The organism is Metabacillus bambusae, assembly GCF_017497975.1.
Classification (GTDB): domain Bacteria; phylum Bacillota; class Bacilli; order Bacillales; family Bacillaceae; genus Metabacillus; species Metabacillus bambusae.
Map to the genome: position 1 here is coordinate 1 of NZ_JAGDEL010000024.1, position 57,671 is coordinate 57,671.

The 57,671-nt window shown below is 35.6% G+C and carries 47 protein-coding genes and 2 pseudogenes (1 of these 49 running past the window's edge); 11 read left to right on the forward strand and 38 right to left on the reverse strand.

Features of this window, described 5'->3' with window-relative positions; all coding sequences use genetic code 11:
* Nucleotides 1–155 precede the first annotated feature (155 nt).
* Together recQ and I7822_RS23125 are read right to left on the reverse strand one after the other, a co-directional pair.
* Nucleotides 156–2,294 (reverse strand): DNA helicase RecQ, encoded by a 2,139-nt coding sequence (recQ, locus tag I7822_RS23120; RefSeq protein ID WP_207981435.1) that lies wholly within the window; start codon nucleotides 2,292–2,294, stop codon nucleotides 156–158.
* Between the two features lie 213 nt (nucleotides 2,295–2,507).
* Nucleotides 2,508–4,850, reverse strand: coding sequence for an immune inhibitor A domain-containing protein (locus tag I7822_RS23125; RefSeq protein WP_243459644.1), 2,343 nt, complete (start codon nucleotides 4,848–4,850; stop codon nucleotides 2,508–2,510).
* A 587-nt stretch (nucleotides 4,851–5,437) separates the two neighbouring features.
* On the opposite strand from I7822_RS23125, the gene mreBH reads away from it, so the two are divergent.
* From mreBH to I7822_RS23140, 3 genes are all read left to right on the forward strand, one after another.
* Complete coding sequence (gene mreBH, locus I7822_RS23130; protein WP_207981437.1) at nucleotides 5,438–6,445, forward strand: rod-share determining protein MreBH; 1,008 nt, start codon at nucleotides 5,438–5,440, stop codon at nucleotides 6,443–6,445.
* 415 nt (nucleotides 6,446–6,860) lie between these two features.
* Nucleotides 6,861–6,998 carry a protein YkpC gene (locus I7822_RS23135; protein ID WP_185653115.1) on the forward strand — a complete coding sequence of 46 codons (138 nt, stop codon included), beginning with the start codon at nucleotides 6,861–6,863 and terminating at the stop codon, nucleotides 6,996–6,998.
* Between the two features lie 21 nt (nucleotides 6,999–7,019).
* Nucleotides 7,020–7,289 carry a hypothetical protein gene (locus I7822_RS23140; RefSeq protein ID WP_207981438.1) on the forward strand — a complete coding sequence of 90 codons (270 nt, stop codon included), beginning with the start codon at nucleotides 7,020–7,022 and terminating at the stop codon, nucleotides 7,287–7,289.
* A 358-nt stretch (nucleotides 7,290–7,647) separates the two neighbouring features.
* On the opposite strand, the gene I7822_RS23145 is transcribed toward I7822_RS23140, so the two are convergent.
* Entirely contained in the window at nucleotides 7,648–8,811 is a 1,164-nt protein-coding gene (locus I7822_RS23145; protein ID WP_207981439.1) for an acyl-CoA dehydrogenase family protein, read from the reverse strand.
* 169 nt (nucleotides 8,812–8,980) lie between these two features.
* Between I7822_RS23145 and I7822_RS23150 the strand changes: the two genes are divergently transcribed.
* The 4 genes from I7822_RS23150 to I7822_RS23165 all read left to right on the forward strand — a co-directional run bounded on the left by I7822_RS23150 (nucleotide 8,981) and on the right by I7822_RS23165 (nucleotide 13,839).
* Nucleotides 8,981–10,213 (forward strand): aminopeptidase, encoded by a 1,233-nt coding sequence (locus I7822_RS23150; protein WP_207981440.1) that lies wholly within the window; start codon nucleotides 8,981–8,983, stop codon nucleotides 10,211–10,213.
* Nucleotides 10,214–10,311: 98 nt separating this feature from the next.
* Entirely contained in the window at nucleotides 10,312–11,238 is a 927-nt protein-coding gene (locus I7822_RS23155) for a CobW family GTP-binding protein (protein ID WP_207981441.1), read from the forward strand.
* 139 nt (nucleotides 11,239–11,377) lie between these two features.
* Entirely contained in the window at nucleotides 11,378–13,114 is a 1,737-nt protein-coding gene (locus I7822_RS23160; RefSeq protein ID WP_207981442.1) for a sensor histidine kinase, read from the forward strand.
* Nucleotides 13,111–13,839 carry a LytR/AlgR family response regulator transcription factor gene (locus I7822_RS23165; protein WP_207981443.1) on the forward strand — a complete coding sequence of 243 codons (729 nt, stop codon included), beginning with the start codon at nucleotides 13,111–13,113 and terminating at the stop codon, nucleotides 13,837–13,839. Before I7822_RS23160 ends, I7822_RS23165 begins: the two co-directional genes overlap by 4 nt.
* A 22-nt stretch (nucleotides 13,840–13,861) precedes the next feature.
* Here I7822_RS23165 and I7822_RS23170 read toward each other — a convergent pair whose 3' ends face one another.
* Together I7822_RS23170 and I7822_RS23175 are read right to left on the reverse strand one after the other, a co-directional pair.
* Entirely contained in the window at nucleotides 13,862–14,452 is a 591-nt protein-coding gene (locus I7822_RS23170; protein WP_207981444.1) for an OmpA family protein, read from the reverse strand.
* A 574-nt stretch (nucleotides 14,453–15,026) separates the two neighbouring features.
* Complete coding sequence (locus tag I7822_RS23175; RefSeq protein ID WP_066330622.1) at nucleotides 15,027–16,646, reverse strand: ABC-F family ATP-binding cassette domain-containing protein; 1,620 nt, start codon at nucleotides 16,644–16,646, stop codon at nucleotides 15,027–15,029.
* Between the two features lie 190 nt (nucleotides 16,647–16,836).
* Here I7822_RS23175 and I7822_RS23180 point away from each other — a divergent pair, with 190 nt between their 5' ends.
* The gene (locus I7822_RS23180) at nucleotides 16,837–17,268 is read left to right on the forward strand and encodes a hypothetical protein (protein WP_207981445.1); all 432 of its coding nucleotides are present in this window, start codon (nucleotides 16,837–16,839) and stop codon (nucleotides 17,266–17,268) included.
* A gap of 22 nt (nucleotides 17,269–17,290) precedes the next feature.
* Here the strand turns inward: I7822_RS23180 and I7822_RS23185 are convergent, their stop codons facing one another.
* Nucleotides 17,291–18,175, reverse strand: a complete 885-nt coding sequence (locus I7822_RS23185; RefSeq protein ID WP_207981446.1) for a CPBP family intramembrane glutamic endopeptidase — start codon at nucleotides 18,173–18,175, stop codon at nucleotides 17,291–17,293.
* A 20-nt stretch (nucleotides 18,176–18,195) separates the two neighbouring features.
* Nucleotides 18,196–18,805, reverse strand: a pseudogene (locus I7822_RS23190) (LysE/ArgO family amino acid transporter).
* 390 nt (nucleotides 18,806–19,195) lie between these two features.
* Here I7822_RS23190 and I7822_RS23195 point away from each other — a divergent pair.
* Complete coding sequence (locus I7822_RS23195; protein WP_207981447.1) at nucleotides 19,196–20,638, forward strand: carbon starvation CstA family protein; 1,443 nt, start codon at nucleotides 19,196–19,198, stop codon at nucleotides 20,636–20,638.
* 158 nt (nucleotides 20,639–20,796) lie between these two features.
* Here I7822_RS23195 and I7822_RS23200 read toward each other — a convergent pair whose 3' ends face one another.
* A complete protein-coding gene (locus I7822_RS23200; RefSeq protein WP_207981448.1) occupies nucleotides 20,797–21,726 on the reverse strand; it encodes an aminoglycoside phosphotransferase family protein in 930 nt (309 codons plus the stop codon).
* A 48-nt stretch (nucleotides 21,727–21,774) separates the two neighbouring features.
* Entirely contained in the window at nucleotides 21,775–22,266 is a 492-nt protein-coding gene (locus I7822_RS23205; protein ID WP_207981449.1) for a DinB family protein, read from the reverse strand.
* Between the two features lie 308 nt (nucleotides 22,267–22,574).
* Here I7822_RS23205 and I7822_RS23210 point away from each other — a divergent pair, with 308 nt between their 5' ends.
* Complete coding sequence (locus I7822_RS23210) at nucleotides 22,575–22,835, forward strand: hypothetical protein (protein WP_207981450.1); 261 nt, start codon at nucleotides 22,575–22,577, stop codon at nucleotides 22,833–22,835.
* Nucleotides 22,836–22,844: 9 nt separating this feature from the next.
* Here I7822_RS23210 and I7822_RS23215 read toward each other — a convergent pair whose 3' ends face one another.
* Both I7822_RS23215 and lepB read right to left on the reverse strand, forming a co-directional pair.
* A complete protein-coding gene (locus tag I7822_RS23215) occupies nucleotides 22,845–23,795 on the reverse strand; it encodes a DUF4349 domain-containing protein (RefSeq protein WP_207981451.1) in 951 nt (316 codons plus the stop codon).
* A 394-nt stretch (nucleotides 23,796–24,189) separates the two neighbouring features.
* Nucleotides 24,190–24,750 carry a signal peptidase I gene (gene lepB / locus I7822_RS23220; RefSeq protein ID WP_207981452.1) on the reverse strand — a complete coding sequence of 187 codons (561 nt, stop codon included), beginning with the start codon at nucleotides 24,748–24,750 and terminating at the stop codon, nucleotides 24,190–24,192.
* A gap of 156 nt (nucleotides 24,751–24,906) precedes the next feature.
* Between lepB and I7822_RS23225 the strand changes: the two genes are divergently transcribed.
* Nucleotides 24,907–25,593: a DUF2306 domain-containing protein gene (locus tag I7822_RS23225; protein WP_207981453.1), complete on the forward strand. Its 687-nt coding sequence runs from the start codon at nucleotides 24,907–24,909 to the stop codon at nucleotides 25,591–25,593.
* A gap of 270 nt (nucleotides 25,594–25,863) precedes the next feature.
* Here the strand turns inward: I7822_RS23225 and I7822_RS23230 are convergent, their stop codons facing one another.
* The 27 genes and pseudogenes from I7822_RS23230 to I7822_RS23365 all read right to left on the reverse strand — a co-directional run.
* Nucleotides 25,864–26,289 (reverse strand): organic hydroperoxide resistance protein, encoded by a 426-nt coding sequence (locus I7822_RS23230; protein ID WP_207981454.1) that lies wholly within the window; start codon nucleotides 26,287–26,289, stop codon nucleotides 25,864–25,866.
* Between the two features lie 194 nt (nucleotides 26,290–26,483).
* The gene (locus I7822_RS23235; protein WP_207981455.1) at nucleotides 26,484–28,343 is read right to left on the reverse strand and encodes a PTS fructose transporter subunit IIABC; all 1,860 of its coding nucleotides are present in this window, start codon (nucleotides 28,341–28,343) and stop codon (nucleotides 26,484–26,486) included.
* On the reverse strand, nucleotides 28,340–29,266 hold the full coding sequence (gene pfkB, locus I7822_RS23240; protein WP_207981456.1) for a 1-phosphofructokinase: 927 nt from the start codon (nucleotides 29,264–29,266) through the stop codon (nucleotides 28,340–28,342). Before pfkB ends, I7822_RS23235 begins: the two co-directional genes overlap by 4 nt.
* Nucleotides 29,263–30,018: a DeoR/GlpR family DNA-binding transcription regulator gene (locus I7822_RS23245; protein ID WP_207981457.1), complete on the reverse strand. Its 756-nt coding sequence runs from the start codon at nucleotides 30,016–30,018 to the stop codon at nucleotides 29,263–29,265. Before I7822_RS23245 ends, pfkB begins: the two co-directional genes overlap by 4 nt.
* Before the next feature lie 400 nt (nucleotides 30,019–30,418).
* Nucleotides 30,419–31,612, reverse strand: a complete 1,194-nt coding sequence (locus I7822_RS23250) for an ABC transporter permease (protein WP_207981458.1) — start codon at nucleotides 31,610–31,612, stop codon at nucleotides 30,419–30,421.
* Between the two features lie 3 nt (nucleotides 31,613–31,615).
* A complete protein-coding gene (locus I7822_RS23255) occupies nucleotides 31,616–32,296 on the reverse strand; it encodes an ABC transporter ATP-binding protein (protein WP_207981459.1) in 681 nt (226 codons plus the stop codon).
* Nucleotides 32,293–32,859, reverse strand: coding sequence for an efflux RND transporter periplasmic adaptor subunit (locus tag I7822_RS23260; RefSeq protein WP_207981460.1), 567 nt, complete (start codon nucleotides 32,857–32,859; stop codon nucleotides 32,293–32,295). The genes I7822_RS23255 and I7822_RS23260 overlap by 4 nt, the downstream gene beginning before the upstream one ends.
* A gap of 23 nt (nucleotides 32,860–32,882) precedes the next feature.
* Nucleotides 32,883–33,410, reverse strand: a complete 528-nt coding sequence (locus I7822_RS23265) for an HlyD family secretion protein (protein ID WP_207981461.1) — start codon at nucleotides 33,408–33,410, stop codon at nucleotides 32,883–32,885.
* Nucleotides 33,410–34,078: pseudogene (gene yknW, locus I7822_RS30005) on the reverse strand (YknW family membrane protein). The gene I7822_RS23265 and the pseudogene yknW overlap by 1 nt, the downstream one beginning before the upstream one ends.
* 313 nt (nucleotides 34,079–34,391) lie before the next feature.
* On the reverse strand, nucleotides 34,392–36,653 hold the full coding sequence (locus I7822_RS23280; RefSeq protein WP_207981531.1) for a PQQ-dependent dehydrogenase, methanol/ethanol family: 2,262 nt from the start codon (nucleotides 36,651–36,653) through the stop codon (nucleotides 34,392–34,394).
* A 316-nt stretch (nucleotides 36,654–36,969) separates the two neighbouring features.
* A complete protein-coding gene (locus I7822_RS23285; RefSeq protein ID WP_207981464.1) occupies nucleotides 36,970–37,893 on the reverse strand; it encodes an AEC family transporter in 924 nt (307 codons plus the stop codon).
* A 307-nt stretch (nucleotides 37,894–38,200) separates the two neighbouring features.
* Complete coding sequence (locus tag I7822_RS23290; RefSeq protein ID WP_207981465.1) at nucleotides 38,201–39,727, reverse strand: tripartite tricarboxylate transporter permease; 1,527 nt, start codon at nucleotides 39,725–39,727, stop codon at nucleotides 38,201–38,203.
* 16 nt (nucleotides 39,728–39,743) lie between these two features.
* Nucleotides 39,744–40,196 carry a tripartite tricarboxylate transporter TctB family protein gene (locus tag I7822_RS23295; protein ID WP_207981466.1) on the reverse strand — a complete coding sequence of 151 codons (453 nt, stop codon included), beginning with the start codon at nucleotides 40,194–40,196 and terminating at the stop codon, nucleotides 39,744–39,746.
* 56 nt (nucleotides 40,197–40,252) lie between these two features.
* Nucleotides 40,253–41,269, reverse strand: a complete 1,017-nt coding sequence (locus I7822_RS23300) for a tripartite tricarboxylate transporter substrate binding protein (RefSeq protein WP_207981467.1) — start codon at nucleotides 41,267–41,269, stop codon at nucleotides 40,253–40,255.
* 228 nt (nucleotides 41,270–41,497) lie between these two features.
* Entirely contained in the window at nucleotides 41,498–42,193 is a 696-nt protein-coding gene (locus tag I7822_RS23305) for a response regulator (protein ID WP_207981468.1), read from the reverse strand.
* On the reverse strand, nucleotides 42,190–43,800 hold the full coding sequence (locus I7822_RS23310; RefSeq protein WP_207981469.1) for an ATP-binding protein: 1,611 nt from the start codon (nucleotides 43,798–43,800) through the stop codon (nucleotides 42,190–42,192). Before I7822_RS23310 ends, I7822_RS23305 begins: the two co-directional genes overlap by 4 nt.
* Before the next feature lie 238 nt (nucleotides 43,801–44,038).
* A complete protein-coding gene (locus I7822_RS23315; RefSeq protein WP_207981470.1) occupies nucleotides 44,039–45,484 on the reverse strand; it encodes an NAD-dependent malic enzyme in 1,446 nt (481 codons plus the stop codon).
* Nucleotides 45,485–45,866: 382 nt separating this feature from the next.
* A complete protein-coding gene (locus I7822_RS23320; RefSeq protein WP_207981471.1) occupies nucleotides 45,867–46,991 on the reverse strand; it encodes an AbrB family transcriptional regulator in 1,125 nt (374 codons plus the stop codon).
* A gap of 147 nt (nucleotides 46,992–47,138) precedes the next feature.
* A complete protein-coding gene (locus tag I7822_RS23325; RefSeq protein WP_207981472.1) occupies nucleotides 47,139–47,294 on the reverse strand; it encodes a hypothetical protein in 156 nt (51 codons plus the stop codon).
* Between the two features lie 221 nt (nucleotides 47,295–47,515).
* Nucleotides 47,516–48,484, reverse strand: coding sequence for a tripartite tricarboxylate transporter substrate binding protein (locus I7822_RS23330; RefSeq protein WP_207981473.1), 969 nt, complete (start codon nucleotides 48,482–48,484; stop codon nucleotides 47,516–47,518).
* Nucleotides 48,485–48,523: 39 nt separating this feature from the next.
* Entirely contained in the window at nucleotides 48,524–49,198 is a 675-nt protein-coding gene (locus tag I7822_RS23335) for a response regulator transcription factor (protein ID WP_207981474.1), read from the reverse strand.
* A gap of 24 nt (nucleotides 49,199–49,222) precedes the next feature.
* Entirely contained in the window at nucleotides 49,223–50,818 is a 1,596-nt protein-coding gene (locus I7822_RS23340; RefSeq protein ID WP_207981475.1) for an ATP-binding protein, read from the reverse strand.
* Nucleotides 50,819–50,952: 134 nt separating this feature from the next.
* Nucleotides 50,953–52,263 (reverse strand): CitMHS family transporter, encoded by a 1,311-nt coding sequence (locus I7822_RS23345; protein WP_207981476.1) that lies wholly within the window; start codon nucleotides 52,261–52,263, stop codon nucleotides 50,953–50,955.
* 269 nt (nucleotides 52,264–52,532) lie between these two features.
* On the reverse strand, nucleotides 52,533–54,470 hold the full coding sequence (locus I7822_RS23350) for a glycoside hydrolase family 127 protein (protein ID WP_207981477.1): 1,938 nt from the start codon (nucleotides 54,468–54,470) through the stop codon (nucleotides 52,533–52,535).
* Nucleotides 54,471–54,587: 117 nt separating this feature from the next.
* Nucleotides 54,588–55,412, reverse strand: a complete 825-nt coding sequence (locus I7822_RS23355; RefSeq protein WP_207981478.1) for a carbohydrate ABC transporter permease — start codon at nucleotides 55,410–55,412, stop codon at nucleotides 54,588–54,590.
* A 15-nt stretch (nucleotides 55,413–55,427) separates the two neighbouring features.
* Nucleotides 55,428–56,303 carry a carbohydrate ABC transporter permease gene (locus I7822_RS23360; RefSeq protein WP_307847861.1) on the reverse strand — a complete coding sequence of 292 codons (876 nt, stop codon included), beginning with the start codon at nucleotides 56,301–56,303 and terminating at the stop codon, nucleotides 55,428–55,430.
* A 131-nt stretch (nucleotides 56,304–56,434) separates the two neighbouring features.
* Nucleotides 56,435–57,671 carry the 3' portion of an ABC transporter substrate-binding protein gene (locus I7822_RS23365; protein ID WP_207981479.1) on the reverse strand. The gene runs 77 nt beyond the window's last position, so 1,237 of the gene's 1,314 nt are visible here — the last part of the coding sequence; its start codon lies off the right edge, out of view; its stop codon occupies nucleotides 56,435–56,437.

Sequence of the window (57,671 nt, forward strand, 5' to 3'; positions counted from 1 at the left end):
ATCAATACATGTATTATTATAATCAAATACGAATTCAGGCAAAATTAAACTACCAGTCTCCAATAGAGTTTGGAGAACAAGTAGCTTAGGTGTTTTTTCTAAGTCTCATTTAGATGGGTCAGTTCAACAGACCTTAGCTTTTCTTATTATAGGATCTATTTATTAACAGTTTCCAATTGCAGCTTACAGATCATTGCCTTAATTTGAAAATAATCAATATCATCTGGAAGTGCATCTTTTAATGGTTTTAGCATTTCCGTGCCAAGCTCAAATACTTTTTCTATGATCATTGTCTCCTGCTCATTTGTAACGATTTGTGACCAATCTATTGGATTGCCTTCGCTAACAGCTCGAATTAGATGATTTTGAACGGTAATTTCAGACAGTCCTCTTTCCTCACTTATTTCTTTAATCGTCCGACCGTCACAATATAATTGATAACTTGTGAAATGACTCGCTGAAGTATCACTTTCAACAGGATGGGTGTCAATGATATTTTCATGTTTTATTGGAGTTTTTCTCTCAATTTCCATGTACTTACAAATAGCTGTGATAAAGTCGTCGCCATAACGATCTAGTTTCGTCTTCGCAACACCCTTTACTTCTAAAAATTCTTCTTCTGTTGTCGGACATTTGCTGCTCATGTCTTTCAAACTACTATCTGAAAAAATAATATAAGGTGGCACCCCAAGCTTTGATGCTAATTCTCGTCTTACCAGCTTCAATATTTCAAATAATTCATCATTTGCTTCAATAGATTCGATTGTCACTAGCTCTTTTTTATATACCTGTTGTTTTTCTACTATTACCGTTCTTGCTTTATTACTTAACACTAAAACAGGGTATTGTGAATTTGTTAGGGCTAGATATCCTTCTGCAATAAGAAAATCGATAAAATCCACAATTTGTTTTTCTGTTTTATGTTTCATCAAACCATAAGTTGATAGCTTCTCAAAACCGAATTGGGTAATGCGTTTGTTTTTTGAGCCCTTTAATACTTGTGCAACCAACGTCTTTCCGAATCGTTCGTCCATCCGTTTCACACAGGAAAAGACCATTAATGCCTCATTCGTCACATCTATTTTAGACCTAGTGTCCCTGCAATTCATACATTTACCACAATCAGAGGATGGAGTAGATTCACCGAAATACTCAACAATGTAAGTTTGAATACATTTTTCAGTATGACAAAGATCCACCATTTGTTGTAGCTTTTGGTATTCGTGTACCTTTTTTTCATCACTCAATGTTGTCTGCTCAATTAAAAACTTTTGCAACTGAATATCTTGTCCAGCAAACAAAATGGTACACTCGCTCTTTTCACCATCCCGACCTGCACGACCAGCCTCCTGGTAATAAGCTTCTATGTTTTTCGGTAAGTTATGATGGATCACGTATCGAACATTTGACTTATTGATTCCCATTCCAAAGGCATTTGTCGCGACCATCACATTTAGCTGATCAAATAAAAATTGATCTTGTTGATCTGCTCGTTCTTGTTCAGCTAATCCTGCATGGTATTTGCCTACTTTTACGCCACTCTTCTTTAAAAATTGTGATAAGTCATCCACTTCTTTTCTCGTAGCAGCATAGATAATACCCGCTTGATCTCGATTCGCTTTAATGTACTTCGTAATATAATCCCGCTTATTTTCACCTTTAATCACATTAAAAGTTAAATTATCGCGTGCAAAACCCGTTACATACGTATTTGAAGAAGATATATCCAATAACTGACAAATATCTGTCGTAACTTCCTTTGTTGCAGTAGCTGTCAAAGCTATGACGACTGGCTTTTCAACAAAATCACTTATCATCTTTTTTATACTTCGATAGCTGGGACGGAAATCATGACCCCATTGTGAGATACAGTGAGCTTCATCAACTGCGATTATTGAGACATTCATTGATAAAAGTAATGTACGAAACGATTGGGTTTCAATCCGCTCTGGGGCAATATAAAGAATTTTATAGACTCCGTCCTTCACTTCTGAAACTCGTTCATTCAATTCACTAACAGATAAACTACTATTAATATAAGTTGATGGAATACCAACACTAGTAAGTGCATCAACTTGATCCTTCATTAATGAGATTAAAGGAGAAATAACAATCGTAATGCCATCCATAAGTAAAGCTGGTATTTGATAGCAGATCGATTTACCTCCACCAGTCGGCATGATAGCTAAAGTATCATGTCCTTTCAACACACTTTCTATAATTTCTTCTTGACCCTTTCTAAAAGAAGAGTACCCGAAATAATCGTTTAATTGTTTTTCAGCTTGCTGTAACATGTAATCACCCTAGCTTTTTGTTGGTTCTTGTAAACTTACAATTTTCATTTCTAATTCTAGTATAACATGTTTAGATTGAAACATTTCTCAATCGATCAAATTTGAATTTTATCAATTTTGGATAAATTGAATTTAAATACATATTGATCGGTCAAAAAAAACTAACTCATTGATAATCTCTGAAGAGAATCAAATGAGTTAGCTTTACTAATCTTACTTATGAATCCAAACTGCTCCTGCGGTATTATCTTTGGCTTCACCAATTACTTCAAATTCCAATCCATATTGTGGAACAATTCGACCAGCGTCTGGAAGATCAGAGTCGATATAGGAGTTAGAATCATCAAATTTACGTGTTCCAGTTAAACTTAAAAATTCATATAATCCACGTGTTGGGGAATCTACAAGAAATTCAGGTGTTTTATCTAGTGAAAATGCAGCGTCAGCCACTTGGTAACGTGTACTCTGAGATACGGTTGCTTGTCCATTAAATGTACCGAAAACAGCCTCTGGATGTGAGTCAACAACTCCTAAGAAGCCTTCTCCTGGATGTATGCCCACCCAGTTATCTGTAAAGCTTTCATCACCATACCAAACAACTAATCCAGTATTATAGACAGCCCCACGTGAAAAGGCTAAGGCTTTATCTGAGCCAAAGTAGTTTCTCCACTCCAGGTAGTAGTAGTTTTTAGCTTTAGTGTAGCCATTTGATGTTACGAAACCATCTAATGTTACTTTAGCCTCTCCCTCTGCATTATCTGAGAAGATTACAGTTTCATCAGCCGTTACTGAAAGTTCATCAATTGCAAAACCTGCTGGAGCTAAACCACCGTCTGTGACATATTCAAAGACTAGCTTTACCTTTTTACCAGCAAACTGACTTAAATCATATGATAAATTTGCCCACTTACCTAGAGTTGACTCATAGCCATCTTTTGTATTTTCATCACCTATTACGTCTAGTTGTATTGGTTCTGCACCTTCGACTACAGCATTGATATGAACATAATCATAATCAAACTCAACTTCATAGAAAGCTTTTGCATTAAATGTTGCATTTTTTACATTAGTTAAGTCAAATTCAGGTGTTTCTAATGTTGTGTGTAGATCATCACCTTTTGTACTGTAATAATACTTATTTCCAAATTCAGGTAGTATTCCTTGAACATCCTTCTCTGGCAAATTCACTTTTACAATACCAGGATTTTTCGATTTTGTAACACTTTGATCGATAACTGCAGCAAATCCTTTTTTATCAATATCATCATAATCAACCTCTACAATATTTGCCCAGTTTCCACCCATTGTTGTTTGGAAAAACTCTTTATTTTGAGGTGAAAAGCTTGTAGGTGCTGTACCTGCAATATTTCCATTCCAGCTACCTCCACTCATGATGGACCAGGAAGCAACAGGCTCACCATGACCAGAGTATTGTGTATCATATTCATCAGGTAATCCTAAATCATGTCCAAATTCATGGGCAAATACCCCTACAGCACCGTCTTCAGGCTGAATCGTGTAATCGAATGCACCCATTTTGCCACCCCAATAGTCTACCTTAGCAGTTGTGTCTTCTATAGGATAAACGCCATCCAGGGTCCAGCGGTGTGACCATACGGCATCATTACCTAATTTACCACCACCTGCCTCCTGACCTGTACCTGCATGGATAATCATTAAATGATCAACTAATCCGTCTGGTTCATTTTGATTTCCATCACCATCAAGATCATATAAATCAAATTGATCATATTCAGCTAATTCGATGCCAGAAGCGACAGCTGCATTTAAAGCATCCTTTACCAGATCACGAGGTCCTTGTGGATCTAGGTTGTCGTGACCACCTGCAGGATTATCGTCACCATATTCTCGCGCGTTACCCGAGACTGTTAGCCAGTCTGTAACAGTTCCATCAACCGTATAGCTTCCTCCTGATTGCTCTTCATAAAATTGTTTAAATGTTTTAACCTTTTCACCATTAAATAGGGTAAATTCTTTATCACCAAACATTAACTTTTGATAATGCTCACGATTAAAATCATCTGCATACATATATCCGTCTTCTTGATCAACGTTATTATGTTTAAAATCTTCAAATTCTGTTAGTAACACTAGTACTTTATCAGTGCGAACACTACCATTATATTTTGCTTGTTTAGCAGAATCTACTTTTACATAGCTATTCGGTTTTCCCTTTTTATAATTTTTGTGACCTTTATTTAATTGTTTTGTTAATTTTTCCTTTTGTTTCTGTAAAAAGTCCTTCGATTTTTTATCAATCAGTTTTTTAGTTGAATGATCATGAGAATCAACTTTCTCCTTATCACCCTGCTTTTTCTCAATATAATCTTTTACAGCCTTTTTCACTTGTGCAGCTGTCGCTTTTTTTGAAATAATCCCTTGCTCCTTCAAAGCTTCACCAAGCCGTTCTTCAGGTACAATGTTCCAATCAATTGGAGCAGATTCTGGAATTTCTGAAGCAGCTTGTACACTCGAAGACAACGGTAAATATGTACCGAAAAGTAATCCTACAGCCACAATTGAACTAGCAGTCAATTTAAACGCCTTGTCCCATCGTCTGTTTTTTCGTGCAATACCCCTTTTTAATTTCCTCAATAATAGTCCCCCTTGTTTAAGCATGCTCACATATTACTTTACTAGTAAAAATATTAGTAACTACAAATCTATTATAAAATTTATACGAATATAATAAATAGTCCAAAAATTCCATTTTCTGAAAATTAAATTACATTCATTCGCCCTATTTTTCTAACTTGAAATAGGTAAATGTAAGTGGTTACAAAATATGACAAAAACTCAATTACATCGATACTTTTTGTCATATTTCCTCTTCTCTCTTATCAAATTCTCTACTAATAATCCACTTATAAAATTTTAAGTATTCATTTACTAAATTACTTTAAAACATTTTTGCTTTAAAGCTTTTATTAAACAAAGAATACTTTCCCAGAAAACAAATATTACACAATCCACGTATGATCTGCTGTGAAATCCTGTATGTTTTATGACAACAATATGACAAAATGATGACGGACTCTTATCAAGTTGATGTCAGCCCCCAAAAAACAACAAACTTCTACAAACCTTATAAGAAAGTTAGTAGAAAAGAGGTTTGATTAATAATGTTAGCTAATAATGAAATCGGAATAGATTTGGGCACTGCAAATATATTGGTTTATAGTAAAAATAAAGGAATTATTATTAATGAACCATCCGTTGTTGCTATTGATACAACAACAAAAAAAGTGTTAGCTGTCGGAGCTGAAGCAAAAAGTATGATAGGAAAAACACCTGGAAAAATTGTCGCGGTAAGACCACTTAAAGATGGAGTCATTGCTGATTATGATATTACGACAGATATGTTACGACATATTATGAAAATTGCTTCACGTAAGCTTGGTATGTCAATGAGAAAACCTACAGTTGTCGTTTGTACACCATCAGGAGCTACATCTGTCGAAAGAAGAGCGATTCAAGATGCAATTAAGAGCTCTGGTGCAAAACAAGTCCATTTAATTGAAGAACCTGTAGCGGCTGCAATTGGTGCTGACCTACCTGTAGATGAACCGATTGCAAATGTAGTTGTTGATATTGGTGGTGGAACAACTGAAGTTGCGATTATTTCATTTGGTGGTGTTGTTTCTGTTCATTCTATTCGTATTGCCGGTGACCAATTAGACGAAGATATCATTCAATATATCCGTAAAAATTACAATCTATTAATTGGTGAACGAACAGCTGAACAAATGAAAATGGAAATTGGCTATGCATTAGTAAAACATGAGAAGGAATCAATGGACATCCGTGGCAGGGATTTAGTGACTGGACTACCGAAAACAATTACCGTCTCCTCTTTTGAAATGCAGGATGCTATTAAAGAATCACTATTACACATTTTAGAGGCAATCCGTGCCACACTGGAAGATTGCCCACCTGAGCTTAGTGGAGACATTGTTGATCGAGGAGTCATATTAACAGGTGGTGGAGCTTTAATGAAAGGTATGCAGGATTGGCTCAGTGAAGAAATCGTTGTTCCTGTTCACATTGCTCCAAACCCATTGGAATCAGTTGCAATCGGTACAGGTAAATCCTTAACTGTTATTAGTAAGCTTCTAAAAACTGCTAAGTAGAGTAAAGTCATACACTTTTAAGAAAAGAAGATAATAGGTTTTTTAGATATCAACTAATGAAATTTAGTTGGAAAAAGATCAACTTACTAGAAATTCAAAAGCTCATGAAGAATTAGTCTTATTCTCCATGAGCTTTTTTATTGCTTAAAACTCCGCCTCTTGCCTGGCAGAACAAATTCACATAAAAGAAGTTAAATTCAAGTAGTTTTTTTCATCAAAAAATCGATTTTACATAAAATTTACATAAAAAACAGCATCTTTTGCAATATTTTTGAATAAATTATGTTTGGCTTACTAGTTATGGAGTGGTGGATTTTCTGTAGCTTTTTAAAATATTTTTTGGAGATTAATATGGCAACGAAACTTTTTCAGCTGCCATTTCGTCTTTTATATGAAAACATTGGGAGGTTAATTTGTGAAAGATCTTAGTAGACGTATTATCATTAGTTTAACTTTAGCTGTCATCATTATGGGAGGTATGAGTGTATCCCTTGCGAATATGCCAGCGAGCCCTGCAAGCAATGATGAAATTGTCCAAGTCCAAGGAGAGTAACTAGAAAGGAGGGTAATTACATTGGATCAGAGTAATAAACAACCTACTTTATTGAATTTTATCCCGTTTAGTTTCCCTACAGTTGCAGTTTTATTGTTAATAAGTGGTGGGCTTGGCCCCTATACGATTCCAGTTTTTATAGGTGTTCTTTTACTAGGGTTTGCCTATTCATTTATCGTCATGTTTGCAAAGAAAGGAATAATCGGAGCGATCATCAATATATATGTGATCGGTATCTTGATGTTTGGGAGCGGTGTTATGTACTTGATGTCTATAGCCTCAGGTGTATAGAGTGTTATTAAAGTTTGGATTACATATGTAAGCATACAAGAATCTCATACAAGTTTAGATTCTTGTATGCTATTTGTTTATTTTAGGCTCTTTTCTAAAAGATTGTTGCTTTTTATAACAAAAACTAATTAAGGTTGATTGGAACGGATTGCGAGACTCCTGCGGGAGCAGCGGGACAGGTGAGACTCATGCAGGCGTTTACGCCGAGGAGGCTCACCGCCCGCCCCGCAGAAAGCGAGCATCTCTCGCTGCAATCAACAACACCGCATTACTTGGTAAATAGCAACAAAGTTTGCGAAAACAGCCTTATTTTAAAAGTGTATTTCAATTAAGCTTAGCATGTTACTCAAACAAATTTTTAGTCTCGAAATGCTCGGTCTGCTAAAATTTTCAACGTAATATCATCTGAAGGTGGGTTGTGTAATCCAGCGCGCACATCACGATAATGTCTTTGAAGTGCATTTGATCTAAACAGACTTTGTCCTCCAACGATTCTCATAGCAAGATCAACTACTTCTACAGCAGTATTGGTTACAATTGTCTTCGCTACCGCTAAGTCGTATGCTAACTGAGCTCGTTCATCTGGTGCTACATCCCACTTTTCAGCAATTGAATACATAAACGTTCTTGCTGTCGTAAGCTTTAGATCTATTTCAGCAACCTTTCTACGGACCTCAGGAACATCCTTAATTGGATGAGGCAGACTTGTCGGTTGATATGTTTTAGCGAACTCTACAGCCTCATTTCTAGCGGCAATCGCAATTCCGATATAACAGGCTGGTATATGAAGAAGCCATCCTTGTGCAGCAGGTCTTACCTTTTTCTGCTTTTTTTCGACTAATGCCTCAAGTGGTACTTCAACATTGTGTAATATCAAATCATCACTTCTAGTACCACGCATTCCTAATGTATCCCATGTTTCCTCAATGGATAAACCTATCTGTGATCGTGGAATAAGAAAATCACCGATTTCTCCTGTTTCTTCAATTGTTGCAGGTACAATGAAATAATCAAGTGCAGGTGCTAAAGAAGTAAATATCTTTTTCCCATTTATCAACCATTTATTCTCAATTTTTTCAGCTATTGTTTCTGGCTTCCCACCTCTTGCTGGACTACCAGAATTGGGTTCTGTCGCAGCACTATTCATTAACTTTTGATCAGAAATAATTTCTTTACAAATTCTTTCAAAGGTGCTTATATCCCATGTTTGAGTTTCATTTAAATGCATAATTAAGCCTAGATGCCATCCTAGTGATAAAGCTGTAGCTGCATCACCTTGAGCGATTTTTTCTTGTACTAGTAAAAACTCATATAATGTTGCACCGTCTCCACCATAAAGTTTCGGAATCGTTAGCTTTAAATATCCCTCTTCCTTTAAACGATTAAAGTGCTTAAATGGAAAAGCACCTTCTTGATCATATTGATCAGCCGTTAATGCAAATTCTTTTGCTAGCACTTCTGTTTTTGCTAGCAATTCCTTTTGAGTTGTTGTTTTAATAAATTGTTCGTCTAAATAATTCACGTGATCACCCCGTTACTCTCTATTTTAATTATTTTCTAGCAACACATAAAGTTATTTGGCTTATGAAAAGGCTTTATCTTTTCTTTCTCTAGATTGTTTTGATAAAATAATAATATAAAACTACCCTTTATTGGGGGATTTATTCTTTACATATAAGGAGGTTAAAGCTTTGTCAAATTTTCAACTAAACTTAGAGAAATATGCAGAACTAGCTGTTCGTGTCGGTGTTAATATTCAACAAAATCAAAATTTAGTTATAAACGCTTCTACTGAGGTAGCAGAATTTGTTCGTCTTGTTGTCAAAAAAGCATATGAGGCTGGAGCACGAAATGTGTATGTCGAATGGCATGATGATATGATTACAAGAACACGCTTTGAGCTTGCATCAGAGGACGCGTTAAGTGATTACCCTGAATGGAAAGCACAAGGATTAGAAACATTAGCGGAAAATGACGGTGCATTTATGTCAATCATTTCATCTGACCCTGACCTATTAAGTGGGATTGATCCAAAACGAATTGCAGCATCAACTAAAGCTGCAGGACTTGCTCTAACAAAATATCGGAACTATTTACAGGCTGATAAAGCAAGCTGGACGGTCATTGCTGCTGCTTCAAAGGAATGGGCGGCAAAAGTTTTCTCCAATGAAAGCGAAGATAAACAGGTTGAAAAGCTTTGGGAAGCAATCTTTAGAACAACTCGAGTAGATCAACCTGACCCAGTAATAGCATGGGAAGAGCATAACAACAATCTACATAAAAGAGTTGATCACTTAAATAATAAAAAATATAAAAAGCTTCATTACAAGGCAACTGGGACAGATCTAACGATTGAGCTGCATGACACCCATACATGGGTTGGTGCAGGTAGCGAAAATGAGCAAGGAAACTTCTTCATGGCAAATATGCCGACAGAAGAGGTATTCACTGTTCCATCTCGTAACGGCGTAAATGGTGTTGTCCAAAGCACAAAACCTCTTAGCTATAGTGGGAATTTAATTGACGATTTTACACTTACATTTGAAAATGGACGAATTGTAGATGTAAAAGCTAAAAAGGGTGAAGAAGTATTAAAACAATTGGTTGAAACTGATGAAGGATCCCATTATTTAGGCGAGATCGCATTAGTTGCACATGATTCACCAATTTCGCAATCTGGTATTCTTTTTTACAACACATTATTTGACGAAAATGCTTCAAATCATTTAGCAATCGGAAATGGCTATGCTTTCTGTGTTGAAGGTGGGAAAAAAATGTCTCGTGAGGAACTGGAGAAGGTTGGCGTAAACTCAAGTATTACTCATGTTGACTTTATGATTGGTTCAGCTGATATGGATATTGATGGTGTATTAGAAGATGGAACAACTGAAGCGATATTCCGAAATGGAACATGGGCATTTTAAGTAAAAATCTGTTAGCTCAACTAGTATAACGTTATGGGGTCAGACAATTTCCATTTTAGTCAGACCCCTTTTTATTGAATTGAAATGAGGGAATTAAAATGAAGCCTGTAGAGCTTTATATATTATCTGGCTTTCTTGGAGCCGGCAAAACTACATTACTCCAGAACATACTTTCTCAAGAAAAGCTACTAAAACGAAAGATCGCAGTCATTATGAATGAACTTGGCGAAGTATCAATTGATTCGAACGCCGTACCAGCAGAAACACCATTAAAGGAACTATTAAATGGATGTGTATGCTGCACAATCCAAGGACAGCTTGAAGTGCAGTTAGATAACATGCTAAAAGAATATGAGCTTGATGCGATTTATATCGAAACAACAGGGGTCGCACATCCAATTGAGGTTCTTGATGCCTGCATGTCTCCGCTTTTTGCTGAAAAACTTTCTGTACAAGCGATTGTCACGTTAATTGATGCAAATAGATGGCAAGACCGTTCAAGTTTAAGCATCCAATTACGAAAGCTCTTAGTAGAGCAGGTTCAGCATGCTGATATTGTTTTATTAAATAAAGTTGATAGTCTTTCAGAAGCTGAAAAAGCAACCCTTGTTTCAGAGATTCAGGCTTTGAACAAAAATGGGAAACTTTTAATGACTGAATTTGCAAATATTCCTTTATCACAGTTGCAGATTAACAAAAGAATAGCAAAAAAACAACATGAGCAAGCACATGTTCATGATGCATTACATATGCGTACAATTGTCCATACATTTTCAAAACGTATCGATTTAGAAAGGTTTGAACAATTTTTAAAGGACATGCCTGATACGATCTATCGGATAAAAGGCTATATCTCCTTCACACATTCACAGGATACTTTTCTTTTTCAATATTCCTATGGTATGCCGCTATATATGAAGGAACAAATGAAGATGAAAAACACACTCGTTTTTATTGGGGAAAATTTAGATCATCAAAAGTTAAGAGCAGAACTTGAGTCATTAGAAGTTCAAACAACAAATTAAATAAAAGGGGCAGGCATTTATGTACTGTCTCCGCTCTTTTTCTAATTTTTATCTATTTCGTCAACTACTAGCACTATATCCATTTCCTTATGCAAAAATATGATCAAATACGTAAAATACGTACAGGGAGAAAACTCTAATGTTTGTTTTGTTGCTTACAATGCTTGAACGCCTAGGAATCATTGTTACAGTCGCTTTCCTCATGACAAGGTTACCTTTTTTCAGGCATATGATTGAAAGAAATGAAATAAGTCGCAAACAACAATATTATGCGATTATCTTTTTCGGTGTGTTTGGTATTATTGGCACGTATTCTGGCATCACATTTGATACAAGTTCTTTGCAGTTTGATCGTTGGGCATATGCACTTAATTCTGAAGAAGCACTTGCCAATTCGCGTGTGATAGGCATAATCATTGCAGGACTTCTTGGCGGTTATAAAGTAGGTATCGGTGCAGGACTTATAGCAGGTATACACCGCTTTTCACTCGGAGGTTTTACAGGATTGTCTTGTGGTTTATCCGCTATTTTGGCAGGAATTCTATCTGGATTCTTTTATCGAAAAGAAAAACGTCTCAATCTTTCTACTGCCTTATTTGTAGGAGCTTTAGCAGAAGCAATGCAAATGCTTGTTATTTTAATTGTTTCTAAACCCTTTGATCAAGCACTTCGACTAGTTGAAGCAATCGGTATTCCAATGATTGTGGCAAATGGTGTTGGATCTGTTATCTTTTTGCTCATCATAAGAAGTGTAATATCTGAAGAAACAAAAGTTGCAGCCTTGCAAGCCCAAAAAGCTCTAAGACTTGCTGAACAAACATTAACCTATTTAAGAAATGGACTTACGACCAAAACCGCAGAAATCGTTTGTAAGATAATCTATAATGAAGTAGATGCCTCAGCTATCTCCATAACAAATCAAGAAAAAATTCTTACACATATTGGGTTGGCAGATGATCATCATAAAGCAAATCATCTGATCCAAACAGCGGTTACAAAAGACGTCCTTCAAAAGGGGCACCTTATAATTGCGAAGCATCATGATATTCACTGCAAACATCCTAACTGTCCTTTAGGTGCTGCAGTTATTGCTCCATTAAAAATTAGAGATGAAACGATAGGCACATTAAAATTTTATTTCCAATCTGAAAAGTATATCACCAATCTTGTAATTGAACTTATTCGCGGTCTTAGTTCTTTATTAAGTAATCAGCTGGAGATTTCAGAAGCAGAGCAGTCAAAGCAGCTAGCAAAGGAAGCAGAAATTAAAGCGCTACAAGCCCAAATAAGCCCACACTTCCTTTTTAATACTTTAAATATTATCGTATCATTAATACGGACAAATCCTGACTTAGCAAGAAAACTACTTCTATCTTTATCGCAATTTTTTCGTAAAAACCTGACAGGTTCAACGAAAAAATGGACAACACTTAAAGAAGAGGTTGAACATGTAAAAGCCTATTTAGCAATTGAGGAGGCACGTTTTGTTGATAAGCTTTCGATCGAATATGATATTGATGAATCTGCTTTAGATCGAATGGTTCCAACGTTAACATTACAACCAATCGTTGAAAACGCTATCAAGCATGGGATAAAAGATAAAGAGGCAAACTGTCTAATCAAACTCTCAATTAAACATGTACCAAGTGCTATTGAGGTTAAGGTAGAGGATAATGGGAAGGGAATTGAGCAAAGTCGCTTAAAGTATATTTTAAACACGATAGTCCATTCAAAAAATGGTACTGGCTTTGGAATGTATAATGTGAATCGTCGTTTACTCTTAATGCTTGGAGATGAAAGTACATTACACATTGACTCAATCCTCCATAAGGGTACATCCGTTTCCTTCAGGTTAAAAAAGGGAGAGATTAAATGAAAAAGATATCAGTGTTACTTGTAGATGATGAAAGATATAGTCGAGAAGAATTAAAGCATTTATTAATGCAGTATGAGATAATTGAGATTGTTGGTGAGGCTGATTCAGGTGAAACCGCACTAATCAAAACATTACAGCTGAAGCCAGATGTTGTGTTTCTAGACATTGAAATGCCAAAAATGAGTGGGATGGAGACAGCGATCGCGCTCAAGGAGTTAAAACACGGACCACTTATTGTTTTTGCAACTGCATTCCCAACCTTTGCTGTAGATGCGTTTCGTTATGATGCAATCGATTATATCCTTAAGCCATTTGAGGAAGATCGCTTAAAAGAAACGATTACTAAATTAGAAGAAAGATTGATCAGTACGACACCACAAGTGGAGATTACACCACCATCAAAGCTAGCTGTTGAAAGCGATGAAGGCATTATCTATATTGACCCGAACGATATTCTCTATTTGTATCGAGATGATCGAGTAACTAAAATAGTTGGAAAAACTGCAGAATTTGAAACAAAAACACCATTAAAAGATTTTGAGCTTCGATTAAAGGACCATCGCTTTTTCAGAATTCACAAAAGCTATATTGTAAACCTCCAGGATGTGTCTCGATTAATACCATGGTTTAATGGCGCTTATCAATTAGAACTTAAAGGACATAAAGAATTACTATCAGTAAGTAGAAATTATGTAAAAGCACTACGGTCAAGATTGGAAATCTAGAAAGAGGTTGTGATACCTCTTTCTAGGGTTGAATGATGAAGTCAATGCGTCGATTAAGTTGATGATTTTCAGCGTTTCCATCATTAGGAACAATCGGCATTTCTTCACCAACTCCTACAGCTGTCATAGTAAGATGGGATAAAGTCTTTACATCTGCAAATCGTTTTAATAAGAGGTTTGCGCGATCCTTAGTAAGCTGAAGATTATCTTGGTCATTTGCTTTGTCATCTGTATGAGCTTCGATAATCACTTTACTATTTTCAGGTAAAGTAGCAAACATATTCTTCAGCTCTACTAAAATATCTTCTGCTTTTTCATAGTATTCAGCTTTATCATAGTTAAATATGATATCATCCCTTAATCGAACAATGATGGCATTTTCTACTTTTATTACCTTTGCCCAATCAGGTAAATCAATGTTCAGATTAGGCATGTTGGTTGACTGTACCTCAGAATTTGGTTCCACCACTTGTCCCTCCATTACAGGTTCACCTTGCTCTAGCTTTTTCAATGTTTGATTGCCAGGTTCTAAAGCAGTTATCGTTGCTTCCCTATTTCCACATCCTGAAAGAAATATCGCAGTTGCAATAATAACGATTGAATACCTTTTCACCTAATTCAACTCCTATGTAATTCCATTTATCTTAAAGCTTTTAATGCTTTAAAATTAGGCTCTGATAAACTTGGTTGTTGATTTCCGCTGCGGGCGGTCCGCGGGAGTTTCACGCATCCGTTCCAATCAACAAAGTGCCAAAAATAAAAGTGAGGTTTAACAGAGCCTAAAATTAAGGCTGTTTTCGCAAATTTTTGTTGCTATTAACCAAGTAAAGTGGTGTGGTTGATTACAGCGAGAGATGCTCGCTTTCCGCGAGGCGGCGGTGATCCTCCTCGGTGTATACGCCTGCGGGGTCTCACCTGTCCCGCTTCTCCCGCAGGAGTCTCGCAATCCCTTCCAATCAACCTGAATTAGTTTTGTTTTTAAAAGCAACAATCACTTAGAAAAGAGCCAAATTTAAAAAGTTAGATCAATATCCCTTTATTTTAATTAGCAATAATGTCTATTTTATCATCATTATGGAATAAATTGTTCAAATTCCCAATTTTCTTGAAATTAAAAAGAGATAGCAAATGACAAATATCATCTAAGCTATCTCTTTGTTTAATTTTAGTCCATTGCAAGGATGCGATTACGCATAAAGTTCCTTTATTTGCTTCTGAACATTGGCATCTTCTAAAAACTCATCATATGTCATTTGCTTATCTACGATCCCACTAGGTGTTACTTCGATAATTCGATTTGCGATTGTTTGAACAAATTGATGGTCATGAGACGAAAAAATCATAGCGCCTTTGTAAGTAGTTAAGCCATTATTTAATGCTGTGATTGATTCTAAATCTAAATGGTTTGTCGGTTCTTCTAGTAAAAGAACATTCGAACCACTTAGCATCATTTTTGAAAGCATACAACGAACTTTCTCTCCTCCGGATAAAACACTTGGCTTCTTTAATACCTCTTCACCAGAGAAGAGCATACGCCCTAAGAACCCACGTAAAAAGCTCTCACTTTGATCATTTGGTGAATATTGACGTAACCAATCAACTAGCGTTGGCTCAGATCCCTTAAAATATTCACTGTTATCTTTTGGAAAATAGGCTTGAGTCGTTGTTACTCCCCATTTGTATGAACCACTATCTGGCTCCATTTCACCTGCTAAAATTTTAAACAGTGTTGTGATCGCAATTTCATCACGTCCTACTAATGCAATTTTATCTTCTTTATTTAAAATAAAATGTACATTATCTAAAACTTTTACACCATCTATTGTTTTTGATATTCCTTCAACACGCAATACATCATTACCTATTTCTCGGTCTGGAGTGAAGTTTACATATGGATAACGACGTGAAGATGGTTGAATATCATCTAATGTAATTTTATCTAGTAGTTTTTTACGTGAAGTTGCCTGCTTAGATTTAGAGGCATTTGCACTAAATCTAGCGATGAAATTTTGAAGCTCTTTTATCTTCTCTTCTTTTTTCTTATTCGCTTCTGAACCTAATTTAAGTGCTAATTGACTTGATTCATACCAGAAATCATAGTTACCAACATAAACTTTAATTTTAGAAAAGTCTAAATCCGCAATATGTGTACATACTTTATTTAAGAAGTGACGGTCATGGGATACAACAATAACAGTATTTTCAAAGTTAATTAAAAACTCTTCAAGCCACCCGATCGCATGAATGTCAAGATGGTTTGTAGGCTCGTCTAATAGAAGGACATCCGGCTCACCAAATAAAGCTTGTGCTAAAAGAACTTTCACCTTTTCTCCACCAGTTAATTCAGCCATTTTCTTCGTATGAAGGTCTTCTGAAATGCCAAGACCTTTTAATAAAATAGCTGCTTCACTTTCCGCTTCCCAACCATTTAACTCCGCGAATTCTCCCTCTAATTCAGCTGCTTTCATTCCATCTTCATCCGTAAAATCAGCCTTCATATAAATCGCATCTTTTTCTTGCATCACCTCATAAAGACGTTTATGTCCCATGATAACTGTTTTAAGAACTTCATGCTCTTCATATTCAAAGTGATTTTGCTTTAAGACAGCTAGACGCTCGCCAGGTGCCATGCTTACATCACCTGATTGTGCCTCAATTTCACCTGATAATATTTTTAAAAATGTGGATTTCCCCGCACCATTTGCACCAATTAATCCGTAGCAATTCCCCGGAGTAAATTTAATATTAACATCTTCAAAAAGCTTTCGATCGCCAAATCGTAAGCTAATATTCGTAACTTGAATCATGAAACATCCTCCAATACTTTAAACATCTAAACAATTATACCACTTAAATACAGTTTTTTATACGTTATGTGAGAACATCTTTACATACATTTAATGATTCCATTTAGTTCAATCAGATCCAAGATGCGAAAAATCCTACGTATAATTCAATCCTTTATTGTAAAGTCTTTTATGGATTGGAGGTTATTCGATGTTTACGTCCCGCGGTGATGCGCATAAATTATATTTAAAATTTAAAGATACCTATAAGCGTAATCAGTCAATAGATGAGTTGAGAGAATTAACAGAAATTGAAGAGATCCAATCGTTTTATAATAGCCTGAAAAGCTCTACACTGGAAAAAATCTATTATCGTGTGTTGAAAGAGAAAAATGGGATGGGCATTATACCTGTTTTGGTTTCTGCAGGTCCTTGGCTCTTGTTTCTTTTTTCTAAGAAGCTTCAAGAGTTCTTATTCGCCAATGGAAGCGTACTTTTCTTCGTATTTATTACGATATATTTACTCATTCTCATCATTAGCGTTATCCTCCATTTTCGTGAGAAAGCTTGGGCTGAAGTTCACGCTACAATTATTAAAGATATCTTGACTAACCGACTACCAAAAAGCAACCCATCTTCATGAGTAGTGGGTTGCTTCGATTATATTATTTCTCTTTTCTATGTTTTCTCATGACAATAAATAAAAAGATTATTCCTGTTGTAACAGTTGTAAGTGCTGAGAGCATTGCATTTACGTTTGTAATAACAAATAACGAAGGAATATCACCAACTACTGTATCTTCCATCGTAAGAAAAATACATAAAAACATATTATTTGCTGCATGTGCACCGATAGAGTATTCTGAACTATTCGTTTTAATTGAAATATATGTCCAAATAAATCCCATCGCTAAATAATCAATCGCCACCCAAAATGCTCCATGTTCCATTTCAGGGTTACTAAAGTGCAAACTTCCAAAGATTCCTCCAATAATGATCATTAAGATAATTGGATTTTTTGTTATTCTACCAGCCCATTGTAATAAAAACCCTCTAAAGAACAATTCCTCTGAGGTCGTTTGGATAGGAACTAATAGCATTGATGCAACAACTAACCAAGCAAAACGAGTTCCATCAAAATCATTTAAGGCATAGTCATTGGGAAAAATAGCATAATCTAACAGGGCAAAAAGTGCAAATAATAATAGCGCAATGAAAAACCCATAAAAAATTTTCGACCAGTTTATCCTCTCATTTGGTGTAATAAAGGAAATGAGCTTCCTTTTCAGTATCGTTCTTGCTGCAATCCACATACCTATAACAGTCAGGATGTTAACAATATGATATAAATAAAAATCAACGAGTGGATCTGATATCATCATCTCTTCAAAATCAACAATACCTGGGTTAATAAGTGCGGTTACTAGCACTGCTATTACATACGCTATTGTACCCACCACAAACATAAACGTTAAAATAACCAATAGTGACCAAAAATAGCGCAAATGCGTGTTTTTCCCTTTAGCAATTGAAATGAAATTAGGATCCATAATAACACTCCTCTAACATTTTAAAATAATTGGATGAACAAATAGATTGCTACACCACAAATAATTAAGGCTGAAACTTTATTAATTTTATTAAGTATGCGTCCTCCATGATCTACTTTTTTAATACTTTTTCCAGCCAGTGCTAAACAAAAAAACCAAAGCCATGAAACGATAATACAAGCACTAGTAAATAACCATTTCTCATAGCCGCTGTACACTAACGAGATTGTACCAATAACGCCGATTGTATTCTAAAATAGCATGAGGATTTAACAATGAAACGGACATCGCAAACATCACTTTGTGTTTTAGCAGATAGATATGATTGGTCATCATTAAAAGTAGATTGTCCCCCAGATTTCCTAACTGTCCACCCCATGTAGATTAAAAACAGCACTCCAATCATAAAGATGATAGCTTTCAACCATGCAAATGAAAATACAATGATTGAACACCCAATACAGCAAGAATGATTAAGTACGTATCACAAAGTGCAGCAGTTAAAATAATCGGTAGCGCACGAACATATGTAGGTTGTACGGCTCCTTGATTGAACACAAATACATTTTGAGCACCTAAAGGAAGAATAAGTCCAAATGCCAATAAAATGCCATGAAAAATTGCTTCCATTCATTTCCCTCCATTCTATGTGTATATCATAAAAAAGAGTAGATAATATTTCCTTAAAAATGTATGTAGGTAAAGATTTGTGGCTCAAAAGGTTTTTAATGTCGTAATAAAATAGACCTTCTGTTATTCTCACATACTCCCTACCTAGTAATTTTTAACAGATATTAACATTATAATCAATAAAAATACGTTAATCTTCACAAGAATGTATGATTAACTTCCTTTCAACAGATGATAGTTTCAGAATTAAACAGAATCATTGTATCTCGAAAGCGTTTTTCTGCATGTTATTGTCCATTTTTAACATGTTACACAAAAAAAGCTCTTCGGCTTACCGTTTATTGTTAAGATATTTGTAAGCGTATTCAATCTTTTGAAGGAGGTTACTTCATGTATACATTTATTGGTGGAATTTTACTTCTTATTGTAGGTTATTTTATTTATGGACGTTTCGTTGAGAAGGTTTTCGGTGTAAAGGATGCTAGGCAAACTCCAGCTTTTTCTAAACGAGATAATGTTGATTATCTACCAATGGGTAAAAAACGAAATTCATTAATTCAGTTATTAAATATTGCTGGTGTCGGACCTATTTTCGGACCAATCATGGGAGCATTGTATGGGCCTGCAGCATTTATTTGGATTGTAATTGGCTGTATTTTTGCTGGTGCAGTTCATGACTACTTAACAGGCATGATTTCCATTCGTAACCGCGGTGCACATTTACCAGAGCTTGCTGGTAAATTCTTAGGAAAAACGATGAAGCACGTAGTAAATGCTTTCGCCATTTTATTATTACTTTTAGTAGGTACAGTTTTCGTCACAGCACCTGCCGACCTTTTGGCTGGTATTACTCCAGACTGGATATCATTTGGATTTATTATTGCAGCAATCTTTATCTATTATATTTTGGCTACACTTTTGCCAATCGATCAAATCATTGGCCGATTATACCCAATCTTCGGTGCATTGCTTTTAATCAGTGCAATTGGAGTTGGCGCTTCATTAGTTATAACAGGGGCACCAATTCCTGAATTAACTTTACAAAATATGCATCCTGACAAAGCGCCAATCTTCCCACTATTATTTTTAACGATTTCTTGTGGTGCTTTATCTGGATTCCATGCAACACAAACACCAATTATTTCTCGTACAACACAAAATGAGTCACAAGGTCGTTTTATTTTCTACGGAATGATGATTGCAGAAGGTATTATTGCGATGATCTGGGCTGCAGCAGCGATGAGCTTATTTGACGGTTATAATGGCTTAGCAGATATTTTAGCAAATGGTGGTCCTGCAGCAATCGTAAGTGAAGCATCTACTGCTATGCTAGGGGCTATCGGAGGTACACTCGCAGTACTTGGAGTGATCGTATTACCAATTACATCTGGTGACACAGCATTTAGAAGTGCAAGAATGATTATTGCCGATTATTTAAACATCTCACAAACGAAACTAATGAGTCGATTATGGATTGCAGTTCCATTGTTCGTTATCTCATATGGATTAACCAAAATTGACTTTACACTTTTATGGCGCTATTTCTCATGGGCAAATCAATCAACAGCAGTTATTGCATTATGGGTTGGGGCGATGTATTTATTTATCGCAAAGAAAAATTACTGGATTGCCATGATTCCTGGAATCTTTATGACAATGGCAACAACGACTTATATTTTAAATGCAGCTATTGGATTTGGCTTACCAATGAACATCTCTTACATTGGCGCTAGTATTGCCACAGCAATAATTATAGCACTGTTCTACAAAGCTGCAATTAAAGCAAGAGCAAACAACTTACAACTTGATGATGATGCGAATATTGCAGCTTAAAAATTTGAAACGACGATGAAGCAAAAAAGACAAGGTAGTATATTTGTTGAAAAACTTTTTTTAAAACCCTTAAATAAAAACAAGTAAAAGAGCATGGATTTCCCTGTTCTTTTACTTGTTTTCAATTATATTTCTTAACATCTCTATTTAAGCTTTGTCTAAAATTCCAACGTTTTCACAGACAATTCATTATGTAATTTTTTAAATGATGTTATCACTTTTAATGTCGTTTCATCAGGTACACCAAAGTCTTCAATATGCCAATATAAGCTTAACATGGAATGACAATAGCCCCACAGTAAAACTCTTTCTTTATTCAAATCTAATTGATCTACTAATATATCAATCCGTCTATCTATTACATCGGTGATTTTATCAACAGGTAATTTATTCAGGAGAAATTGAATGACATCATATTCCCGCTCACCAATTAAACCCTTTGGATCAATTGCGACCCACGTATTATTTTTAGCGGATAAAACATTGTAATGATGAAAATCTCCATGAAGAAGAAATAGGTCATTAATAGTACTTGTTAACCTAGAAAATATTTCTTCCGCTTCAATAAGCATCTCTTTTGAAAGAGGACCTATTCCATTTTTATGCTCTTTACGTATCTGCTTAAAGTCCTCTTCCCTTTGAAAAATCGTTGGGATACATGAATTTATAGGAGCATTTATCCATAAGTTCTTCATAACTTGTGACATAATAATCGTTGATTCTTCGTCATTTGATAGCAAGGATAGCTTTTCCCCTGGTAAAACCTTTTCCAATATCATAATCCCTTTTTCTGTTTCATAGTCAAGTAGTCTGGCTATACCATTTCCATTAAACTGTTTAAGCGCTTCAATTTCTTTCTCAAATCCCCCATCACCTAGTACCACGAGTTTAATAACAACTTGACTTCCATCCAGTGTGAATGCAGGAGCAACAAAGTTATATGATAACTCATAGGGCGGCTGTATTTGAATCTCCCATCTTGCTTCACAATACTTGACTAAATCATTAAAGTTATCCAACCACTTCTGTCCGTGCTCTCTATGAACAGATTTTATGGTTTCTATAAACTTCTCAGGCAAATATGTCACTAGTCTCACCCTTACATAAATTAGTTGGCAATACTATTTTTCATGATGTTAATACAAATCAAACATATTAATATCATGATCTAACTGCTTCAAATAGTTAAATAGCTGTGCTCGGTGATGATACGTATGTGTCACTATTTCAATTAACCATTTTATTTGTATATGACCACCTTGTTCAAAATAAAATGGTTTTGTTATTTTATTCATTAAATCTTCATCACTCAAAGCGAGTATATAATCTTTCAACTTTTCGAAATTATGCTGCATTTGAGTTCCTAATTTCTCCGGGTCTCTTATTTCTTCAATGTCCAATTCTATTTTTCTGTATTCCTTCTCACTTTTTTCTTCCAATAAACATGTTAAATCTGAAAGAGGTATCGATACTAAGTGATGGACCAACTCTACTAATGATCTCATATTTTCCTTCGGTCGATAATTCCATTGGCTATCTTCAATCTTTTGAATTAGATTAATGGATGTTTTAACAGCAAGTTCTAGTTCCTCAAATAATAAATCTGTCATTTTATTAATATGATTCATCCGGCTTTAATTCCTTTCAAACTTATTTTATAGGTTAATACCTACCTATTTCGATAATATTAATAATTATCCTTTATTCAACATTAACATTTACTTACAATCAAAGTCAGACATATTGTCCTGGAATATTCACTTCCGGGAAGAAACATATTTAAACCAATAGCTATTTTTGTGATAAAATGAGCTAATGAACAAAAGCGTAAGCGCCCGTTTAGCGATGGATGGGCGCTGGAGTTCGAGTTCAAACGCTTATCTATAATACAAAAGTTTTTATAATTTTCTTAACAACTAGAAAAGGAGCAGTCAACTTGAAGTTACATACGCTAATTGAATATTGTTTATTAATTCTTTGTTCTGGAGCCTATTTTGCCTTTCTGGGCTTCCGTTCAAATGGACTTACCTTTATTGTTGGGGTAATTCTTCTTTACATAATTATCAATATTTCTACGAAAAAAATCCTACCACGCTACCATCTTGAAAATAAAAAGATGTCTGTTTTAATAAGCGTCCTCTCCATTATCGGAACAGTATTTATTACAATGCTTATTTTAACTATATTTGTGACATAAAATGTAGATTTACTCTTCTGGTTTTGTAGGTGGTTTTCCATGATTTTGTTTTCGTCTTTTTCTTATAATCAGTATCATGATGAAAAGAAGGCCACCTAAAACTAGTAATACTGGTAGGCTACCTATGATAAATATGATAACTGCTGAGCATGCTTTTAACACAAAATTCACACTGTTCATAAATTGTTCCTTCGTTTTCTCCCACGTGTTTAAGTCATCATTATCTAATGCCGGTATTTTCACTTTATCTTCTACCACATGAATTGTTACAGTAGCTAAGTCAACTTTATTGTTCAAGTAATTCATTCTACCTTTAATTTGTTCAATCTCCTCTTGAACAACAGCCAAATCCGCTGAAATTTTTAATAAATCCTCTGTTTTTTCCGCCTTTTCCATAAAATCCAATAATCGCTTCTCAACGACTTTTTTTGATGTCATCCGCGATTCCAAATCTACATATTCCTCTGTTACATCTTGACCAGAAATCGAACGATCGACTACTTTTGTACTTTCATTTTCTACAGATTGTAAAAATGAATCAAATTTATCCTGGGGGATTCGAACTGTAATTGTTCCTTCAAGGGATTCATCCTCACCTGTTGAATATGAATTAGATTCAACGATATATCCATTTGAGGATGTAAGCTGTTGTTGAACAAGATTTAGTGTATCCTGATAGCTTTTTACTCGAATTGAAAGGTTTGCCGAATAAATAACCATGCGATCATCTGAATTACTTTTATCCTCATTCGAAGGTTCTTTTGTATCTTCCTCAGACTTCTCAGTGACTTCTTCGTTAGCTAATTCTGTAGTTTGCTCTTCTCCCTCAGCTATGCTACTTTTATGCTCAATTTCGTCTACTGTTTTGTCTGCTTGACTAGATTCCTCTCCAGAATTACTACACCCACTAATAATCCCTGCAATTAAAAGTGCTAAACCGATCAAAAGCAACTTTTTCATCTCGACACACCCTTTACGATTTATGACTAAGGTTCTAACATCCAATTAACATATGGACTTAACCAACACGATGAAGAAAGGCTGTACTACATACCAAACAATTAATAAGACATATTCAGTACTAGTGATATAATAATTTTTTTAGAACGTAAACTGACAAATTATTAACTAAATTGGCTTGTTAATAATGAGGAAGTTCCGTCTCTTTTTCCTTCATGAGAATAGTCGTTTTTTTAAAATAAAATGTTACATAAATTTGTAAAATAGGAAAATAAATAAACACCAACTTCAATCTAATAATTAACATCGGCTTTTCGAATACATTTAGTACTTGCTTATTTTTATACGATAAAAAGCCGACCTATTTTAGATCGGCTTTTTGATGGTTATATGGTTATTCTACTTTACTTAAATGATTAAAAGGAAAGAAAATAAATTCCGATTTCCCTAATATCCGATCTGACTCAATCAAACCAAGCCCATTGCGGCTATCCATGCTATTTAGTCGATTATCACCCATGACAAAATAACTTCCTTCTGGGACTTCTATCTCTTCAAAATCATTTGTTAGAAGCATTCCCATTTGTTCTGCATCCTCTTCGTTACTTTCTAAATAAGGCTCTTCGATCTTTTTACCATTTACATATACATTACCATTCTCTGCACTAACTTTATCTCCAGGTAATCCGATAATTCTTTTAACATATCGAATGTTTTCTTCTTTCCCATCAATGATAACAATATCCCCTTTTTCAATTTCTCCGATAAATTGTAGGGTCTTATTTACAAAAAGACGATCTCCATCCTTTAATGTTGGATCCATTGAAGATCCTTCTACAAGATATGGTTCAAATAAAAAGAAACGAATAATCATAGCAAGACCTACTGCAAGAATGATTGCTTTTGTCCATTCCCAGATCTTTGATTTTGACGTTTCTGTTTCAGTTTGCGACATGATGTGGCCTCCTATTTTATTGCTCTATTTCCATTATACCTATTTAATACTATTTATTTGCTATAAAATAAAAAAATCCTTTATCTTTTTGCAATTATTCTTCAAAATGGTAATGAATAGTAAAAAATACAAATTATGAAGGCGGGAACAAAATTAATGGAGTTTATTTTCAGCGTACTGAGAGTTCTACATATTATTGGAGGATTTGTCTCTCTTTTCGTATTTTGGGTTCCTATTGTAACAAAAAAAGGGGGTAAACTTCATTATACTTTTGGATGGATTTACGTCTATGGCATGATCGTCGTTGCTATCAGCGCCTTTTATATGGGATTTTATCGTATCTTTCTTGACCACTCATCAACAAAAGAAATTATTTCATTTTCTTGGTTTCTTATTTTCATTAGTATTTTGAGCTCTGCAGCAGCTTATTATGGTTTACGAGTATTACGGAATAAGAATCGCAAAAAGAAACACACACATCTACTTGACCTCAGCTATCCAATATTGCTACTTATTTCAGGAATAGCCATTAGTATATATGGTTTTATTCATGAAATCCCGTTACTATCATGGTTTCCTATTGTAGGATTTTTTTTAGGTATTACCCAATTAAGCTATTGGCTTCAAAAACCGACCAGAAAAATGCATTGGTGGTTTGAACATTTTGCAGGTATGCTAGCATGCTGTATTTCAACGATCACAGCGTTTGTTGTATTCGGCGCTCCTAGATTATTAAATATTGAATCAGTTAGTATCATTTTGTGGTTTTTACCTACGATTATCATAACACCATTGATTATTGGTCTCAGCATTTATTATGGTAGAAAATTTAACAAGCCTTAAACTCAAAGTTTGTAAATTTGATTTGACTAATTACACTAAAGCCTCACTTTAAGATCAATTAGGATAACTCAAGAGGGGCCTGAATCCACCAAACGCTAGTATTTTCTCACTCACATTAAAGACTATAAAATAAATATATTTGAGGGTTCGCCCCCGATTGTTTTTGAGTCATCCTTTTTTAATCTATTCTTTGTTAAATTATATTGATGTTTTTGTATTAAAGTAGGAAGATCTTGCTCCCTTTATTATCAACAGTTTTGTTTAATAGAACTAATCGATTATTTCCAATGTAACATCTATATTGCCCCTTGTTGCTTTAGAATAAGGACAGAAATTGTGTGCCTTATGGACTAACTCCTCCAACTTTTCTTTTTCAATACCTGTCCCTTTCACTTGCAAAGAAACAGCCAATTTATACCCTTGATCTCCTTCATCTTTCAACAAACTAACATTAGCTGTAACTTCTGATTCAAATTGTACTTTGGCTTTTTTTGCCATAAGTTGTAATGCCCCATCAAAACATGCAGAATAGCCAGCTGCAAATAGTTGTTCAGGATTAGTTGCTTCAGGTAAGTCCTTTGCTCTAGGAGTTCCAGGCATTGCTATATCTAAATTAATGTTCCCATCAGAAGACTTTACACTTCCTTCTCTACCTCCAACTGCTGATACTGTTGCTGTAAATAGTGGTTTTGTCATGATTATCAACCCTTTCTTCATATTTTGCTTTCATTCAATTTAGTTTCACACATCAAAAAGATTCAATTCTTCATTCTATTAAACTTTACCCTTATTCACAGTTTCTAATCCACTAATTATTTTTCATAAAAAAAGCTGACTATAGCGAAGCGTTATGCTTCGTCATCAGTCAGCTCAGAAAAGTTACGATTCACTTATTCACTAACAGGTTTTTTTAGTAACCCAAGCATGATTGCTGTGATTACAGCACCAATTGCAATAGCTAATAGGTAAAGAAGCGGATTTCCTTCTACTAATGGAATTACGAATGCCCCACCGTGTGGTGCACGTAAACCATTTCCAAAGAACATTGCTAATGCGCCAGCAACAGCTGAGCCTGTCACAATTGAAGGAATAACACGGGCTGGATCACCAGCTGCAAATGGAATAGCACCTTCTGTGATAAATGATGCCCCCATAATGTAGCATGTAATACCTGCTTCACGTTCACGTTTTGTAAATTTACTACGGAATAATGTTGTTGCAAGAGCAATACCTAATGGAGGTACCATACCGCCTGCCATAACAGCAGCGTGTGGTGCAAAATTACCTGAATCAATCATTGCAATTCCAAATGTAAAGGCAGCTTTGTTAATAGGACCGCCCATATCAATTGCCATCATTCCACCTAGTATCAAACCAAGAAGAACTAAGTTACCAGTACCTAAACCACCTAAAAATTCACTAATTAGTCCGTTTAATGCACTTACTGGTTTATTTACAACAAAGAACATAATCATTCCAACACTAAAAATACTTAATACTGGATATAAAAGGACTGGCTTTATACCTTCCAATGATGCTGGCATACCTGATAATAGTTTCTTTAGAAGAACTACAATATAACCTGCTAAAAATCCTGCAATCAAACCACCTAAGAACCCTGCTCCACCTTGCGCTGCCATAAACCCACCGACCATACCTGGCGCTAGACCTGGGCGATCAGCAATACTTAAAGCAATAAATCCCGCTAATACTGGAATCATAAGTCCAAATGCATTACCACCACCAATTGTGCTTAAAGCCTCAGCAAATGCATTATATGTTTCGTGATTTGGATCTGATGCATGAATACCAAACATAAATGAGATCGCAATTAATATCCCACCACCAACAACAAAGGGTAGCATGTTGGAAACACCATTCATTAAATGTTTATAAAACCCTGTTCTTCCTCCACTTTGATCTTCTTTTCTTCCCTCACCACTACCTTGATAAATAGCGGCATCTTGTTTAAGTGCACGTTCTATTAATTCTTTCGGTTTTCTAATTCCCTCTGCAACTGGAACAATAATGACATGTTTGCCTTTAAAACGTTCCATTTCTACTTGCTTGTCAGCTGCAACAATGATCGCTGTAGCTTCTTCGATTTCAGCGGCAGTTAAGACATTTTTCGCCCCGCCAGAACCATTTGTTTCTACCTTAATTGACACATTCATTTCTTTTGCTTTTTCTTTTAACGAATCTGCTGCCATATAGGTATGAGCAATTCCTGTTGGACATGCAGTTACCGCTAAAATCTTGCCCGCATTTGAGCCTTTTACCTCTTCGGCTTCATCCTGTACATCATATTGATCAATAACTGCTAAAACTTCATCTGCCGAATTTGCAGTTAATAGTTTTTCTCTTACTTCCTGTTTCATCAAAATAGATGAAAGTTTAGATAAGGCTTCCAAATGTGTATTATTCGCACCTTCTGATGCCGCTATCATAAAAAACAAGTAGCTTGGTTGACCATCAAGAGCTTCATAGTCAACACCAGCTTTTGATCGTCCGAAGACAATTGCTGGGTGTTTTACTGCATTCGTCTTGGCATGTGGAATTGCAATTCCATCACCAATCCCAGTGGTGCTTTGCTGTTCACGATCCAAGACTGCACGCTCGTAAGCTGCTTTATCTGTAAGCTTACCAGCTCTATCTAATACATCAACTAACTCTGAAATAACATTCTCTTTTGATGTTGCTAGAAGATCTAACTTAATCGTTTCTTTTGTTAATAGCTCAGTAATTCTCATCTTTCTTCCCCCTCCACCCTATTAACTTCAATATAAGGTAATAACTCTTCTATTTTTTCTTTTGTACAAAGCTCCATTGAAAATGCAGTGGCACTTCCCGCTGCTACTCCAATTTTAAACGCTTCTTCTATAGTATAACTTTTTGAAATGGCACTTATGAATCCGCCAACAACAGAATCTCCAGCTCCAACTGAATTTAACACCTTGCCTTTTGGTACATTTGCTACATAGCTATTATTTTCTGTTATAAGCAATGCACCTTTTTCAGCAAGCGAAACAATCACATGCTTTACACCTTGTTCTACTAGTTTCTTTCCATAAATAAGAGCTTCTTCTACAGACTGAATTTCTGTATTGAACAGTTCTCCAAGCTCATGGTGATTAGGTTTAATAAGATACGGCTTTTCAGTAATAACTTCTTTAAGAGCTTCACCAGAAACATCAGCCACAACTTTAATCTCTTTTTCTTTGCAGACTGCAATAATCTCTTTGTAGATGGATGAAGGTAATGTTCCAGGTATACTTCCAGCCAACACGACAATGTCTTCCTTCGTCATCTTTTGGAAAATTTCAAAGAATTCCGTTAGTTGGCCATCCGAAATATTCGGACCTAAACCATTTATCTCACTTTCAACTTCAGTCTTTAATTTAATGTTAATTCGTGTATCACCAGAAACCTTTACGAAATTACTAGGGATTTTTTCAAGATTTAAAAAATCCTCAACAAACTTACCTGTAAAGCCTCCGATAAAACCTAATGCGTTTGATTCGACTGATAATCGTTTCATTACGCGTGATACATTAATCCCTTTCCCACCAGGAAACTTTGTATCTGCAACTGTTCGGTTCAAAGAACCTAGTTCGAATTGTTCAACTTCTACGATGTAATCAACTGATGGGTTTAATGTCACGGTATAAATCATTCTTTCACGACCTTTATTGCTGTATTTTTTCCATATTGATGTAGTACGTCTTCTTCCACATCATCTGTTATGATTTTCGCTTCAGACAGATGTGCTATTTTTGAAAATGCAATCTCTCCAAATTTTGTATGATCCGCTAATACATAATTTTCACGTGATAAGCGAAGAGCTGTCATTTTCAATGCTGCTTCCTCTGGGTCTGGGGTTGTATAACCAAATTCATGATGAATTCCATTTACACCCAAAAAACATTTATCAAAACGGTATTGTTCTAATGATGTTAAAGCACCACGACCAATCATGGCACCTGTTATTGGTTTTAAGAATCCTCCAATTAAGTAGGTTTTTAATCCTTTTTTCATTAGTGGTTCAATAATTGTAAGCCCATTAGTTACAACGACAAGTTCCTTTTCAGTTGGAAGATATTCAACCATTTGTAATGTAGTTGTCCCTGCATCCAAGAAAATGCAATCACCTTCTTCAATGAATGAAGCGGCTTCTTTTGCAATTAATTTCTTTTGATGAAGGTTTTTGGCTGATTTCTCAATAATATTTGGTTCACTTAGCTTACCTTGCAGCAGTGCTGCCCCACCATGAATTCTTTTTAAATATTTTTCTTCCTCTAACTGAGTTAAATCACGTCTAATCGTTGATTCAGAAGAGTTTGTCAGATCGACAAGTTCCTGAATTTTCACTGAATGTTTAGCTTTTAATACATCCAAAATAACTCGGTGACGTTCAGGAGTTAACAAAACTTATCACCCCCCTACCAATTGTAAGCGAATACAAGTTACCTTACACACTTATTATACTGTCGATTTTAGTCAAAATCAATCACAAAATTTCAAAATCTATCAAAACCCAGTTATTTATAGCTATTTTTCTTTTAATTCCTATTACTTAGCTTGATCATAACTTTCATCTTTATGAGGTATTTACAATTTTTTATTTGATTAAACCGATTTGCTTGTTTTTTTAACATTAGATTTATTTATTGAACCATTTTTCCCATTATTTAAACCACTTCTATAGAAGCAATAATGTTATTCTATTTTCCAGATCAATACATCCTAAATCATACAAAAAAATCTCCTCTCAGATACAACTACTTACATAGTAGTTGATCCAACAGGAGATTTTCCCTTTCCAGCTTTATTCATATCTTAAAGATTCAATCGGACTCAAGCGAGCCGCTTTATTTGCAGGAAGCAAGCCAAACACAACACCGATTAGCATGGAGAATAATAATCCACCGACTACAACTTGCCATGAAATAAGTGGTGGCCAACCCGCAAATATTGAAACGATATTTGCAGCAACAGCACCAAGAATAATACCAAATATTCCACCTATTAATGTTAACGTAACTGATTCAATGAGAAATTGAGTTAAAATTTGTCTCTTTGTTGCCCCTAATGCTTTTCTTATGCCAATCTCCCTTGTTCGTTCTGTAACAGAAACAAGCATGATGTTCATGACACCAATACCACCAACGACCAGGGAGATTCCAGCTATTGAACCGATAATTAGTGTCATAATCCTTGTAATTTGGCTAATTCCTGCTGCCATTTCTTCCATATTAAATACCTTATAGGATTCATCTGTGTTATGAGAGGCATTTAAAAGTTGAGTTGCTTTTTCTCCGGCTTCCTTCATAACATCTGCATTAATTGCTTGAAGAGTGATTTGATTGTAATCATTTTTTCCGAAGGATGCACGAAACGTATTCCAAGGTATATATACTTCCATTGCTCCAAAGGCGAATAAACCTGTTGGCTTATCCAACACGCCAACTATTTCAATTGGCTGGCCTTTAATCCAAATAACTTCCCCTACTGGATTTTTTTTAGCAAACATTTCTTTCTTCAATTCATTACTAATAACCCCTACACGTGTACCACCTATAAAATCAGCTTCCATAAGATTTCTACCTGACTTTATCTTTAAATCATTCACTTCGATATAAGCTTGGTTTACACCATTCAAACTTGTCTCTAATTTTTCTTCATGGTAACGTGTAGGGAAATATTCTGTTGATGAAGCCACAACTTTTTTCACTTCAGGTATACTGCTTAATGAATTTACATCCTCCTGAGTAAAAGCAGCGTTCATATAGGCATTTGGGCTTGACATTATTTCCTCTTCACTAGGTTCATAGTAAACCTCAATTGTGTTGCCAGGCCCTGTTATGGATGTTTTTAATAATTGCTCTCCACCTTGACCAATGGCTACAACTAATATTACTGATGCCACCCCAATAATAATCCCTAACATCGTCAGGATCGATCTCAATTTATGTGCTAACACAGAGCTAAGTGCCATTTTCATATTTTCTAGTAAACTCATATCTTATCTCCCCCGCTCTTCATCGGAGAGAATGCTTCCATCCCTAACCGTTATAATTCGCTTGGCATAATCAGCTACCTCCTGCTCATGTGTAACAAGAATAATTGTTGTGCCTTCCTTATTTAACTCTGTAAATTGCTCCATGATGGATATACTTGTTTTACTATCTAGTGCACCTGTTGGCTCGTCAGCTAAAATAATTTTTGGATCATTTACGATTGATCTTGCTATGGCAACACGTTGTTTTTGTCCTCCGGATAGTTCATTAGGTAAATGATTTACTCTATCAGATAAACCGACCTTCTCAAGTGCATGTTTTGCTCTTTCTTCACGTTCCTTCCTTCCTAAGCCTGCATAGATCATAGGAAGCTCCACATTTTTCAAAGCTGATAAACGAGGTAATAACTGAAATTGCTGAAAGACAAACCCAATTGATAGATTTCGAACTTTTGCTAATTCCTCATCCTTGTAGGTAGAAATGTCTTCGTTACTCAGTAAATATGTACCCGATGTAGGATTATCTAGACAACCAATCACGTTCATTAAGGTCGATTTCCCTGATCCAGAAGGCCCCATTATTGCCACAAATTCTCCATTATAGATTGTGAGGTTTATATCTTTTAATACATCTAATGTTTCAACCCCAACCTTGTAGCTTTTCGTGATAGTAGTAAGCTCGATCATTTAACACTCACTTCCATATCATTTTGAAGCTGATCCGGAGGATTGATAATAACCTCTTCTCCTTTTTCTAAACCTGATTTTAGTTCCATAAATTCTTCACTAGTGGCTCCCATTTTCACTTCTTTACGGATTGCTTTTCCTTCTTTGATAACAAACACATAATACTTTACACCGTCCTGACTCACAGCTTCTAAAGGAATTGCTTGAACATGACGTTTTTCTGTTTCAATTTCCATAATCAGTTTAAATCCAGGCTTTGCTTCCATATCCTTAGCATCAATTGATACTTCAATTGGATATTGGACAGCTGTATCCTCAGTTCCCATTCCATTTTCAGTCTGTTCGGGCAATAGACTAACTTTCGTAACGGTACCCTTCCATTCTTTATCAGGAATGACGTCAGATCTGAGTATAACTGGTTGTTTTTCGTCAATTTTTAATGAATCATATTCTGAAATAAGCCCTTTGACAACATATTCATCAGCTTTCCCAATATGTAAAATTGACGTTTGTGTAATACCCTTAACCGCCTCCTTATCTATCGAAAGCACAGTTCCAGCCATTTCGCTTTTTACCTCTAACTGTTTTACTTCTTTTCAAGCGTTTCTTTTTGGAGAAGAACTTGCCTTGCTTCAATATCAGCGACTTTTAAATCAATTTCTAATTGATCTCGTTCAGCATCAATCTGTTTTTTTGCTTCTTTCTTGCCAACTTGTTTTTCTAAGTCATCTTCTTTATCATCTAAGTCATCAATTTGTTCTTTTATTTGATTGATTCGTAAATATGATGATTCAATTGAAAGCGCATTTTGCTCTTTTTCTAATTGCAGTTGCTCGTTTTCATATCGTAACAGAGGCGTTCCTTCTACTACTTTATCTCCCGCTTTTACAAGAATCTCTGATACTTCACCATTTTCAGGATCTAAGTAAATAAAGTCTTCCTGACTTAAAGAAAGTGTTCCGGGAACCATAACATTCCCGGTTATTTCACGTTCCTCAACACTCCCTGTTTTAACAGCAAGATTTTCTTTATTCAAGGCTTTAATAACATTTACTCCAACTAATACAAGAATTAATAAAATGACACTTGTTGAGATCCAGATTTTTTTCTTCATTAGAATTGTGTCATTCCTTCTATTGCTCCACCTAATGCAGCAAAGAGGAGCCCTAATACAAAAAAGACAATTGTAATGATTGTTGCAGCTGGTTTAGATAGCTTTCCTACAATAATAAGCCCCATTGTTAAAAGAATATAATACCAAATAGTAAAAACTTCAATTGTACTAAGAACTGCACCTAAGACTCCATCTGCTCCTACAAAGCTGTTTACACTTGTCAGCATTATTGCAGGATCACCATCAATTGCCATAATAATCAGTTGATTAAGGATCTGGCCAATTATCGTGATAAAACTAGTGAAAATCGTGAAAGAGAGCATTTGCTAATATGTAGCATCAGATTTTGCGATTTTAGCAATCCCCCAAAAGACTAAAGCAAAAAATAGATAAGTTATTGGAGTAACGAAAAATCCAACTACTGCTGCCCCTGCAATTCCAAAGGTTTTAGCCATTTCCAGTTCTTCAGGGGACATTTCCATCCCAGATACTGTTGAATAATCAACATTTAATACTGTGATTGCTGATACAATTGTCATTATTACTGTAAAGAGAATTAAAGGAACCCAAATAACTGGCATCTCTCTTATTCTCTCAAACTGTATACCTGGACTAAATACCATACCGAATAATGACGGCTTTTTCTTTTGAATAGTTTCTTGTTCCATAGTAATCAACCTCCATTTTATGTATTCATTTACTTATACGTTAAAAATTGGGAATAGTTTCATGTTTTATTATTTTTAAAGAACAAAAGCGCAAGCGCCTTGATCAGCCCCGACAAGCATAAGATGATTTAGAATAGAAGGCGTTCTTTGCCTTCAATTCTAAATTAGCTTATGATCTCGAGGGGCTAGGCGCTGGAGCTGGATGTCGTGCGCTTATCCACAGTTCAAGAATTTTATAATTTCCTTAACGATAAAAAAAGCAAGAAAGAGTATATTAACCTTCTTCCTTGCATTCACTATTTATTCTAAATTATTATTCTTCCTGTTTTGCAACTACTTCTGTTATATAATCTGCAATTGAGTTGATTTCTGCTTCAGATAGGTTTCCTTCAAACGATGGCATTGAAGTTCCACCTTGGTTTATTTTCTCCACCACTTTATTATGGTCCTTTGCTATTTCACTTTTTTGCAGGTTCGGTCCATTATGACCGTCTGCCCCATCTCTACCATGACATGCTAAGCAGTTCGCTTCATAAACCGTTCGACCTTCGTCTACATTTGCAGTCGTTTCTGTTCCTTTATCATCAGGGCTTTTTTGTTCTTCCTCATTTGAATTATTTTTATCATCAGGATATGCTTCAGCTTTAGGAGCATCTTCGACTTTTTCAATGGTTCCATCTAGCGAGAATGTCCATACTGAATCACCATGTTTTGAACCGGCAAGCGAGTTTCCTGCAGCAAATACTGTAATATATTGTTTCCCATCGATTTCATAGGAAATTGGTGGTGCATTTACCCCTGCATCGGTCATAAATTCCCAAAGTTGGTCTCCAGTTTTTGCATCTAATGCGATGAAACGTCCATCACTATGTCCAACGAAGACTAATCCACCTTTAGTTGTTAGTGCTCCACTATAAGCTAACGTATCCCATTTCTGTTGCCACACGACCTTATTCGTTTTAACGTCCATCGCTGTAACTGTACCTCTCACTGGAGCTTCTTCTACTGGAGCAATTATACTTCCGACGTAAGTATTTCCTTGCTCAAGCTCTTCTTCACTTCTTGTTAATGACATATACGAATCATTTCCTAGTACATAAAATAACTCAGTTTCTGGATTATAAGCAGATGGTGGCCAATTTGCTCCTCCAAAAGCTGAAGGCTTTGTAACCACTGGTTCCTCCCAGAATGGATCGAATATTTTCCCAATCTTTCCTTTATAATTAGGAATGTCACGCTTGATATCTTCTTCAGTCACCACTTGAGGAACAAATGAATCTCCCACCGGAATAGGTTGTGTTGCTGCAGTTGCCTGTCTTTCATCCTGCGGTACTGGTGTTTCATTAATACCAATTAACGGCTTTCCATTGGTACGATCTAAAAAGTAAACCCATCCTGTTTTTCCTGCTGAACCAATCGCCTTTCGCATCTCCCCATCCTTTTCTACGTCAAATAAGATAACAGGATTTGGTGAATCTAAATCCCAAATATCATGATGAACTTGCTGGAAGTGCCATTTGTACTCACCTGTTTCTACATCTATGGCAACAACAGAAGCTGAGAATAAGTTATCACCTTTACGTAAGCTTCCGTCTAAATCTGGGGCTGCATTTCCTGTTGAAAAATAGAGCATACCTAATTCTGGATCAACAGCTGGTGTTTGCCATACTGGGGCCCCACCCGTCATCCAAGCTTTATTGTCAGATGGCCATGTTTCATGTCCCACTTCTCCAGGTCCTGGTACTGTATTGAAGCGCCATAGCTCTCTTCCTAACTCAGCATCATATGCTGTTACTCGACCACGAATCCCGTATTCTCCCCCGGATATTCCAGTAAAAACTTTTCCATTATAGTAAAGAGGTGCACTCGTAATGGTAAATCCTTTTTCCCATTCGTCGACCTTCGTTTCCCAAACAACCTCACCTGTTTTTTGATCCAAAGCTACAAGTCTAGCATCCAATAAACCTACAAATACTTTGCCTTCACCGATGGCAACTCCGCGACTAGTCCAGCCACAACATACGGTTGAAAGCTTTTCTGCAATTTTCGGGCGATATTCCCAAATGGTTTCTCCTGTTTTTGCATCTAAAGCTAATACGTCATTTTCACCTGTAATAACAAACATTACTCCATCGTATACGACAGGGCTGGCTTCCCCTGAGTATTTAAAATCAAAACCTGAGCCTAAGTGAGCAACCCATTCTCCTTTCAGTCCACTTATTGTTGATTTGTTTATTTGATCTAATGGCGAATACCGTTGATTATAAACATTTCCTCCATTTGTAACCCAATCCTCTTTTGGTAGCGTTGTCATTTCTTCGGTAGTAAATGCTGGTGATACATCACCTTCATAATTTTTATGCTGCTTTACTAATGCTACATCCGTAGAGTTAGTGTTTTCAGCTGTTGCTTCTTCTGTTTCTTCAGAATCGCTGTCAGTACTTTCAGTGCCTTCCGTTTCTTTTGGCTTACTTTCAGTCATTTGATTCCTCTCACTAGATTGACTTGATTGACAGGCAGTAGATAGGACTAATAAAAAAGTAAGCAGAACGAGATAAAGCGATTTACTCTTCATTCCTAACAATTTTATCCACCTTCTTCTGAGTAGTTTTATCCTTTAGTCAAAAACCTGTCTAAGATGAAATTGCATTACCTCTGTAAGTATTTATAATCATCCTATTTCGTCCAACATTAATATATTCTAAAAAATATAAAAAATCATTTCATTTATCCTATATAAATTCATTACATTTGTATGATTTCCCAAAGATACCGATAGATCTTCGGTTAAATAGTAAGTTCAAATTATATAGGTGTACCATTTTCAAGAGGAAAAAGGTTTTTAAATAAAAAAGACATTATCTTCTCGATAACATCCTTAGGTACAACCTTTAAAATAAGATTTTTGCTAAATAAACAACAACAGTTACTGTAATACTACTAAATAATGTTGACAATAAAACAGCCTGTGCAGCATATTCTGGATTGTTTTTATATTCAAGCGCAAAAAGTGCACTGTTTCTTGAGCTTGGAAAGGAACTTGCAATGAATAGTGCTTGTGCTATCGTACCTTCTAAATTTAATACGATGATGATGATAAATGCGATGATTGGAGAAAAAATCAAGCGGCCAACTAAACTTAGAATTAGCTGTAACGAAAATTTGGTTAATTTCAAGAAAGCACTTTGAGCCCCAAGTGTGATAAGGGCAATTGCAAGGAATGCATTCGAAATATCATCGATTGGGCGCCATATAAAGAAGGGAATTTTGATGGTTAATGCATTAAAAATCATTCCCAAGAGCAAAGCATAAATAATCGGATTTTTAAAAAATTCCTTCATTGCCCCTAGTCCTTTTGTATTTACAGAAACCGAGGTCATAAGTCCATATGTATACGTTATGAAATTTTGGAAGATCGTCACAACTACTTGAATTGATGTACCGAGAGGATTTTCATGAAACACAAGCTGGCTAACTGGTAAACCGAAGTTTCCCGAATTATTAAGCACAACACTATTTTTAAATGTTGCTGATAGACTTTGATCAAATTTGAAAACTTTAGCAAGCATGGCACTTAATAGCATTAAAATCAGGTTTTGAATCGTTAAAAAGCCAAGAATTCGAACAAGAATTTCACCCTTCAAACTAGTTTCATAGATATTCACAAAACTCAAAGTAGGCAAGAGTAAAAAAGTATTTAATTTTGATAATGTGTTCATATCAAAGAAAAATTTTCGATGCAAAAAAGCACCTAGCCCGATTAATATAAATACAGGTAAAATAACATTTAATATGATTAAATATAAAGTATCCACCTGAATACACCTCCTTTATGTATTTGTAAAAGGCTATTTTCTTAGATATTGTTGCTTTAAAGCGAAAACTGTTTAAGGTTGATTGGAACGGATTGCAAGACTCCTGCGGGAGCAGCGGGACAGGTGAGACTCATGCAGGCGTTTACGCCGAGGAGGCTCACCGCCCGCCCCGCGGAAAGAGAGCATCTCTCGCTGCAATCAACCACACCGCACGACTTCGTAAATAGCAACAAAGTTTGCGAAAACAGCTTAGTAAAAACACAGAAAAAGACCGATTAAATATCAGCCTTCTTCTACATCATTCTATTTAAGCCTCTTCATTAATCACAACGTTACGACCTTTCATTTTTAAAATAATCGGTATTGTCATCCATAAAAGGGCAATAAGAATAAAGATAAGTGAAATTGGTTTTTCTATAAAAATCATGAAATCACCATTTGACGTTGTTAAAGCTCTTCTCATATTATTTTCTATCATTGGTCCTAAAACTAATCCTAATACAAGCGGTGCTACAGGATAGTCATTCTTCGTTAAGAAATAACCGATAACACCACATCCTATTAATAATAATAGATCAAAAACAGTAAATTGGACAGCATAAACACCAAATATGGAGATTGCGATAATGATTGGTAATAAATATTTTGTTGGCGTCTCGATAATTTTCGCAAAGATTTTCACAAGAGGTAAGTTTAAAATAAGTAGCATGACATTTCCGATAAACATACTTGCAATCAATCCCCATGCAACTTGAGGATGATCTGTAAAAAATAATGGACCTGGTTGTATATTATACATTATAAGCGCACCCATTAAGATGGCAGTTGTTCCAGAACCCGGAATCCCTAACGTTAACAATGGGATCATTGCTCCTCCAGAAGCTCCATTGTTTGCTGCCTCAGGTGCAGCAACACCTTCAATAGCCCCTTGTCCAAATTTACTTGGATTTTTACTTATTTTCTTTTCCATAATATATGAAAAGAAAGAGGCAAGTGTAGCACCTGCACCAGGTAAAATCCCGATAAAAAATCCTAATAAAGATCCTCTAACAATTGGTCCAGAGCTATCCTTCATATCCTGTTTTGTTGGTAAAATCCGTTCAACTCTTGCTATCGAACCCTCAGTCTTTTCTTTTTCAAGTATTGTTTTAAATACCTCTCCAAGGGCAAAAAGTCCGACAGCCACTGTTAAAAACTCAATACCCGAATATAATACTGGAATTTCATAAGTAAACCGTGCAACACCAGAAACATTATCCATACCGATTGTCGCAATTAAAAGTCCAACAACTGTCATGATTAACGCTTTTGTTCTTGACTTTCCTGCAAGACCACTAACCGCACATAGTCCTAAAATCATTAATGAAAAATATTCTGCTGGACCAAATGACAAAGCAACACTAGATAATGGTTCTGCTAATATTGTTAGGCCTATAAGTGCAACAATCCCTGCAAAAAATGAACCAATTGCTGAAATAGATAACGCTGCACCAGCTCTCCCTTGTTTCGCCATTTGGTAGCCGTCTAATGCAGTTACAACTGATGATGATTCCCCTGGTGTATTTAATAAAATAGATGTTGTAGAGCCCCCGTACATTGCTCCATAATACACACCAGCTAATAATATTATCGAGCTTGCTGCTGCAGATTCAGGATCAAGGCCAGAAGTAAGCGTTGCTGTAACAGGAATTAATAAAGCAACTCCACTCATAGGACCTATACCAGGTAGAACGCCAACCGCTGTTCCTATCAATACTCCAACAAATGCGAATAATAAATTATGCCATTGTAATGCCTCTGCAAACCCATGTGTAAGAAATTGAATTGTATCCAATTATGCCACCTCCTCGTTAAAACCAAATTGGGAATCCTGGTAAAGACCCTTCTAAAACCTCTACAAATAAATAATAGACACCACCCGAAAAACATGCTGATAGAATGATAGATTTTATAAGATTATTTCTGTCCATTACTTGAAAACTAATTAATAAGAAGAGAAAAGTTGTGAGAATAAATCCTAAACTTTCAATAAACAACGCATATGCTAACGCCGAAGTTAAAATAATGAGGAACCGTTTATAATCTAATGTTTCCTTTCCCTTATCATGATCGACATATTGAAATGTCTCATAAAACAACCTTAGACTTAGTAATATTAAAACAGCTCCTAAAATTGTTGGAAAAATATCTGAACCAACATTACTCCCATAAGCACTTTCAGAAATTTTCCTACTTTCAAAGATAAAAAAAACGCCAATAATCATATAGATCAAACTTGAATAACGATCAAATGTTTTATTCATTACACATCACCTCCAATGAAAGGTACGGGGAGGATCTCCTCCCCTTTTTCAAGTTATTATTTCTCCATACCTAGTGCTGTTAATAATTCTTGTACGACTACATTTTGTTCGTCTAAAAATGATTTAAAATCAGCTGCATTTTTATAATCGCTTTCCCAGCCGTTTGTCTTTAATTCTTCATTCCAAGCTTCACTTTCAGATAATTCTTTCAATGTTTTTTCCCAATAAGCTAATTCATCTTCTTTCATTTCTTTAGGACCAAAAATGCCTCGCCAAATCGTAAAATCAGCATCTATTCCTGCTTCTTTAAATGTAGGTACTTCTGCCAATTCTCCAGTTAATCGTTCTGTAGAACTAACTGCTAATACTCTTACTTTTCCTGATTTAACATATTCACCAATTGTAGATGCGTCTGTAGCAATTAAGTCTGCATTCCCGCCAAGGAGTGCTGCAATCGCTTCTCCACCACCGTCATATGAAACATACTTCACTGATTTTGGATCAATTCCATATTTGAAAGCAGGTAATACGGCTACTAAATGATCCATAGAACCTGGTGCAGATCCACCAGCAACGGTTACTTTAGTTGGATCAGCTTTTATCGCCTCTAATGCAGAAGGTAAATCGGTGAAAGGTGAGTCATTTTTTACAACGATTGCCCCATAATCTCTCGTTAACTGAGCAAGTGGAGTTGTATCCTTATATCCATAAGGACTGTTTCCTTCTTTTTTCTCATGATTTATTAAAATAGGTGGTGAGCTGACCATTAGTTTATATGGGTTATTTTTTTCTTGTGTTGCAAATTCAGCCATATAAACAGCTCCGCCACCACCAGGTTTGTTTTCCACAGTCATTGTTTCACTAACTAGTTTTGTTTCACTTAAGATCTTTGCTAATGAACGAGCAGTTAAATCCCAGCCACCACCTGCACCAGAAGGAGCTACGACTGTAATTGGTTTTTTAGGATAATCTGAAGCGTTACCATCTCCACCGGTTGCCTCCTGCTTTCCACCACATGCTGCCAACATAAATGTTAATAAACCTACTACGATCCACATCAACACTCTCTTCATTTTTATTCCCCCTTAATTATTTCTCAGAACGAAAGATGTCAAAGCGCTTATCAACAGTACTAGAATTTTATAGTTTGCAAAACAACTAGAAAAGACAGCGTTTGTAAGCGCTGTCTTAAAGTTAACAGAATTTTTATTTTTATAAAATCTTAACATCATAAGTTCAATTAAACCTAAATAGATCTTTTTGTTCATAAAATTCACAGCACAAGATATCATCAAAATACATCATAAATGTTTTGTCCGAAAATATCGTCTTTCTGGCCTTCCTACATTTCCATATACTAAATCCGCATATACTTTTTTCTGTGAGATTAAATACTCTAAATAACGCCTTGCTGTCGAACGACTAACACCTGATTCTTTGCTAAGCATTTCTGAAGTAATCCCTTCTTCTTTAACTTGTGGAAGGTAATTGAGTATTTTATTTAATGTTAATGGATCAATGCCCTTTGGTGCCTCTTCTCCTACTACAAATGAATTTTCTTGTTGAGAATTACGCCAAAGACTTGCAATTTCGTCTTGAGATAAATTTTCATTATAATTCAATTTCTCTAGCTTTTTTTGATAGTTTTCTAGACTGTTCTTAAACCTATCAAAGGTTACTGGCTTTACAATATAGTCAGATACCCCACTTCTAAGTGAGTGACCAACGATGTCTACTTCAGAAGCTGCGGTAATCATGATAATATCAATTTCAGGATTCGTTTGACGTATGCTCTTTATTAATTCAGTTCCCTTCATATCAGGTAAATACACATCTAAAAGCACAAGTTGTGGTTGAATTATTTCTAATAGTTCAATGGCCTGCTCCCCAGTTGTTGCAATCGCAATAACTTCAAACCCTTCAACCTTTTTCGTGAATCGGCTATTTATTTCAGCTATTCTAGTATCATCTTCTACAATCATAACTTCAATTTTCATGAAACATTACTCCTTCCCTTTGGAATGGCCACAATGAATAAAGCCCCACCAAATTCCCCTTTTTCAATCGCTATGCTGCCATGCATCTCACCCACTAATTCAGTTACTCGAGATAATCCTAGCCCTCTATTCCCCCCCTCCTTCGTTGAGAATCCTTTTCGAAATATGTGTGACATCTGATGGTCCTCAATTCCTGGCCCTGCATCCTCAATTTCAATTAAAAGATCGTTTCCTATATCAGTTATAAATAACCTTACTTTCTTATCATGATTTTTAAGCTTCTCCATCGCTTCAAAAGCGTTCGTCATTACATTCCCTAAAATTGATACAAGGTAACTATTATCTATATGTTTTGGCAACTTTTCAATACTACTTTCTCTATCAAATTCAAAGGTTATCTTTAATTCCTTTGCACGATTATAAAAACCTAATATGATTCCTCCTAGCCAAGGATCTTTGATTTTCTTCATTAAAAATTGAACAAAGTCTTTTTGATTTTCAGTTTCTTTGTGTATTAGTTCCAGCGCTTCATCATTTGATCCCAGTTGAATTAATCCAGAAATCGTGTATAGGAGATTATTAAACTCGTGTGTTTGGGCCCGCAATGCTTCAGTATAGCGTTTAACCTGTGATAGTTCTTCTGTTAACTGGTCAATATCCGATTTTAACCGAAAGCTAGAGACAACACCAATTACCTCGTTTCCCGACTTGACAGGCAATCGGTTTGCGATAATTTGCTTGTTATTTAATTCCATTTGTCGATCAAATTGTTCTTCACCTGTTTCAAGTACTTCTACTAACGAAGTATTTGGAATAATATCTAAAACAGTTTCCCCTACAACTTGTTTTTCACTATCTAAAGAGAGGATTTCATATGCCGCTTGGTTTATGATTACAATTTTCCCCTGGTTATTGATCACCATAATTCCTTCTCTTACAGACTCGATAACTGCGTTTCTTTGCTTTAACAACATTGAGATCTCATCAGGCTCAAGTCCAAACATGATTCTTTTAATGCTATTAGCTAGTAATATCGCTCCAATTGCACCAATGATTAAAACAATGATCGCAATCCAAATAACTGGTTTGGCATAGCCTATTATTAAATCATGTACATCTTCTATTAGAAAACCAACAGAGACGACACCTAAAATCTCTCCATTTTCCCCAATAACAGGTACTTTCCCTCTTAAAGAAGGCCCTAATGAGCCTGTTGCTTTTGAAACATAGGATTTTCCATCCTTTAATGCTCTTTCGTTATCTCCACCTACCATCTTCTTTCCGATTCTTTCAGACAATGGATGTGAATAGCGAATTCCTTCTTTATTTCCTACAACAATATACTCAGCATCTATCTGAATCCTAATGTTTTCAACGATGGGCTGAATAACAACGGACGGATTTTCCATATAAAATGCATGTTGTATTTCCGGCATTGAAGCAATTGTTGTTGCCACATGTAATGCCCTTTTACTTAATTGTTTTTCAACAGTAGTAGATAGAGTATGATAATATAGCAAACTGCATAGCACAACAATAAATAAGATAAGACTCACTGCAAAAATAATGATCCGTTCTTGAAGCTTGACTCTTTGGAATTTTTTCATCGCATCTCCTTATAACCAAAATAAGTAATCGCTTACAAAATTAATTCAGAAGTGCTACTATTTTATAATAATAATTCGATTTTGTCTTTGACTTTCTGATTTTTGTAGTCATACGATTATTTAAAAAAACTCTTAAGCGATGTCTATCTCCAACTACTACTATATAGATATAAAATCTAAAATATAGTAATAATGGTTATAAGACACTAGACACTTAAGAGTCATCCTTTAAGATATATTACGTTGTTATGAATTGCTTGCTAGTTTCATCTTTTAATATATCCTTCCTCGCTACTCCGGTTTCATATGCGGCTTTTACAACTGCCTCCCGGACCTTTTCAACTACTTTCTGATTAAATACACTTGGTACAATATACGTTTCACTTAATTCATCATCTGAAACAACATCTGCAATTGCTTTGGCAGTAGCGATCTTCATCTCTTCATTAATTTCAGAAGCACGGCAGTCTAGTGCACCGCGAAAAATTCCTGGAAAACAGAGGACATTATTGATCTGATTAGGATAATCCGATCTTCCCGTGGCCATTACCCTTACATACGGTTCTGCTAGATCAGGATCAATTTCAGGGTCTGGGTTTGCTAATGCAAAGACAATGGGATCAGCTGCCATCGTTTTTAAATGACTCACATTCAGGATCCTTGGTGCTGATACACCAATAAATACATCTGCTCCAATAAGACAATCAGATAAAGATCCACTTACATTTTCAGGATTAGTAATGCTTGCAAATGCTGTCCAATTAGGATTATCATATGTTTCATTCCGATGAATTACACCTACACGATCCACACCTATAATATTCCTTACACCAGCTGCTAATAACATTTTTGCACATGCTGTACCTGCAGCACCTACTCCATTTAAGACAACCTTTATCGATTCAATTTTCTTACCTGTAAGCTTTAAGGCATTATAAAGTCCTGCAAGTAATACAACCGCTGTCCCATGTTGATCATCGTGAAAAACAGGGATATCTAACTCTTGTTTCAATCTTTCCTCAATTTCAAAACATCTTGGTGAAGAAATATCTTCTAAATTTATTCCACCAAATGCTGGTGCAATAGCTTTCGTAATCCTGATGATTTCCTCAGGATCCTTCGTATCCAAGCAAATTGGGAAGGCATCAACACCAGCCATTTGTTTAAACAGCATCGCCTTCCCTTCCATGACAGGCATAGCAGCAAGCGGACCAATATCACCAAGACCTAATACAGCTGTTCCATCTGAAATAACAGCAACAGTGTTTCTTTTAATCGTTAATGAATGAGCTTTTATTGGCTCATCAGCTATGGCATGACAAACCTGTGCTACACCTGGAGTATAAACACGTGATAGATCATCTCGATTTTTTATCGGATTTTTCGGTGTGATTTCAATTTTCCCACCAATATGTAATAAAAACGTCCGATCTGAAACTGAAATTACTTTTGCTCCTTCTAGGACACTAATCGAATCCATCACTAATTGACCATGCTGCTGATTTTTAACCGTAATAGTAATATCTCGAATGGTTTGAGTTTTACTTGTCGATATGACATCTATCCCAATAATATCACCGCCAGTTTCTCCAATAACCTTTGCAATATCACTAAACGATACGAGATTTTTTTGAATATGCAGCCTAATGATAATATTCATGCTAGCATTGCTTAATTGAGACATTCGTTACCTCCAGAAGCTTTTATAAGTAAGGGGGATATTAGAACTACTAATCTATTTTTTGTACGTAGCGAAAGACCAAAAGCAATAGCTCCTTGTTGGATGCGCTAAAAATAAATTAGGTATTTAAAATTGGAAGCGTTTTAATATCCTGACAACTATTCTATTACAGCTTTCATCTCATGTAACTGTTTACAAAATTTATTGCTTTAAAACCTTTATGAGCATTTAATTCTTTTTGTTCACGATAATTTACGTAGTTTGTGGCTATTAAGTGTTAATTTTCATCCAATCTTAAACGGAGTAAAACCCCCACCACAAGATGCAAGAGAAGAAAAGTTGATTGGTGGGGAAGAAAGAAACTCTCATTTATTGAAGTCTCTCTTTATACCGTATTAACTGTTTTTTGAACATCATCCTGCTTACCAAATATACGTCTCAAGAAAATCGGCACGATAAACAAGATAAAAAAAACACGAAACAACTGATAAGCCGCAACCATTGATACATCTGCTTGAACGGTATGTGCTGTAACACCCATTTCAGGTAAACCACCGGGTGCTATACACAAGAAGGCTGTTGTCATCGTAATTGGGTACAAAATATGTAATCCATATGCTAAAACAAGAGCAAACCCCACAATCAATATTCCAGTAATAAATGAAAGCGGGAGGAGTTTTCTCCAATTACCTAACATATTCACTTTTATTCCTAAACATAAATAAACACCAAGACATAGTTGCGCTATTACGGTAAAGATCGGTGGTAGATGAGGTGTTTCAATGCCGCTTATTGATAAAATTGCAGAGGTGAGCAGCGGCCCAATAATCCATGGTGTCGGACATTTGAAGCGAAGCGCTATACTTGTAACGAGCAAAACGATTACAATGAACATAGTAAACTCAACAAAGCTCCCATTTTCCATTTGCGCGTTCATATCGATCGAAGATATTTTTTTTTGAGTACTTTCACTTGATAAAGCATGAATCGATAGAGTTGGTACGATGAAAATAACGGTTAACATTCTAATAGTTTGCATGAACGTAACAATTGTTGGCTCCGCTCCCTTAATATCTTCACTCAAGACAACCATTTGTGATAATCCACCTGGTGTCGTCCCCATCACAGCACTTGGATGATTGATACCAGTTATCCGAGAAACAAAATAGGCTAAGGCAATTCCAAAGCCTACCATGAGAATCGTAATAATAACCATTGATGGTAATTGATTTACAATCTGTCTAGCACTCTCAATCGTAAATGATAGACCCATACTATAACCTAATAGCATCTGCCCACCATTTCTAAAACTAACTGGCCAATATAAATCGCGATTCAATAAAAACTTCCAACTTAATACAGCTGTTAAAGGTCCTAACATCCATGCCAAAGGTAGGTGGAGGAACGTAAATAAAACACCACCTATTATGCCAATTAATAATGTTTCAACGAATTGAAATTGTTTTTGTTTTCTTTTTATAGTCAACTTTGTTATTGATGAAAAAGTCATGCTGCACCCCCTTTTCACTTACATGAAATTTATAAACAAAGCCAATAAGAGGCTGACTCGATCTGTCAAATACTCATTACCACCACCAATATACGATGGTAGAGATGTTTGACAGAATCTTTAGTCAGCCTCTCATAAACTATTCTTTTAGCTAACAGCTTCAGCAAAATGATCGTTAAAGTAAACAATGTGTGAGAGAATTTTATGCCCTTTTATCTTTCGAATCAATTCTTTGGCCTCTATCTCATCTTCAAATTCAAACATCCTAATACTTTCACCCAAATAAACCGTTATTACCCACATTATTCGTTCCCCCATTAATAATATTTAGAGCCATAAATTTAAAAGTAACGTTGTAGAAGCAGTAGTTTGACAACTAGATACGTTGATCTATTCTTTTCTTTTTTAGTAGAAGTGCATACTTTTGACATTATCTTAAATCTATTAGATTACGAAGTAAATAATACAACTAATTATTTTATTAAATTCAATTACGTTAATTAGTTTATTTTGTTCATCGATTACTAATTCTCCATATCTACGCCCATTAATACTTCATACATCTTACTCTGTTCTTCAAGGTACTTAGAAGTTTCACTACTATTTTTATAAAAATCCTTCCACATATATTTTTGTAGCGTTTGTTTCCATTTTTCAGTCCTTACCATTTTTTCAATCGTCATGTCCCAAAATTCAATTTCAGCCTTTGTCATATTAGGTGGCCCCATTATACCGCGCCAATGTTCAAAAACTAACTCAATGCCTTCTTCAGACCATGTAGGAAGTTCTGGAAGTTCCTTTAATCTTTTGTCAGCCGAGATGACGAGTAGTTTTACCTGATTCGAATCATAATATTTTTTAGCCTCTGATAAAGACATTGTGGCAACATCTATTTGGTTTTTTAATAATGCATTGACAACTTGATCACTATTTTCGTAGACATAAAAATCAAGCTCTTCTGGTTGTATACCAACTTGTTTGCTCGCTAATACGAATGAAAGTTGATCATCATTACCTAACCTAGGAGAGACACCAATTTTATAGGCTGAGGTTGTTTTTTTTAGATTATTCATTAAGCTTTTGGCACTGCTAATGCTTGAATCCTTTGAAACAATCACAACTTCCCATTCGGTAGCCAATGTGGCGATTGGAGTAAAATCTTTATAGGTAATTCTACTTTGACCTAATAAGTGGTTTGTTAAAAGTAGACTTGAATTCATTGCTAAAACATGATTCTCTTGCTGCATAACATATTTCCACCCTAACTCACCACCAGCACCGATTTTATTGACAACACGGATATTTTCACTAATAAGCTCTTCACTCATTAATATGTCTTTTATCGCTCTTGCTGTTAAGTCCCAACCTCCACCTTCGGAACTAGGAGCAATAATCGTTACATCTTTTGTCACTATTTCCGATTTCTCATTTTGCGAGCAACCAATGCATAGAATGACAAAAAGTGCAAAAATAAAGTATGGTATTTTATTCATTGTGCATACCTCTTTACCTTATTCAATCGTAATTTGTTATTATACAAGGTAATACTTTCTCTCAGGTCTTCCGACAATTCCATAATCATGCTTTGCCATACAGAAATTTATTGAAACGAGATACTCTAAATACCTTCTTGCGGTTGTCCTGGATGCACCCATCTTTTCACCCATTTCCTCAATGGAGACACCACCCTTTAGTTCTGCCATAACTTCTTTAACTTTCTGTAATGTCAAACGATCTACACCCGATGGGAGGTCCTTTTGACTTATTGCTGATTGCTTTGAGGTTCCGAAATACCGATCAATCAATGACTGATCCACCTCATCAAAACTATTAAGTAATTTCTTTTTCTTTTTATAATCTTCTATTGTTTCAACAAATTTTTCCATTGTTACTGGCTTTAATAAATAATTGAATACGCCATTTCGGATCGAAGTCTCTAGCATTGCTCTTTCAGTTGCAGCAGTCACCATTATGATATCAACTAATGGATGGTTTTCTCTAATTTTAGGCAATAAATCTGTACCAAGTTCATCAGGCATATAAATATCTAATAAAAGCAAATCTACTTCTTGTACACCTAGAATCCGCATTGTTTCTTTTGCATTTAGAGCCTTTCCAACTAGTTTGACCCCTGATATCTTTTGTAAAAATTGCTCCTGTACTTGGGCAATTCTAAAGTCGTCTTCTGCTATTACAACCTTAATCATTTTGTTCCTCTCCTTACTCTTTTCCTAAACCTTTTTTGGAAGGTATACAGTAAAAATAGCTCCTCCATTTTTTTCGTTAGTCACTTCAATTGTTCCAGCTAATGATTCGACAATGCGTTTTACATTGAATAAGCCATAGCCTCTATATTCACCTTTAGACGAGAAACCTAAAGAAAATAAGGAGTCGATTTTATCCTCAGAAACTCCTTTTCCGTTATCCGTTACTTCAATAATAATATCGTTACCAAGACTCGTAATCGAAAAAGTTACTTTTTTTTCTGCCTGATGAGCAACAGCATCAAACGCATTATCAATTAGATTACCGATGATTGTAATAATATCTGCTACTTCTATATGATTAGGTAAGGGTTCTACATAACTATCAGGATCGATTTCAAGAATCATTTTCTTTTCTGAGGCTTTTCCAAGTTTCCCTAACAGAATCGCTTGTACATTAGGATCATGAATTTGATTAAATAATATCCTATTCCGATGTTGGTGGATGGTAAATTCTTTTTGAATAAATTCAAATGCATCCTGATATCGTTCTAATTGTAGGTACCCCGATAATAAGTATAATTTATTTGCATATTCATGAGTTTGCGCCCTGAGTCCTTCTGAATAATCGCGAACCTCAGTAATTGTATCGATTAACTTTTTTAATTCCGTTTTATCACGGAAACTAGATACAACGCCAATAACCTGACTATTTTCAATGATTGGGATTAAATTAAAGATAAACATTTTATCATTAATCGTAACCTCAACATTATGAAGGGTCTTTCCGGACCTTAACACCGCATCTATTTTCACATTTGGCAGGACATATTGGATATGTTGACCTATATAGTCATCTTCATTAAAATTCAACATCATTTTTGCAGATTGATTGATCAGCGTTAATAACCCATTTTGATCAATTGCAATAATTCCTTCTTTAATTGATAAGAGAATTGCACTTCTTTCTCTATATAATGAGGAAATCTCATGTGGTTCAAGTCCCAGGGTATCTTTTCTAATACTTTTTGTTAGATAAATACCACCCATGATTCCTAACATTAAAACAAGCATTGATGCTGTTGCAATGGTTTTGATCCTGCTCACTATATTTTTATAAATGTCTTTTTCCAGAAACTCAACTGATACTGTTCCAATGACTCGAGTGTAATCTCCATAGTCTGCGATAATTGGAACCTTACCACTTAAAATCGAACCCCTTTCTCGATCAACTTCAACATTGTTTGATCCTCCAAAAATTAACGCGTGATAATTTGTATGATCGAAACTTTTCTCACCCACCTTACCCGGATCTGAATGGGAATAAATGATTTCCTTACGATTTTCGATAATGATATTGGCAGCATGGACCTGATCTTTTACTTGCTCAGCGATCGGGCGAAAATGAGCTTCAAGGTCATTTTTTTCGATCGCTTCTTTTAGCTCTGGCATAAGTGAAATTGTCTTTGCTGATTGTAAGGCTAATTGTTCAACTTGATTTCTCGTATCAACCGATTGTAGATAAGCAAATATGCTTGCGAGTAGTATTATAATTAACAGAATTAAAGTACTTATCAAACCTAATACTTTTGTTTGAAGTGGCATCTTTTTAAATTTGTGCATTTTATTAACCCTTTATGTAGTACTTATTTTTATACTAATATATAGAGTACACCATTCCCTTTCACTTAAAAAGAGGCTAACTCAAACCAAGAGGTCAATCCCTTACGAGTCAGCCTCAATAACATTAACATGATTTATATAGAGACCACACCAAAAACGATCGAGACAGCCAACATGACAAGTGATGTCCCAACAGTCCATTTAATCGTAAATTTTTGAAACTCGCCAAAATCGACTTTCGACATCCCTACCAATAAATAAGTTGATGCAACTAACGGGCTTAATAAATGAACAGGCTGACCTACAAGTGATGCTCGAGCTATCTCAACAGGGTCGATTCCATATACTGTTGCTGCTTCTGCTATGATTGGGAGCATCCCAAAATAATAAGCATCATTTGACATGAAAAATGTAAACGGCATGCTCGTAATACCTGTAATCACCGGCAAATACGAACCAAGGGCATCAGGTATTAAAGAAACTAAGCTATTCGCCATCGCATCCACCATTTCTGTACCAGATAGGATTCCAGTGAATGCACCTGCTGCGAACACTAGAGATACAACTGATAATACATTCCCTGCATGTGCTTTAATTCTTTCCTTCTGATCGTCTAAATTAGGATAGTTTATCAAAATAGCAACTGCAAATCCGATCATAAATAATGCTGGTAATGGCATAACACCCATTATTAATCCAGTTAAAAGGAGAACAGTTAATCCAAAATTAACCCATAAAAGCTTTGGACGCTTTTCCTCTTGCAATTCAACTGTTGCTGCTTGTTGAGAAGCTGCCATTAGTTGTTGTTTAGGTAGTTTTGACATTTCCAAAATCCCAACTCGTTTTCTCTCCTTTAAGCCAAATAAATAAGCAACGAAAATAACCCATAAAGCCCCACCAATCATTGCAGGAACAAGTGGTACAAATACTTCAGACATATCTAATTTTAACGCACTAACTGCTCTTGCAGTTGGACCACCCCATGGGGTAAGATTTGTCACACCAACTCCCATAATTGCAATACAAGGTAACATCAATGGATTCATTCCAAGCCTTTGATAGAGTGGAAGCATTGCAGAAATTGTAATCATATAGGTTGTCGTTCCATCACCATCTAATGATACGACTAACGCCAAAACAGCAGTTCCTACGATAATTTTTAGCGGATCACCTTTTACTGCTTTTAGAATGGTACCTACTACAGGATCAAATAAACCAGCATCAATCATGATTCCAAAATACAAGATAGCAAACATCAGCATGACACCAGTAGGTGCCAATTGATTAATTCCATCAATTAACATTGGTCCTAATTCAGATGCAAAGCCTCCAATTACTGCAAATAGCACAGGTATTACGATCAACGCAATTAATGCTGACAGTCTTCCAGTCATAATTAAAAACATAAACACAAAAATCATTAAAAAGCCTAATAATGCTAACATTTGAAGTCCCCCTTATGTTGAACACGCTTACAAAATAAAATAGTTAGATAATTTAAAATATTAATTACTACTATAAATGACGTATGAAGGAGGGTAAATATTTTGGTATATTAATGCTTTAAAAACAATATGAGTATATAATTCTTTTTATATGTAAAAGATATTTTGTTCATTTAGTTTATTGATAGCTAAAAAGTCCATAGAAAAAACGCCTCATAGGCGCTTTTTCCTTTAAGATTTTAGGGTAGTCAGTTTATAAGGATATACGATTATCTCTTCTCATTCACCCAAACAATCATTTCACCTGGTTGACGGTTACACCATGCATAGTAAGGGACTGCTTTAATTTCCACCTTACGTGTGTGTTCTTCTACAGGTCGATATAATTTATTTTCCCAGCCAGCATCCTCCATTCGTTCAGCTTGACCTGAAATGACCACAATCCCTTCGAGTAAATCCTCTTCAAATTTTGCTGTTAATTCTGCATTTCTCGGAAGGAAAATGCTAGGTAAGCTTTTTCCGTTATCAACTTCTTCTAGACAGTACACAATAGGGCCACGTTGAAGAGCTACTTTGCCATTATTATTGCGAACAAGTGGATTAGCTTGGATCCGTTCAATTACCATTTGGAGTGCTAATTCTATTTGATCGTTTTCACTCCAATTACGATTAATATAGACATAGCCATTTTTCATTAACGGCTCATGATCGACAATTTCTCCATTGACTTTTACAACTGCACCTTTTGACCAGCCTGGAATACGAAGTGCTATGGTGAATTGTTGCTCAGATTCAGGAGAAATATTGATTGATATTTTACCATCCCAAGGATAGTTTGTTTTTTGAACAATACCTACTTGATTGCCTGCTATTTCGATTTGAGTTTCATGTCCCATATATAAATGGACAAATAATTCATTTTGATTTTGAGTGTATATATAATGTCCAATTGACGCTACTAATCTAGCAATATTTGGAGGACAGCAGGCACAACCGAACCATTTTTGACGGACTGGTTTAATATGCTTCTTGTCGTTTCGTTTTTCACTAGCTTCTGGCTGAACTTCTAATGGGTTCACATAAAAGAATTTCTTCCCATCTAAGTCCATTCCACTTATTGTTCCGTTATATAAAGCTGTTTCTAGAACATCTGAATATTTACGATTCACCTCAAGATTAAGCATCCGTTTTGCCCAAAAAACAAGACCGATAGAAGCACATGTTTCAGTATAAGAAAGATCATTTGGTAAGTCATAATCAAATGAGAACGCCTCACCAAATACCATTGAACCAATTCCTGCTGTTATATACATTTGCTTTTGAGTCACGTTTTCCCATAAGGTCTCACACGCTTTTTTCAAGGATTCATCATTGGTCTTAGATGCAAGGTCTGCCATTGCTGTGTACATATATACCGCACGAACAGCATGACCAACCGCTTCTTTTTGCTCTCTTACCGGCTTATGTGCTTGATGGTAGGCATAGTCATCATTGAACCAAAATGGTTTCTTTTCATTTCTTTCTTTTTTCTCAAGATCAAAATAATGTGGCTGTTTTCCACGTTCATCAATGAAATATTTGCTTAAATTTAAGTAGTTTTCGTTAGCTGTCACATCAAATAATTTTACAAGTGCTAATTCAATCTCTTGATGTCCTGGGTATCCTTTTAGCTTATTCTCTTCAGGTCCAAATACCGAAGCAATATGGTCGGCATATTGACACATTATATCTAAAAATTGCCTTTTGCCAGTTGCATGATAATAAGCAACAGCTGCTTCAATTAAGTGACCTGCACAATATAATTCATGATTATCACGTACATTTGTCCAGCGGTTTTTTGGTTCTTTCACTTGATAATACGTGTTTAAGTATCCGTTTTCATCTTGGGCTCTTCCTAATAAAGCAACAACTTCATCAACGATTTGCTCAAGCTCCTCATTCGGTTCATTTTCTAAGCTAAACGCAACAGCTTCAATCCATTTTGCAACATCACTATCTTGGAACACCATCCCAAAAAATTCACCTTCAGCTTCCCCAGCAGCAAGACGGAAATTCTCAATTGCATGACTCGGAGCTGTGTCAGGAATACGATCGTTTAAAGCTTCCCATTGATATGGAATGACATGTTCGCGAATAATCTCAAGACGTTTTTTCCAAAAGCTATCTGTGATTTTAACATTTGATTTTCCTTTTTGTTCGATTTTCATTTTAAATCCTCCTCGTATTATATGTTTAAGCCCTTTAATAAGAGCTTAGATGAATGTGGAAGCACCTGGAACTCAATGTTGAATATTAATCTATTTACTATTCAATTTTTTATCCTATCAATCTTTCAATCCAGATAAAGTAACCCCACGGATAAAGAAGTCTTGTGCTAAAAGGAAGATAATGATAACAGGTAGAAGACTAAGCACAGTACCTGCCATCAATACTGGCCAATCTGTTGAATACATACCTTGCATCGCTGCTAGACCCAAGGGTAATGTCATTTTTTCTAATGAATTTATGAAAACCAAGGGACCAAGGAAATCATTCCAGACACCCATGAAAATAAAGACTCCAAGTGTTGCAAGCGCTGGTTTTGATAATGGTAAAAATATTCTCCAATAAATCCCAAAGGGAGTGCACCCATCAATTTTTGCTGCATCTTCAAGTGCTTTCGGTATTGTTAAAAAGAATTGACGCATTAAAAATGTTCCAAACGCGGAAACGAGTCCAGGTAATATTAAGGCTGCATGTGTATCAACTAATTCATAAAAACGCATAAGGATAAAGTTTGGAATCATTGTAACTTGTGCTGGAACCATCATTGTTGCAAGATATAATCCAAATAATAAATCACGATATTTAAATTCAAGTCGTGCGAATACATACCCCGCCAAAGAACTTGTGAATAATTGGGCAATTACGACAATGATCGTCACCTTCATACTATTAAAGAAAAACTGGCCAAAAGGAAAGCGATCGGAGATATTCAAATAATTGTCCCAGTTTAGTTTTTCACCAAATAGTGTGGGCGGAAAAACAAAAACTTCTCCCATTCCCTTTAATGACGTACTAAGCATCCAAACAAAAGGAAAGATCATCGTAAGTGCCCCTAGGAAAAGAAAGAAATGTGCAATCACACGATTGGTTAGTGATTTTTTCATAGTTTTGATCCCCCCTTAGTAGATTGAATCCTTTTTCTGACGCCAAAATTGAATTAAAGTGATAATCGCAATAACGAAGAAAAGTACATATGACATCGCACTTGCATAACCCATTCTAAAAAATTGGAACGCATTTTCATAAATATAATGAACCATAACCGATGTAGAGCGTGCAGGTCCCCCCTGTGTCATCAAATAGACCGAATCAAAGACCTGGAACGAATTAATAACAGCCATAACCGTGACAAAAAAAGTAGTAGGTGAAAGAAGTGGTAACGTAATATTCCAAAACTTATTAAACCAAGTTGCTCCATCAATATCTGCTGCTTCATAATAATGTTCTGGAATTGCCTGTAATCCTGCCAGAAAGAGCAGCATATTAAAACCTACACCTTTCCATATGCTCGTGATAATCACAGCAGGCATCGCCCATGTTGTACTCGTTAGCCAACTTGGGCCTTCTATTCCAACGAGACTTAATATGAAGTTAAGCACTCCATATTCAGGGTTATAAATCCATTGCCAGATAACTGCCACAGCAACCATTGAGGAAATAACCGGAAGAAAATATGCAGCACGATAAAACTTAATACCCCTTAACCCTTGATTAAGTGCAATCGCTAACATTAACGAAAATACAATTCCAAGTGGTACTGATGCAACAGTGAAATAAATCGTATTCCAAAATACTTTTATAAAGGTTTCATCCTGAAATAAATCAATATAGTTTTTTAACCCAACAAATTTTATTGGTTGTAATAGATCCCACTCCGTAAAACTGAGAAAAAAAGAAGCTACAACCGGCCAAAGAGTAAACATAATAAATCCAAGGATGTTTGGCAGCAACAAAATGATTGCCCAAGTACTGTCTTTATAGAATAGTTTTTTTATAGAACGTTCCTTTTCTCTAGGATTATTCGTTGGGATCAATGGAACATCATTCGTTTTTAGACTCACGTATTTTCACCCCTTATGGATAAGCCCTAGTTTGAATAGTTGCATACTAGGGCTTATAATAATCACTACCTTGCTAGTTCCTCTGCTGAACGACGGTCAATATTTTCCGTTACCACTTCCACTGACTCTCCTCCATAATAAAACTTATCCAATTCTTCAGTAATAATCGAATTCACTTTGTTATTTGAAATTAGTGCATTCGGATAGACTTTTGCATCCTTAAAGTACGACACCATTTCTTTAAATCCTTCTGGATGAACTTCCTCGTTATACCATTTAGCAATTCCTTCTTCTGTATAAAGTGATTGTCTATTAGGCATCCAAAGCCCTTCACTAATTAAATCAATTTGATACTCTTCAGAAGATAGAAAGCTTACTAGCTTCCATGCTTCTTCTGGATGTTTTGTTTTGGCTGAAACAGAGTGAACATGTGCTTGCCCATGTGTATACGCCTCTTTAAATTTTGGTAGTGGTGCAACTCCTACAGGAAAATTCATGCTAGCTAATTCTTGTAGTGCCCATGAACCTTCAGCAAGCATGGCAATTTTACCTGTTTGAAGCATTTGTGAAGCTTTCATTCCTACTTTTTCTAAAACACTAGCCTCTGGAGCTACTCCATAGTTTTCTCGTAAGTCTAATACAGATTGTAAAACCTCTTGGACCTCAGGTGTTTGATAGGTAGTACTTGTTAAATCTTCATTGAAAGGATTACCGCCATTTGAAAGGTATTCAGTGATTGTCGAGTAATTATTTTCAAAACCGAATACACCATATTGCTCAACTTTGTCACCATCTTTGATTGTTAGCTTTTTTGCAACCTCAACAAATTCGTCCCAAGTCCAGGCATTATTTGGGTCACTAGGTGGATAAGGTACACCCGCTTTATCAAACAAATCTTTGTTGTAGTATAAAACTGGTGAAACTGTACAACTACTTACACCAGCAATTACTCCATCAATCTCCATGACTTGAGCTGCGGACGGAATAAAATCATCTAGTGAATATTCTGCTTTAAAGTATTCTGTTAAGTCTAGGAGAACGTCCTTTCCTTGAAAGGTACGATAATCCTCGGTATTTAAGAAAAACACATCTGGTGCTGCATCACCGGCAAGCATTGTTAAAAGCTTTGAACTATAGTTTGTTTGTGGAACTGGTGTGTATTCGACTTTAATATTAGGGTTTTTATCCATAAATGCTTTTAAGCCTTTTTTTACAGCTTCAGTTTCTAAAGGACTAGCTTCCCATCCCATAAATTTCAAGGTAACCACATCACTGTCTGAACCGGAATCGCTTGTAGAATTA

Excerpts from the sequence above, each read along its gene's own strand:
- recQ (WP_207981435.1), bottom strand. The coding sequence starts at position 2,294 with ATGTTACAGCAAGCTGAAAAACAATTAAACGATTATTTCGGGTACTCT.
- mreBH (WP_207981437.1), top strand. The coding sequence starts at position 5,438 with ATGTTAGCTAATAATGAAATCGGAATAGATTTGGGCACTGCAAATATA.
- I7822_RS23155 (WP_207981441.1), top strand. The coding sequence starts at position 10,312 with ATGAAGCCTGTAGAGCTTTATATATTATCTGGCTTTCTTGGAGCCGGC.
- I7822_RS23160 (WP_207981442.1), top strand. The coding sequence starts at position 11,378 with ATGTTTGTTTTGTTGCTTACAATGCTTGAACGCCTAGGAATCATTGTT.
- I7822_RS23165 (WP_207981443.1), top strand. The coding sequence starts at position 13,111 with ATGAAAAAGATATCAGTGTTACTTGTAGATGATGAAAGATATAGTCGA.
- I7822_RS23175 (WP_066330622.1), bottom strand. The coding sequence starts at position 16,646 with ATGATTCAAGTTACGAATATTAGCTTACGATTTGGCGATCGAAAGCTT.
- I7822_RS23180 (WP_207981445.1), top strand. The coding sequence starts at position 16,837 with ATGTTTACGTCCCGCGGTGATGCGCATAAATTATATTTAAAATTTAAA.
- I7822_RS23185 (WP_207981446.1), bottom strand. The coding sequence starts at position 18,175 with ATGGATCCTAATTTCATTTCAATTGCTAAAGGGAAAAACACGCATTTG.
- I7822_RS23195 (WP_207981447.1), top strand. The coding sequence starts at position 19,196 with ATGTATACATTTATTGGTGGAATTTTACTTCTTATTGTAGGTTATTTT.
- I7822_RS23205 (WP_207981449.1), bottom strand. The coding sequence starts at position 22,266 with ATGAATCATATTAATAAAATGACAGATTTATTATTTGAGGAACTAGAA.
- I7822_RS23215 (WP_207981451.1), bottom strand. The coding sequence starts at position 23,795 with ATGAAAAAGTTGCTTTTGATCGGTTTAGCACTTTTAATTGCAGGGATT.
- lepB (WP_207981452.1), bottom strand. The coding sequence starts at position 24,750 with ATGTCGCAAACTGAAACAGAAACGTCAAAATCAAAGATCTGGGAATGG.
- I7822_RS23225 (WP_207981453.1), top strand. The coding sequence starts at position 24,907 with ATGGAGTTTATTTTCAGCGTACTGAGAGTTCTACATATTATTGGAGGA.
- I7822_RS23230 (WP_207981454.1), bottom strand. The coding sequence starts at position 26,289 with ATGACAAAACCACTATTTACAGCAACAGTATCAGCAGTTGGAGGTAGA.
- I7822_RS23235 (WP_207981455.1), bottom strand. The coding sequence starts at position 28,343 with ATGAGAATTACTGAGCTATTAACAAAAGAAACGATTAAGTTAGATCTT.
- pfkB (WP_207981456.1), bottom strand. The coding sequence starts at position 29,266 with ATGATTTATACCGTGACATTAAACCCATCAGTTGATTACATCGTAGAA.
- I7822_RS23250 (WP_207981458.1), bottom strand. The coding sequence starts at position 31,612 with ATGAGTTTACTAGAAAATATGAAAATGGCACTTAGCTCTGTGTTAGCA.
- I7822_RS23255 (WP_207981459.1), bottom strand. The coding sequence starts at position 32,296 with ATGATCGAGCTTACTACTATCACGAAAAGCTACAAGGTTGGGGTTGAA.
- I7822_RS23260 (WP_207981460.1), bottom strand. The coding sequence starts at position 32,859 with ATGGCTGGAACTGTGCTTTCGATAGATAAGGAGGCGGTTAAGGGTATT.
- I7822_RS23265 (WP_207981461.1), bottom strand. The coding sequence starts at position 33,410 with ATGAAGAAAAAAATCTGGATCTCAACAAGTGTCATTTTATTAATTCTT.
- I7822_RS23280 (WP_207981531.1), bottom strand. The coding sequence starts at position 36,653 with ATGAAGAGTAAATCGCTTTATCTCGTTCTGCTTACTTTTTTATTAGTC.
- I7822_RS23295 (WP_207981466.1), bottom strand. The coding sequence starts at position 40,196 with ATGAATAAAACATTTGATCGTTATTCAAGTTTGATCTATATGATTATT.
- I7822_RS23300 (WP_207981467.1), bottom strand. The coding sequence starts at position 41,269 with ATGAAGAGAGTGTTGATGTGGATCGTAGTAGGTTTATTAACATTTATG.
- I7822_RS23305 (WP_207981468.1), bottom strand. The coding sequence starts at position 42,193 with ATGAAAATTGAAGTTATGATTGTAGAAGATGATACTAGAATAGCTGAA.
- I7822_RS23310 (WP_207981469.1), bottom strand. The coding sequence starts at position 43,800 with ATGAAAAAATTCCAAAGAGTCAAGCTTCAAGAACGGATCATTATTTTT.
- I7822_RS23315 (WP_207981470.1), bottom strand. The coding sequence starts at position 45,484 with ATGTCTCAATTAAGCAATGCTAGCATGAATATTATCATTAGGCTGCAT.
- I7822_RS23320 (WP_207981471.1), bottom strand. The coding sequence starts at position 46,991 with ATGACTTTTTCATCAATAACAAAGTTGACTATAAAAAGAAAACAAAAA.
- I7822_RS23325 (WP_207981472.1), bottom strand. The coding sequence starts at position 47,294 with ATGTGGGTAATAACGGTTTATTTGGGTGAAAGTATTAGGATGTTTGAA.
- I7822_RS23330 (WP_207981473.1), bottom strand. The coding sequence starts at position 48,484 with ATGAATAAAATACCATACTTTATTTTTGCACTTTTTGTCATTCTATGC.
- I7822_RS23335 (WP_207981474.1), bottom strand. The coding sequence starts at position 49,198 with ATGATTAAGGTTGTAATAGCAGAAGACGACTTTAGAATTGCCCAAGTA.
- I7822_RS23340 (WP_207981475.1), bottom strand. The coding sequence starts at position 50,818 with ATGCACAAATTTAAAAAGATGCCACTTCAAACAAAAGTATTAGGTTTG.
- I7822_RS23345 (WP_207981476.1), bottom strand. The coding sequence starts at position 52,263 with ATGTTAGCATTATTAGGCTTTTTAATGATTTTTGTGTTTATGTTTTTA.
- I7822_RS23350 (WP_207981477.1), bottom strand. The coding sequence starts at position 54,470 with ATGAAAATCGAACAAAAAGGAAAATCAAATGTTAAAATCACAGATAGC.
- I7822_RS23355 (WP_207981478.1), bottom strand. The coding sequence starts at position 55,412 with ATGAAAAAATCACTAACCAATCGTGTGATTGCACATTTCTTTCTTTTC.